This window comes from Lelliottia sp. RD5 (genome assembly GCF_056032945.1).
Window position 1 is genome coordinate 56,795 of sequence record NZ_JBVYHQ010000003.1, and the last position, 57,671, is coordinate 114,465.

The window sequence follows — 57,671 nt, forward strand, 5'->3', positions numbered from 1 at the left end:
TTCAATCATGTCATCCAGAATCGCTTTCGCGTGTTCCATTGTCGGCACTGTGCGGTTCAGCGTGAACGCCTGCAGGGCTTTTTCATAGCTGCCTTCGACGGTCGCTTCTACAAGGAGTTGCTCAGACGCGAGCTGCTGCTGAAGAAGCGTTTGATGGAACAGCGGCACCTGTCCGACGCGAATCGGTTCCGGCCCTTCAGACGTGATGTACGCGGGGACTTCAACAACCGCATCGTAAGGCAGATTGGTGATCGCGCCACGGTTTTCGACCATCACCAAATGGCGCTGGCGCAAATTGAATGCCAGCGAACGGGCAACATCCACAATAAATTCGCCGTGAACGCCGACATGAAACGCATCGGATAACACGCCGGTACGCTTGTACTCTTCAGCCGCCGCGAAGAGCTTTTTCTCGCGCCCGTTCATCACTTCGTTGGCGCGGGTGTACTCCGGGTTCTGATGTTCGACTATCTGGTTTGGCATCAGGTAATACTGCAGATACGGATTCGGCAGATATTCCGGGAAGTTATCCATGATCGGCTTAATGTTGCGCCAGGTTTTGACCCATGACGGATCGGAGTGCTGCGGATCGGTTTTGGCCGCGTCTTCGGTCAGTAACCCAAACTTGGCAATGTGGCTGCGCAGCTCTGGCAGTCTGTCGACGCCGTCCACCATCACGCGCGTAAACCAGCCGAAGTGGTTCAGGCCAAAGTAATCAACTTCCAGTTTGTGGCGATCAACGCCCAAAATCGCCCCCATATTGCGCATCGCCGCCACCGGCATGTCGCAAATGTTGAGCACGCGTGCGTTCGGACGCAGACGGCGCACGCCTTCTGCCACAATCGCCGCCGGGTTGGAGTAGTTCACAATCCAGGCCTTCTCGTGAGCGAAACGCTCGACCAGATCGATCAGCTCAACCATCGGCAGGATGGTGCGCAGTCCGTAGGCCAGCCCACCCGGTCCGCAGGTTTCCTGGCCGACCACGCCGTGACGCAGGGGGATCTTCTCGTCCTGCTCGCGCATTTTGTACTGACCGACGCGCATCTGAGCGAACACAAAATGCGCGCCGCTGAATGCCACTTCGGGATCGTCAGTGACGGTAAAAATAATGCTCTGGCTGTGATCGCGTATGACTTTTTCTACGACCGGTGCAATGGTGTTTTGACGCGCGGCGTCGATGTCATAGAGGCGAATTTCTGCCAGCGGAAAATCCTGTAACTGCACCATCAGGCTTTTCACAATGCCAGGCGTATAGGTGCTGCCGCCACCGGCGATGGACAGAATAAAAGGGGGTTTAAACATGTTTATCTCCTTCAGAGAAACGTCTCAACGGCTTCTCGCATTTTTTTGACATGCAGCCCGTAGACCACCTGAACGTTGTTACCTTGTTTGATAATTCCCTTCGCGCCGGTCGCCTTGAGCCGTGGCTCATCAATAATGGCGACATCTTTCACGGTGACGCGCAGTCGGGTGTAGCAGTTATCCACCACTTCAATGTTTTCTCGTCCGCCGAGGCCGATAACAATGGATTCTCCCAGCCCGTCGTTATTGCCTTTCGCCTGATACTCTTGCTTGCTGTACAGGCGGGTCTCCTGATCTTCGTCCTCACGCCCCGGCGTCTTCATGTTGAATCGCAGGATCAGGAAGCGGAACACGATGAAATAGAGCGAGAACATAATCAGCCCGACCACGATGTACATCGGCCAGTTCGACTTCTCTGTGCCGAGCGGCAGGTTATAGAGAATGAAATCGATAATGCCGTTGGCACCGATGGCGTGAACGCCGAACAGATAAAACAGCATCATGCCGAGGCCGGTCAGCACCGCATGCACTACGAAAAGCAGCGGGGCAACGAACAGGAAGGAAAACTCAATGGGCTCGGTGACCCCCACCAGCAGCGACGTCAGCGCCGCAGGGATCAGAATCGCTTTGGCGATCGCTTTGCGCTCTGGTTTAGCGGTCATGTACATCGCCAGAGCCGCGGCGGGCAGGCCAAACATTTTGCTGATGCCGCGCGCGTCCCATACCACGGTGCTGCTGAGTTGCTTCACGTCCGGGCAGGCCATCTCGGCAAAGTAAATATTGCGCGCACCCTGGTAAGTCGTCCCGCAGACTTCCTGCGTGCCGCCCAGTTCGGTATAGAGGAAAGGGGTGTAGACAAGGTGGTGGAGGCCGGTCGGTACCAGAATGCGCTCCAGGAACCCATAAATGGCCACGCCAAACGGACCAGACCCTTTAATTGCCAGCGCCATCGTGCTGATACCGTGTTGAGCAAAAGGCCACAGCTCGCTCATTATGACGCCCAGCAGCATTGAGACCGGTAGCATGATAATGGCGACAAAACAGTGGCCGGAATAGATCGCCATCGCACCGTTAAACTGTACGCTGGAGTATTTGTTGTACAGGTATCCAGAAAGAGCACCGGTCAGGATCCCGGCGAAGACGCCCATCTCCAGAACCTGCACGCCCAGCACCATGCTTTGGCCGGCTGCTTTCATATGCTCGGCGGGAGCGAGTTCCCCCTGCAACTGAAGCGTCACATTCATGGCGTTGATAAACACCACAAACGTCACCAGACCAATTAACGCCGCGTAACCTTTGTCACGCGCCGCAAGGCCAACAGGGATCCCGACGGCAAACACCAATGCCAGATTTACCAGCACCGATACGGCAGATTTAGCAATCAACTGTCCAATGTGTTGAATCAGCGGATTCCCCAGAAACGGCAGATACTCGGCAAGATTACCGTTACCTAACACGTTGCCGAAAGCGATGAACAGACCGACAATGGGTAAGATAAGTACAGGTCCGTACAATGATTTTCCGAAGTTTTGTAGGGCGTTCACGGCTCGTTTCATGGCTATCTCTCTTATTGAACCGCGCACTCAGAGTGCGTCTCAGGCTTAAAACTAGCAGGTGATGGGGAAAGGTATCCAGCTATCTTATTGTTTTAAAAACAAATGACTTAGAAGGTTACATGTAACGTGCGACACTGTGACCGGTGTGGCAGCAGGGGGTCAGGCAAAGCGATATGCGAGGCGCTTTCCAAATTCTTGCACTGGACTTTTGAATTAATCAAACTAGCCGATAATAATTACCCGGATGACCATCAACAGGCCTCACAGGCCAGGGACAAAAGATGAAACCGTTTCGTATAGCCGCACTTTCGCTGGCACTGTTTTCCACGTTCACGCTCTTCGGTTGTGATAACAGCGACGATAAAACACAGGTCGCTGCACCAGCTGCATCGGCCGCCGCGCCTTCCAAAGCGACTGAAAAACCTGATGGTGAAAAGCTTGCGAAACTGGCTGCGCAAAGCGAGGGGAAAGCGCTGACGCTGTTGGATGCGTCTGAAGTACAGCTTGATGGCGCATCGACCCTGGTGCTGACGTTTTCTGTCCCGCTCAATCCTGATCAAGATTTCGCCCGTACCGTCCACGTCGTCGATAAAAAAAGCGGGAAAGTGGACGGCGCGTGGGAACTCTCTCCCACGCTTAAAGAGTTGCGCCTGCGTCACCTGGAACCGAACCGCAATCTGGTGGTGACTATCGAGCGCGATCTTCAGGCACTGAACAAAGCTACGTTTGGTATTGATTACGAAAAAGCCCTGACGACGCGCGATATTGAACCCAGCGTGGGGTTTGCCAGCCGGGGTTCACTCCTGCCGGGAAAAGTGGTCGAAGGTTTGCCGGTCATGGCCCTGAACGTCAACAACGTGGACGTGAATTTCTATCGAATTAAGCCGGAATCGCTGGCGGCGTTTGTTAGCCAGTGGGAATACCGCAATTCCCTGACCAACTGGGAATCCGATAATCTGCTCAAAATGGCAGATCTGGTGTATACCGGACGCTTTGACCTGAATCCGGCGCGTAACACCCGTGAAAAACTGCTGCTCCCGCTGCGTGATATCAAGCCATTACAGCAGTCAGGTGTCTACATCGCCGTGATGAATCAGGCTGGGCATTACAACTACAGCAATGCCGCCACGCTTTTCACCCTGAGTGACATCGGCCTGTCTGCGCATCGCTACCACAATCGTCTTGATATCTTCACCCAGAGCCTGGAAAACGGCGCCGCGCAATCAGGCATCGAGGTCACGCTGCTGAATGATAAGGGGCAAACCCTGGCGCAAGGCACCAGTGATGAGCAGGGGCACGCTAAGCTCGAAACCGATAAAGAGGCCGCGTTGATCCTGGCGCGTAAAGACGGGCAAACGACGCTGCTCGACCTGAAACTCCCGGCGCTCGATCTGGCTGAGTTTGATATCGCCGGTGCGCCCGGTTTCAGCAAACAATTCTTTATGTTTAGCCCGCGGGATCTCTATCGTCCGGGCGAAACGGTCATTCTCAACGGTTTGCTGCGTGACAGCGACGGCAAGCCGCTTCCCGATCAGCCTGTGAAGCTGGAAGTCCTCCGTCCCGATGGGCAAGTGGCACGCACGTTTGTCAGCCAGCCAGAAAATGGGTTGTATCGCTTTAATTATTCGCTTGATAGCGGCGCGCAGACCGGCATGTGGCATATTCGCGCAAATACGGGCGACAACCAGCAGCGGATGTGGGATTTCCATGTCGAAGATTTTATGCCGGAGCGCATGGCGCTTGAACTTAAAACGCAGAAAACGCCAGTTTCGCCGCAAGATGAAGTGAATTTCAATGTGGTGGGCTATTACCTTTATGGTGCTCCCGCTAATGGGAACAGCCTGCAAGGGCAGCTGTTCTTGCGACCACTGCGTGAAGCTGTCGCCGCATTACCTGGCTTCCAGTTTGGTGACATTGCAGAAGAGAATCTCAGCCGCAGTCTGGATGAAGTGCAATTGACGCTCGATGAAATGGGGAGAGGGCAGGTTTCAACCGAGAGTCAGTGGAAAGAGACCCATTCACCGCTGCAGCTTATTCTTCAGGCAAGCCTGCTGGAATCCGGTGGCCGTCCGATAACCCGTCGTGCGGAGCAGGCGATCTGGCCTGCGGAGACACTTCCAGGTATTCGCCCACAGTTTGCCAGCAAAGCGGTATATGACTACCGAACCGATACCACGGTGAATCAGCCGATTGTTGATGAAAACGGTAACGCCAGCTTCGATATCGTCTATGCCGATGCCAGCGGGGCAAAAAAAGCCGTCTCAGGCTTACAGGTTCGTCTGATCCGTGAGCGCCGTGACTACTACTGGAACTGGTCGGAAAGCGAAGGCTGGATGTCCCAGTTCGACCAAAAAGAGCTGGTTGAAGGTGAGCAGGAGATGACGCTGGCAGCCGACGAGACGGGCAAGGTGACGTTCCCCGTAGAGTGGGGTTCATACCGTCTGGAAGTCAAAGCGCCAGACAATGTGGTCAGTAGCGTGCGTTTTTGGGCCGGTTATAGCTGGCAGGACAACAGCGATGGTACCGGTGCGGCTCGCCCGGATCGCGTGACGCTCAAGCTCGACAAACCCGCCTATCAACCGGGCGATACCATTAAGTTGCACATTGCCGCACCGGCCGCAGGCAAAGGTTATGCGATGATAGAGTCCAGCGAGGGGCCGCTGTGGTGGAAAGAGATCGATGTGCCGGCAGACGGGCTGGAGCTTGCAATACCGGTCGATAAAACCTGGAAGCGCCACGATCTTTACCTGAGCACGCTGGTGGTTCGTCCGGGGGATAAATCCAAATCGGCCACACCAAAACGTGCGGTGGGACTGCTGCATCTGCCAATGGGAGATGAAAATCGCCGTCTGAATATTGCGCTGGATAATCCGCAGAAAATGCGCCCAAATCAAACGCTGTCCGTAAAAGTTAAGGCCAGCGTCAAAGAGGGGACGATCCCTCAAAAAGTGAACGTACTGGTTTCCGCCGTGGATAGCGGTGTGTTGAATATTACCGATTACGCCACCCCGGATCCGTGGCAGGCCTTCTTCGGCCAGAAACGCTACGGCGCAGATATCTATGATATTTATGGTCAGGTGATTGAAGGGCAGGGCCGAATGGCGGCGCTACGCTTTGGTGGTGATGGCGATGAACTTAAACGCGGCGGTAAACCGCCTGTGAATCATGTCACTATTATTGCTGAACAGGCGCAGCCCGTCGTGCTGGATGCCAACGGAGAAGGAACGGTTTCTTTACCGATTGGTGATTTCAACGGTGAGCTACGGCTGATGGCGCAGGCATGGACCGAAGATGACTTCGGTAGCAATGAAAGCAAAGTGATCGTCGCCGCGCCCGTCATTACTGAATTGAACATGCCACGTTTCCTGGCCAGCGGCGACACCACGCGCTTAACGCTCGATCTCACTAACCTTACCGACCAGCCGCAAATGCTGAACGTCGCGCTGAACGTTTCAGGGCTGATGGCACTTGAAGGTAGCCAGCCGCAACCGGTTAAATTAGCACCGGGTGCGCGAACCACGCTCTTTATCCCGGTGCGGGCTCTGGAGGGCTACGGTGACGGTGAAATCTCTGCTGAAGTCTCAGGTTTGACGCTTCCGGGCGAGACATTCGCTGCGCAGCATAAAAGCTGGAAAGTCGGCGTGCGTCCGGCATTCCCGGCACAAACGGTCAATACGGGTGCGATGCTCAATCCGGGCGAAAGCTGGACGGCACCTGCCCAACACCTCACCGGGTTCTCTCCGGCAACCCTGCAAGGGCAATTGCTGCTCAGCGGCAAGCCACCGTTAAACCTGGCACGTTATATCCGCGAGTTACAGGCTTACCCTTATGGTTGTCTGGAGCAAACCGCCAGCGGATTGTTCCCGTCGCTTTATACCAATGCAGCACAACTCGCAGCACTGGGCATCAAAGGAGACACCGACGATAAACGTCGTGCGGCCATTGATATTGGCATTTCGCGCTTGCTGCAAATGCAGCGCGACGAGGGTGGTTTTGCCTTGTGGGATAAAAACGGTCCCGAAGAGTATTGGCTCACCGCATACGTTACTGACTTCCTGGTACGTGCCGGTGAGCAGGGCTACAGCGTGCCAGTTGATGCCATCAATAATGCCAACAGCCGTCTGCTGCGCTATCTGCAAGACCCCGGCATGATGTCGATTCGCTACAGCGACAATGCGCAGGCGAGTAAATTTGCCGTGCAGGCTTATGCTGCACTGGTGTTAGCACGTCAGCAAAAAGCACCGCTGGGGGCGCTGCGTGAAATCTGGCAGCGCCATGATCAGGCCGCTGCAGGGCTGCCGTTGATGCAGTTAGGTATGGCGTTGAAATTGATGGGTGACGCACCGCGAAGCCAGCAGGCGCTGGATTTAGCGCTTAAAACTCCGCGGAGTGAGTCCAGAAACTGGATGGCGGATTATGGTAGCCAGCTTCGTGATAATGCGCTGATGCTCTCGCTGCTGGAAGAGTACAAGCTGCTGCCGGATGCGCAAAATAGCCTGCTGAATGTGCTGTCAGAGCAGGCCTTCAGCCAGCGCTGGCTGTCAACTCAAGAAAGCAATGCCCTGTTCATGGCCGGACGTTCATTACAGACGCTTTCCGGAACATGGCAGGCAACGACCAGCCTGTCCGAAAATATGCTCAGTGGCGATCGTGCGCAGGTGCAAAATGTCGCTGGCGATCGGCTTGGCGCATTGCAGGTCACAAACAGCGGGACAGGACCGATGTGGGTGCGTCTTGATACCGCAGGTTATCCGGAATATGCGCCACAGCCGAGTTCAAACGTTCTGCAAATCGAACGCCATATTCTGGCCACCGATGGCAGCACTAAATCGCTCTCTTCGCTTAAAAGCGGTGAGCTGGTGCTGGTCTGGCTGGAGGTCAAAGCCAATCAGAATGTCCCTGATGCACTGGTGGTCGACTTGTTACCCGCCGGGCTTGAGCTTGAAAACCAAAACCTGGCCAGCAGTAGCGCCAGCCTGCAGGACAGCGGCAGTGAAGTCCAGAATCTGCTCAGCCAGATGCAACAGGCTGATATCCAGCATATGGAGTTCCGCGACGATCGTTTCGTTGCGGCAGTCGCGGTAAACGAAGGGCAACCCGTTACGCTGGTCTATCTGGCGCGTGCTGTAACGCCAGGAACATACCAGGTTCCGGTTCCCCTGGTAGAGTCCATGTATGTTCCGCAGTGGCGGGCAACAGGTGCGGCAAGTGGCCCGCTGATTGTCGTTCCGTAACGTGCGGTTAATGCATCTGAGACGGTCCCGCTGGCTATGGCTGGTGGGCGTTCTTCTTATTCTATGGGGACTGGTTTTCGCCGCCGATCGCCTGTGGCCGTTGCCTTTAAAAGAGGTCAGGCCCGCCCGCGTGGTTACAGATGAAAAAGGAATTCCGCTTTGGCGGTTTGCGGATAGCGAAGGGATATGGCGCTATCCGGTCACCATTGAGGAGGTCTCTCCGCGATATCTTGAAGCGCTGATCCAGTATGAGGATCGTTGGTTCTGGGAGCATCCCGGTGTGAATCCCTTCTCAGTCATGCGCGCGGCCTGGCAGGATTTGCGGTCGGGTAAAGTCGTCTCAGGTGGCAGCACGCTCACTATGCAGGTTGCGCGGCTTCTTGATCCTCATCCGCGCACCTTTGGCGGAAAAATCCGCCAGCTATGGCGAGCCATGCAGCTTGAATGGCATCTTTCCAAACGCGATATTCTCACGCTTTATCTTAATCGTGCCCCGTTTGGCGGGACGTTACAGGGAGTTGGTGCCGCAAGCTGGGCTTATCTTGGTAAATCCCCTGCCCAGTTGAGTTATTCAGAAGCCGCGCTTCTGGCGGTGCTCCCTCAGGCACCAAGCCGCCTGCGGCCAGACCGCTGGCCGGATCGCGCTGAGGCGGCCAGAAATAAAGTTCTGGAGCGCATGGTGACGCAAGGCGTCTGGACTGCGCAGCAGGTCAAAGAGTCGCGCGAAGAGCCTGTCTGGCTTGCACCACGACAGATGCCGCAATTAGCTCCGCTGTTCTCGCGCATGATGCTCAACAAAAGTCGTGAAAATAAAATTGTCACAACTCTGGATGCCTCCCTTCAGCGACAGCTGGAAGAGCTGGCGATGAACTGGAAATCCCGCCTCCCGTCGCGTAGCTCATTGGCGATGATCGTGGTTGATCATACCAACATGAAGGTGCGCGGTTGGGTGGGATCGGTAGACATCGCTGATGACAGCCGTTTTAGCCATGTTGATATGGTCAATGCGATCCGATCGCCGGGATCGGTGCTGAAGCCATTTATTTATGGTATGGCGCTCGACGACGGGTTGATTCATCCCGCCTCTCTGCTACAGGATGTTCCGCGTCGTACAGGAGATTATCGGCCTGGTAATTTCGACAGCGGATTTCACGGCCCCGTCAGCATGAGTGAAGCATTGGTCCGTTCGCTAAATCTACCCGCCGTGCAAGTGCTGGAAGCTTACGGGCCAAAACGTTTTGCAGCGTTGCTCAGTAACGCAGGTTTACCGCTACTCCTCCCTGCAGGCGCACAGCCTAATTTATCACTCATTCTCGGCGGAGCAGGGGCACGACTTGCCGATATTACGGCAGCCTACAGTGCATTTGCCCGGCACGGTAAAGCCGGTCGATTGCGCGTGCAGCCGGGCGATCCGCTTGTCGAACGACCATTACTTTCACCTGGGGCTGCGTGGATTATTCGGCGTATTTTAGCCAATGAGTCGCAACCGCTGCCCGATGCCGCGCTGCCACAGGTTGCGCCGCTGGCGTGGAAAACCGGCACCAGCTATGGCTACCGTGATGCCTGGGCAGTGGGTTTGAACGCGCGTTATCTTATTGGTATCTGGACGGGTCGCCCCGACGGAACGCCTGTCGCAGGGCAGTTTGGGTTTGCCAGCGCTGTGCCGCTGCTGAATCAGGTCAACAACGTGCTTCAGTCAAACTCGATGACAGACGAATCTCGCCTGCCACGCGATGTGCGTCCTGATTCGGTGGGGCGCGGCGTTATTTGCTGGCCGGGCGGACAATCGCTACCGGCAGGAAGTGAAAATTGTCGCCGCCGGTTGTCGACATGGCTCCTTGACGGGAGCCAGCCGCCAACGCTGTTGCTGCCGGAGCAGGAGGGCATTCGAGGAATTCGTTTTCCAGTTTGGTTAGATAAAGCGGGCAAGCGCGTTGCAGCTGATTGTCCGGGCGCGCAAGAAAAAGTGTTAGATGTCTGGCCGCTACCGCTTGAGCCGTGGCTGCCTGCACCTGAGCGAAGAATGGCGCGTATCCCGCCATCATCTTCCGTTTGTCCCCCTTTGGCGCAGGATTCACCCGCACCCTTCCAGTTAACCGGGGTGCGCGAGGGGGCTGTTATCAAACGTTTGCCTGGCGAATCGCGCGTATCGTTGCCGCTCGCCACATTTGGCGGGGAAGGGAGACGATGGTGGTTCCTGAATGGCGAGCCTTTGGATGCTCAAGGGCGCACTTACACTTTACAGCTTGATAAAGCAGGCGATTATCAGGTACTGATCATGGATGAAACAGGGCAGGTCACCACAGTAAACTTCATCCTGCAGTGAACAAAATCAAATCGGCGATAGGGTCTGTTGCTAAAGCTCGTCTTATTTTAAAAAAATGTTACTTAGATCCATAGGCAATAGGGCTAATGCTCTCTATAATCCGCGCCAGGTCATACAGACGTATGCAAAACAACAGAACAAATTACAGGGGTTATCATGACTATTGAACGTACTTTTTCCATCATTAAGCCAAACGCGGTGGCAAAAAACGTTATTGGCAGCATCTTTGCTCGCTTTGAATCTGCAGGGTTCAAAATCGTTGGCACTAAAATGCTGCATCTGACCGTTGAACAGGCTCGCGGCTTCTATGCAGAGCATGACGGTAAACCTTTCTTCGACGGTCTGGTGGAGTTCATGACTTCCGGCCCAATCGTTGTTTCTGTGCTGGAAAGCGAAAATGCAGTACAGCGTCACCGCGATCTGCTGGGTGCAACCAACCCGGCTAACGCCCTGGCGGGTACTCTGCGTGCTGATTATGCGGATAGCTTCACTGAGAACGGAACTCACGGTTCTGATTCAGTGGAATCTGCCGCGCGCGAAATCGCTTATTTCTTTGGCGAAGGCGAAGTGTGCCCACGCACACGTTAATTTTTTCGTAAATGCTGCGTGCAAACGTGGCATCCCTGCGCCAGAATTTGTACAATGCTACGCCCCGGAAGAGCAGACTGCTCACCGGGGCGTTTCTTTTTAACCCTCCACGGGCCATAACGTGTAACAACGAGGCCGGAAAATACTATGTCTGAATTAGTGAATACCTCCGAAGTCGCCACTGTCGCGGTTCCCAATAAAAATGGAAAAATCAACCTGCTGGATCTGAACCGTCAGCAGATGCGCGAGTTCTTTCTGGAAATGGGCGAAAAGCCGTTTCGTGCCGACCAGGTCATGAAGTGGATGTACCATTATTGCAGCGATAACTTTGATGACATGACGGACATCAACAAAGTGCTACGCAATAAGCTGAAAGAAGTGGCTGAAATCCGCGCACCTGAAGTGGTCGAAGAGCAACGCTCTGCCGACGGCACCATCAAATGGGCGATTGCCGTAGGCGATCAGCGTGTTGAAACGGTGTATATCCCGGAAGAAGATCGTGCGACGCTGTGCGTCTCCTCTCAGGTCGGTTGTGCACTTGAGTGCAAATTCTGTTCAACGGCGCAGCAGGGCTTTAACCGCAATCTGCGCGTTTCTGAAATTATCGGCCAGGTATGGCGCGCAGCGAAAATCGTTGGCGCGGCCAAAGTTACGGGCACTCGTCCTATCACCAATGTGGTGATGATGGGCATGGGTGAACCGCTGCTGAACCTGACTAACGTCGTTCCGGCGATGGAAATCATGCTGGACGATTTCGGTTTTGGCCTGTCCAAACGACGCGTGACGCTCTCCACGTCTGGCGTTGTCCCTGCACTGGATAAGCTGGGCGACATGATTGATGTTGCGCTGGCGATTTCTTTGCATGCACCCAACGATGAAATCCGTGATGAAATTGTGCCGGTTAACAAAAAGTACAATATCGAAACCTTCCTCGCTGCCGTGCGCCGCTACCTTGCGAAGTCCAATGCGAATCAGGGCCGTGTCACTATCGAGTACGTGATGTTGGATCATGTGAATGATGAAACCGATCATGCACATCAGCTGGCTGAGCTGCTTAAAGACACACCGTGTAAAATCAACCTGATCCCATGGAACCCGTTCCCGGGTGCGCCATATGGACGTAGCTCGAACAGCCGTATCGACCGTTTCTCCAAAGTGCTGATGGATTATGGGTTTACCACTATCGTGCGTAAAACCCGTGGCGATGACATTGATGCAGCCTGCGGACAGCTGGCGGGCGACGTGATTGACCGTACCAAACGCACGTTGCGTAAGCGTATGCAGGGTGAGACGATCGACGTTAAAGCTGTTTGATTATTATGCACTCACGGCGCATGCTTTGCGTCGTGAAGCATTAGCTTACTGAATAATCAGTCAGATTCATTGTAATGACTTAATAATTACGGTGCGTTTCTGACGACTTTAAGGCAGTATGTAACGTCGTAACAACAGTTTAGCTTCGCGAGTTGAGCTGCACTGTAAACTAAGGCCTGGCAGTCCTATACTGTCTGTCTAAGGTTAATTGACCAGAAGTTTCGCGGTGCGGGTGGCATTGTGACTGACCGGCACCTGAATCCTAATTTACACGTACCAGTAGTTGTAGCGAATGAATACTGAAGCCACTCACGATAAAACTGAAGCACTCTCCACTGGCGTTCGTCTTCGCAACGCCCGTGAACAACTCGGACTCAGCCAGCAAGCTGTTGCAGAACGCTTGTGCCTGAAAGTTTCCACGGTTCGCGATATTGAAGAAGATAAGGCACCCGCCGATCTTGCTTCAACGTTTCTGCGTGGTTACATCCGCTCTTATGCAAAACTGGTGCATATTCCCGAAGAAGAACTGTTGCCGATGATGGAAAAGCATGCACCGGTTCGCGCGGCGAAAGTCGCTCCGATGCAGACCTTCTCTCTAGGCAAACGTCGTAAAAAACGTGACGGCTGGTTAATGAGCTTTACCTGGCTGGTTCTGTTTGTGGTTATCGGCCTGACCGGCGCCTGGTGGTGGCAAAACCACAAAGCGCAGCAGGAAGAGATCACCACCATGGCCGATCAATCTTCAGCGGCATTGAATAATTCCGGTAACAACGGCGCGCAAAGCGTGCCGTTAAACACCGACAGCGCTTCGACGTCAAGTGAACCTCAAACCGCTGCGACGGACTCTCAAACTGTTGAACCTGTCCAGACTCCAGCGCCGGCAATGACGCCAGATCAGACGACTGCGCAAAACGCAGTGGTTTCGCCTTCTCAAGCAAATGTTGATGCTGCACCGGCGGCAACGCCCGCAACGACGGATAATACTAACGCGGCTCAGCCACTGCCCACCGATCAGGCTGGCGTTGCTGCAACGGCTACCGATGCCAACGCGCTGGTCATGAACTTCTCCGCCGACTGCTGGCTCGAAGTGACAGACGCGACAGGTAAAAAGCTGTTCAGCGGTTTGCAGCGTAAAGATGGCACGTTAAATCTAACGGGTCAGGCACCGTATAAGCTTAAAATCGGCGCTCCATCTGCGGTACAGATCCAGTATCAAGGTAAACCTGTCGATCTGAGCCGTTTTATCAGAACAAACCAGGTTGCGCGTCTTACCGTTAGTGCCGAACAATCTGCAGCACAGTAACAGGCGAGTAACGCGGGAGACTTTTCATGCATAACCAGGCTCCGATTCAGCGTAGGAAATCCAAACGGATCTACGTTGGGAATGTGCCGATTGGCGATGGTGCACCTATCGCCGTCCAGTCGATGACCAACACCCGTACCACGGATGTTGCTGCGACAGTTAATCAAATCAAAGCATTAGAGCGCGTAGGGGCGGATATTGTTCGCGTTTCCGTGCCGACAATGGATGCGGCTGAAGCATTCAAACTCATCAAGCAACAGGTCAATGTTCCGCTGGTTGCTGATATCCACTTCGACTATCGCATTGCGCTAAAAGTGGCGGAATACGGCGTCGATTGCCTGCGTATTAATCCGGGTAATATCGGTAGCGAAGAGCGTATCCGCGCGGTAGTGGATTGTGCCCGCGATAAAAATATTCCTATCCGCATCGGCGTTAACGCCGGATCGCTGGAAAAAGATCTGCAGGAAAAATACGGCGAACCTACCCCGCAGGCGCTGCTGGAATCAGCCATGCGTCATGTCGATCATCTTGATCGTCTTAACTTTGACCAGTTCAAAGTGAGCGTTAAGGCGTCTGATGTGTTTCTGGCGGTCGAATCCTATCGTTTGCTGGCAAAACAGATCGAACAGCCGCTGCACCTTGGGATCACGGAAGCCGGTGGCTTGCGTAGCGGTTCCGTTAAATCGGCTATTGGTCTGGGACTGTTACTATCCGAAGGCATCGGCGACACCTTACGCGTGTCGTTAGCGGCCGATCCGGTCGAAGAGATCAAAGTCGGTTTCGATATTTTGAAATCACTGCGCATCCGCGCGCGCGGCATCAACTTTATCGCCTGCCCAACCTGTTCACGTCAGGAGTTTGACGTTATTGGTACGGTAAATGCGCTCGAGCAACGCCTCGAAGATCTCATTACGCCAATGGATGTTTCGATCATTGGTTGTGTTGTAAACGGTCCTGGCGAAGCGCTGGTGTCTACCCTCGGGGTGACTGGCGGCAACAAGAAAAGTGGCCTTTATGAAGATGGCATTCGTAAGGATCGTCTTGATAATAACGACATGATCGATCAGCTTGAAGCCCGCATCCGAGCGAAAGCGACAATACTGGATGAAGCGCAGCGCATCAGCATTCAGCAGATTGAGAAATAACGTGATGGGAAGCGGTGCTTCCCATGTATGATTGAACCCATTCTTAGGGTTCTTTTTTGTATATAGAAAGAGAATAAACGTGGCAAAAAACATTCAAGCCATTCGCGGCATGAACGATTATCTGCCTGGCGAAACCGCCATCTGGCAGCGCATTGAAGGCACACTGAAACAGGTGCTCGGCAGCTACGGTTATAGTGAAATCCGTTTGCCGATTGTAGAGCAGACCCCGTTATTTAAACGCGCGATTGGTGAAGTGACCGACGTCGTTGAAAAAGAGATGTATACCTTTGAGGACCGCAATGGCGATAGCCTGACGCTGCGTCCTGAGGGAACGGCGGGCTGCGTACGTGCCGGCATCGAACATGGTCTTCTGTACAATCAGGAGCAGCGCCTGTGGTATATCGGCCCAATGTTCCGTCACGAACGTCCTCAAAAAGGCCGTTACCGCCAGTTTAACCAGCTGGGTGTCGAAGTGTTCGGTCTGCAAGGCCCGGATATTGACGCTGAACTGATCATGCTGACGGCGCGCTGGTGGCGCGAGCTGGGGATTTCTCAGCACGTTGCGCTGGAGTTGAACTCAATCGGATCCCTGGAAGCTCGTGCGAACTACCGTGATGCACTGGTTGCGTTCCTGGAACAGCATAAAGACAAGCTTGACGAAGATTGCCAGCGTCGCATGTACAGCAACCCGCTGCGCGTTCTTGATTCCAAGAATCCGGATGTTCAGGCGCTGTTGAACGATGCGCCTGCGCTGGGTGATTATCTCGACGAAGAGTCTCGCGAGCATTTCGCAGGGCTGTGTAAATTGCTTGAAGCCGCTGGCATTGCGTACACCGTAAATCAGCGTCTGGTGCGTGGCCTGGATTATTATAACCGCACCGTGTTTGAGTGGGTGACCACCAGCCTCGGCTCGCAGGGCACTGTCTGCGCTGGCGGGCGTTATGACGGTCTGGTCGAGCAACTGGGTGGTCGCGCAGCGCCGGCAGTTGGTTTCGCGATGGGCCTTGAGCGACTTGTTTTGCTGGTTCAGGCAGTTAATCCGGAATTTAAAGCAGAATCCGTTGTCGATATATACCTGGTCGCTTCAGGTGCGGACACGCAGTCTGCGGCCATGCAGTTTGCCGAACGTGTGCGCGATGCACTACCGGGCGTTAAACTGATGACCAACCACGGTGGTGGCAACTTCAAAAAACAGTTTGCCCGTGCTGATAAATGGGGCGCAAGTGTTGCACTGGTACTGGGTGAGTCCGAAGTGGCCGCTGGTGAAGTCGTGGTGAAAGACCTGCGCTCTGGTGAGCAAACAACGGTAACGCAGGATGGCGTTGCGGCGCACTTGCGCACTTTACTGGGCTAAGGGGAAGAACGGCGTGGAAATGTACGAGAACGAAAACGACCAGGTTGATGCGGTTAAACGCTTTTTTGCTGAAAACGGCAAAGCCCTGGCTGTTGGTGTAATTTTAGGTGTGGGCGCGCTGATGGGCTGGCGTTACTGGAACAGCCATCAGGCTGATTCCGCGCGTGGCGCTTCCCTGGCTTACGAAAATACCGTTAGCGCAATTCGCGCCGATCAGCCTCAAACGCTGACGGCCGCTGAAAAATTCGCTGCTGACAATAAAAACATCTACGGCGCACTTGCGTCGCTTGAAGTTGCTCAACAATTCGTTGATAAGAACGAACTGGATAAAGCGGCTGCGCAGCTCCAGCAGGGTCTCTCTGCGACGAGCGATGATAATCTGAAAGCGGTAATCAATCTGCGTCTTGCCCGTATTCAGGTTCAGCAGAAAAAGGCTGATGATGCGTTGAAAACGCTCGACACCATTAAAGGCGAAGGTTTTGCAGCCATTGTAGCTGACCTGCGCGGTGAAGCTCTGTTGAGCAAAGGCGACAAACAAGGCGCGCGCAGCGCGTGGGAATCAGGCGTGAAAAGTAACGCCTCACCTGCGCTGAGCGAAATGATGCAGATGAAAATAAATAATTTGTCCGTCTGAGAGGGACCCGATGCAATTGCGTAAATTACTTCTGCCAGGACTGCTTTCCGTTACGTTATTGAGCGGCTGTTCACTGTTCAGTGGCGAAGAAGATGTTGTAAAAATGTCACCGTTGCCAACCGTTGAAAACCAATTTACCCCCTCCACCGCGTGGAGTTCGTCTGTGGGTAGCGGTATTGGTGATTTCTACTCCAATCTGCATCCAGCATTTGCGGACAACGTTGTTTACGCGGCTGATCGCAAAGGCACTGTTCGCGCATTTAATGCGGATGACGGTAAAGAAGTCTGGTCTGTGAACCTGGCAGAAAAAGACGGTTGGTTCTCTCGTGCACCTGCGCTGCTCTCTGGCGGTTTGACTGTTTCCGGCGGACACGTTTATGTCGGTAGCGAAAAAGCCCAGGTTTATGCGCTGAACACCAGCGATGGTTCCATCGCGTGGCAATCTCGCGTTGCAGGTGAAGCGCTGTCACGTCCTGTCGTCAGTGACGGTGTTGTGCTGATTCACACCAGCAATGGTCAGTTGCAAGCGCTGAACGAGGCTGACGGTGCCGTGAAATGGACCGTTAACCTGGACATGCCATCACTTTCTCTGCGCGGTGAATCTGCTCCGGCTACGGCTTTTGGTGCAGCAATCGTGGGCGGTGACAACGGCCGCGTGAGCGCCGTACTGATGCAGCAAGGCCAGATGATTTGGCAGCAGCGTATTTCTCAGGCTACAGGTCCGACTGAAATCGACCGCCTGAGCGATGTTGATACCACTCCGGTCATTGTCGACAACGTGGTGTATGCGCTGGCTTATAACGGCAACCTCACGGCGTTGGATCTGCGCAGCGGCCAGGTCATGTGGAAACGTGAACTGGGTTCTGTGAATGATTTCGTCGTTGAAGGTAATCGCATTTATCTGGTTGATCAGAACGATCGCCTGCTGGCGCTGAACACCGATGGCGGCGTTACGCTGTGGACGCAAAGCGATCTGCTACACCGTCTGCTGACCGCACCTGCGCTGTATAATGGCAGCCTGGTCGTGGGTGATAGCGAAGGTTACATGCACTGGATTGATCCAGAAAACGGACGCTTTGTGGCGCAGGAGAAAGTCGATAGTTCAGGTTTCCTGACTGACCCTGTTGTTGCTGATGGCAAGCTGCTGATCCAGGCAAAAGACGGAACGCTGTACGCAATCACGCGTTAATCGTAGCGTTTGTAGTATAATAAACGGCTCCTGTTAACTCAGGAGCCGTTTTACTGTTTTTATAGACGTCGTGAATACGGCGTTATTTTGAATTTTATGAGGCTTCAAACATGGTACCTGTGGTCGCGCTTGTCGGGCGCCCGAACGTTGGAAAATCCACTCTTTTTAACCGTTTAACACGCACCCGTGATGCGCTGGTTGCGGATTTCCCGGGGCTGACTCGTGACCGTAAGTACGGTCGTGCTGAAGTGGAAGGACGAGAGTTTATCTGTATCGATACCGGTGGTATTGATGGTACAGAAGACGGCGTGGAAACGCGTATGGCGGAACAATCTCTGCTGGCAATCGAAGAAGCGGACATCGTGCTTTTCATGGTTGATGCCCGTGCAGGTTTAATGCCAGCCGATACGGCTATCGCCAAACACCTGCGTTCTCGCGAGAAGCCAACCTTCCTGGTGGCGAACAAAACTGACGGTATTGATGCCGATCAGGCTGTTGCGGATTTCTGGGCTTTGGGCCTGGGAGAAATCTATCCAATTGCAGCTTCTCATGGTCGTGGCGTTACCAGCCTGCTGGAAACAGTTTTGATGCCATGGGTTGACGAAATCAATCCGCCAGAAGAAATTGACGAAGACGCCGCATATTGGGCGCAATTCGAAGAGGCCGCGGAAGGTAAAGAAGAGCCTGTGGACGACTTTAACCCGCAGGATCTGCCGATCAAGCTGGCGATTGTCGGCCGTCCGAACGTGGGTAAGTCAACGCTAACTAACCGTATTCTTGGTGAAGATCGCGTCGTGGTTTATGACATGCCGGGCACCACCCGTGACAGCATTTATATCCCGATGCAGCGTGATGAGCGCGAATACGTGCTGATTGATACTGCGGGCGTGCGTAAACGTGGGAAAATCACCGATGTGGTGGAAAAATTCTCGGTTATCAAAACGCTGCAGGCGATTGAAGACGCTAACGTGGTCATGCTGGTTATCGACGCGCGTGAAGGTATCTCCGATCAGGATCTCTCACTGTTGGGCTTTATCCTCAATAGTGGGCGCTCACTGGTTATCGTCGTCAACAAGTGGGACGGTCTGAGCAATGATGTGAGAGAGCAAGTCAAAGAGATGCTGGACTTCCGTCTGGGCTTTATCGATTTTGCTCGCGTACACTTTATCTCGGCGCTGCACGGCAGTGGTGTGGGCAATCTGTTCGAATCCGTTCGTGAAGCCTACGACAGCTCAACGCGTCGTCAGAGCACCGCGATGCTGACGCGCATTATGACCATGGCCTCTGAAGACCATCAGCCGCCGTTAGTTCGTGGTCGTCGTGTCAAGCTGAAGTATGCTCACGCCGGTGGTTATAACCCGCCAATCGTGGTCATTCACGGTAACCAGGTGAAAGACCTGCCTGATTCCTACAAACGCTATCTGATGAACTACTTCCGAAAATCGCTGGATGTGATGGGCACGCCTATCCGAATTCAGTTCAAGGAAGGGGAAAACCCGTTTGCAGATAAGCGCAACACACTAACGCCAAACCAGATGCGTAAGCGTAAGCGTTTAATTAAGCACATTAAGAAAAGCAAGTAATCGCGCGATAAAACCCGACTCTGTCGGGTTTTTTGTTTTTTTATCCGCTGGGATTTGCAATGGGTCAGGGCAGTTAAATGATCGCAGGGGATTACAGCGGGTGTTAACGACGTCATGTTAGAATGACCGTGTAACTAACATTTATTGAGGAGTCACAATGACGATTATCTGTCCGGAGTGCCAGGCAAAGCTTGAGCCTGAAAATGGGATGGCGCATTGCGGCAATTGTGGTAACGATATCGCTCTGGTGGCGCGTTGCCCTGAGTGCCATCAGCCTCTTCAGGTTTTAAAGGCTTGCGGCGCGATCGATTATTTTTGCCAGAACGGTCATGGGTTGATTTCAAAAAAACGCGTTGAGTTTGAGCCGGTTTAAACCGGCTTTTTCTTACGCGTTTTTTTGGCAGGCGTTATTCCTTTGACTTCGCTTTCTACCCAGCCATCAGCCAGGCGGGTCGTCATCACATCTCCCGCTTTAACCTGTTTAGTCTGTTTCAGCACTTTACCATCCGTCGCTGTGGTCACGCTGTAGCCACGTGCCAGCGTGGAGAGCGGGCTGACGGCTTCGAGATGGGTGACCGCATTCCCAAAACGTTCTCGCGTAGTGCTCAAACGTGCGCGTAAGTTCTCAGCGAGACGATATTCCAGCTGTTGGATACGGGTTTGCGCCCGATAGATTTTTGGCTGCGGGTTTTGCTGATTCAGGCGCTGGGTCATGCGCTGCTGACGAGAAACAGCGCGTTTAAGCTGGTTATCCAGCGCGAAATTCATGCGCTGACGCAGGCGTTCCAGTACGGTTTGCTGGCGCGCAAGTCGCAGCTGTGGATGCTGCTGCTGCAGCCGATGGTGCAATTGCGTAAAGCGCCGGGCGCGATTGGCCAGGAAATAGTCCATCGCCATTTCCAGACGCTGTTGTCCGTTCTGTATCTGGCGCAGCAGTTCCAGCTGATTTCGACTCACTACCTCGGCCGCCGCGGACGGCGTTGGCGCACGCATATCCGATACAAAATCGGCGATAGTGACATCGGTTTCATGCCCAACGGCGCTGACGACGGGTATTTGACTGGCAAAAATCGCCCGTGCGACACGTTCGTCGTTAAAGCTCCAGAGATCTTCCAGCGATCCGCCGCCGCGTCCGACAATTAACACGTCACACTCATGGCGCGCATTTGCCAGCTCAATAGCTCGAACAATTTGCCCCGGCGCGTCGTCACCCTGAACCGCTGTTGGATAGATAATGACGGGCAGGGAAGGGTCGCGACGCTTCAGCACATGCAGAATATCATGCAGCGCTGCACCGGTTTTAGAGGTGATGACGCCGACGCAGTGCGCAGGCGAGGGGAGTGATTTTTTGAACTGCTGATCAAACAGACCTTCCGCTGACAGCTTCGCTTTTAACTGCTCATATTTTTGCTGTAATAACCCTTCGCCTGCGGGCTGCATGCTCTCAACGATGATTTGATAATCACCGCGCGGTTCGTACAGCGTGATATTGGCGCGGACCAGCACCTGTTGGCCATGCTGAGGACGAAACGTCACGCGGCGATTACTGTTGCGGAACATTGCGCAGCGCACCTGAGCGTTATCGTCTTTAAGCGTAAAATACCAGTGACCGGATGACGGCTGCGTGAAATTGGAAATCTCACCGCTGATCCAAACCTGTCCCATTTCCTGCTCGAGCAGTAAACGAACCGATTGATTGAGGCGGCTAACGGTATAAATTGAGGGGCTTTGGGAAGATAACATGTGAGCGGGATCAAATTTTAAATCAGCAAGTTATTCAATCGATAGTAACCCGATGAGACACGATCGCAAGCATTTTTATAAAAAAGTGTAGATGCAATCGGTTACGCTCTGTATAATGCCACGGCAATATTTAACCCTCCAGGTCAGAGATATTGCCCATGCTACGTATTGCCAAAGAAGCACTGACGTTTGACGACGTCCTCCTCGTTCCCGCTCATTCTACCGTTCTGCCGAATACTGCCGATCTCAGCACGCAGTTGACTAAAACCATTCGCCTGAACATTCCTATGCTCTCTGCGGCAATGGACACCGTGACTGAAGCGCGCCTGGCGATCGCCCTGGCACAGGAAGGCGGCATCGGCTTTATTCACAAAAACATGTCTATCGAACGCCAGGCCGAAGAAGTTCGCCGCGTGAAAAAACATGAATCCGGTATTGTCTCCGACCCACAAAGCGTTCTGCCAACCACTACGCTTGCGGAAGTCAAAGCGCTGACTGAACGTAACGGTTTTGCGGGCTATCCGGTTGTTACCGAAGATTACGAGCTGGTGGGTATCATCACTGGCCGTGACGTGCGTTTCGTGACTGACCTGTCTCAACCCGTCAGTGTTTACATGACGCCGAAAGAGCGTTTGGTTACCGTGCGTGAAGGCGAAACGCGCGACGTCGTGCTGGCCAAAATGCACGAAAAACGCGTTGAGAAAGCGCTGGTTGTTGACGACAGCTTCCATCTGCGCGGAATGATCACCGTGAAGGACTTCCAGAAAGCAGAACGCAAACCGAACGCCTGTAAAGACGAGCATGGCCGTCTGCGCGTTGGTGCTGCAGTTGGCGCAGGTGCGGGCAATGAAGAGCGTGTTGACGCGCTGGTTGCTGCAGGCGTTGACGTTCTGCTGATTGACTCCTCACACGGCCATTCCGAAGGCGTTCTGCAACGCATTCGCGAAACCCGCGCGAAATACCCTGACCTGCAAATCATCGGTGGCAACGTGGCCACGGGTGCTGGCGCACGTGCTCTGGCTGAAGCCGGTTGCAGCGCAGTCAAAGTCGGTATCGGTCCTGGCTCCATTTGTACTACCCGTATCGTCACCGGCGTCGGTGTACCGCAGATCACGGCGGTTTCCGATGCTGTAGAAGCGCTGGAAGGCACTGGTATTCCGGTTATCGCCGATGGCGGTATTCGTTTCTCCGGGGATATCGCGAAAGCCATCGCGGCAGGCGCGAGCGTGGTGATGGTGGGGTCGATGCTGGCGGGTACTGAAGAGTCTCCTGGCGAAATCGAACTGTTCCAGGGCCGTTCTTATAAGTCCTACCGCGGGATGGGGTCTCTGGGCGCGATGTCCAAAGGGTCTTCCGATCGCTACTTCCAGACGGATAACGCAGCCGACAAACTCGTGCCGGAAGGTATCGAAGGTCGCGTGGCATATAAAGGCCATCTGAAAGAGATTATTCACCAGCAGATGGGCGGCCTGCGTTCCTGTATGGGTCTGACCGGCTGTGGTACCATCGATCTGCTGCGTACTAAAGCGGAATTCGTACGTATCAGCGGTGCGGGCATCCAGGAAAGTCACGTTCACGACGTCACGATCACTAAAGAGTCCCCGAACTACCGTTTAGGCTCCTGATAAGTTTCCGCGCCCGGCTCAATGCCGGGCGCTTTGTTTCACTTGCCTCGGAATTATCGTCAATGACGGAAAACATTCATAAACATCGCATTCTTATCCTGGACTTCGGTTCCCAATACACGCAGCTCGTTGCTCGTCGCGTTCGTGAACTTGGCGTTTATTGTGAACTGTGGGCATGGGATGTCACGGAAGCACAGATCCGTGAATTTAATCCAAGCGGCATTATTCTGTCTGGTGGCCCGGAAAGCACCACTGAAGACAACAGCCCACGCGCGCCGCAGTACGTCTTTGAAGCCGGCGTTCCTGTATTTGGCGTATGCTACGGCATGCAGACGATGGCGATGCAGTTGGGCGGCCATGTTGAAGCCTCTAACGAACGCGAATTTGGTTACGCACAGGTCGAGGTGTTGACTGACAGCGCGCTGGTGCGTGGTATCGAAGACTCCCTGACCGCAGACGGCAAACCGCTGCTGGACGTGTGGATGAGCCACGGCGATAAAGTGACGGCTATTCCGTCAGACTTCGTGACCGTTGCCAGCACCGAAACCTGTCCGTTTGCCATTATGGCTAACGAAGAAAAACGCTTCTACGGCGTGCAGTTCCACCCGGAAGTGACCCACACCCGCCAGGGTATGCGCATGCTGGACCGCTTCGTGCGCGATATTTGCCAGTGTGAAGCCCTGTGGACGCCGGCTAAAATCATCGACGATGCCATTGCGCGTATCCGTCAGCAGGTTGGCGACGACAAAGTGATCCTCGGCCTGTCCGGTGGCGTTGACTCCTCCGTGACCGCGATGCTGCTGCACCGTGCTATTGGTAAAAATCTGACCTGTGTTTTCGTCGATAACGGCCTGTTACGCCTGAATGAAGCAGAGCAGGTTATGGACATGTTTGGTGACCATTTCGGCCTGAACATTGTTCACGTTGAAGGCGAAGAGCGCTTCCTGACCGCACTGGCGGGCGAAAACGATCCAGAAGCGAAACGTAAAATTATCGGCCGCGTGTTTGTTGAAGTCTTCGACGAGCAAGCGCTGCGTCTGGAAGATGTGAAGTGGCTGGCGCAGGGTACGATTTACCCTGATGTGATCGAGTCTGCTGCCTCTGCCACCGGCAAGGCGCACGTGATCAAATCTCACCACAACGTGGGCGGCCTGCCGAAAGAGATGAAGATGGGTCTGGTTGAACCGCTGCGTGAGCTGTTCAAAGACGAAGTGCGTAAGATTGGCCTTGAGCTGGGTCTGCCATACGACATGCTGTACCGTCACCCGTTCCCGGGCCCAGGTCTGGGCGTGCGTGTGCTGGGTGAAGTGAAGAAAGAGTACTGCGACCTGCTACGTCGTGCCGATGCTATCTTCATCGAAGAGCTGCACAAAGCCGATCTGTACAACAAAGTGAGCCAGGCGTTCACCGTGTTCCTGCCGGTTCGTTCCGTCGGTGTGATGGGCGATGGCCGCAAGTACGACTGGGTTGTGTCCCTCCGCGCAGTTGAAACCATCGACTTTATGACGGCACACTGGGCGCACCTGCCGTATGATTTCTTAGGCCGCGTGTCGAACCGCATCATCAACGAAGTGAACGGCATCTCCCGTGTCGTATATGACATCAGTGGGAAGCCGCCAGCGACGATTGAGTGGGAATAATTTTACTTCCGACTACCGCCTGCACGTAAAGCAGTAAAATACTTCTGAGCCCGCTTAACTGCGGGCTTTTTTGTTTTTGTATCTGGCATTTTCTGCGCTACAGCGTGTGTAACACGTTCATCCCGTTTTATGAATTCCATCGTGTGAGCGGCTATTTTGAGACGCAGTGTTCGTTGAAGGGTTATCCAAATCGGTTTCAGGCGGGTTGAATAAAATAAACGGACATAATGAATTTCCTGCGTTAAATTTTAGAAAATAAATGACTGAAGCATATCCTGTATTTTCTGGGGCGATTACTCAATTACGTTATTTCACTCTGACGTTAAGATAATACTCAAACGTGACATATCTCCCAAAAACGACTGCCATGTATAAAACGCGATATTAGGCCTGAGAAGCTTGGTTTTTCAGGAAATTCAGGTGAGAAAAATATCGTTTTAGCGGGAACTATTCACTGGTCGGGGAGATGATTTTGAGAACTGCTAGTCACCATTTCGAATATAGGATTTATAAATGGCATTTGTATCGACGATCACAGAAATAAAAAAACATAATTAATTAATTTAAAAACGTAATGGATTCTCTGGGGGGCCTGTGTCAGAAACTCTTTCACCTTCACAAAAGAAACCGGAGAATGGATTAGAATGAGTGAAAAAATATTGCAAAACCGGCATGATGAATATCATAAATTAACCCGCGGCGAGCGGATTGGTTATGGCATGGGTGACTTTGCGCAAAACCTTGTGTTCGGTACAATAGGTGGTTTTCTGGCTCTTCATATGTTGACTGTAAATACAATCAGCACAGCAACTGCAGGGTTTATATTTCTGTTTGTCCGAATCATCAATGTTGTATGGGACCCGATGGTTGGGACTTATGTAGATAAACGAAGTTCACCCGCGGGGAAATATCGCCCCTGGCTTTTGAGAGCAGGCGTTCCACTTGTTATTCTGTCCGCTTTACTTTTCGCACCCATTCCTGGCATCAGGGGATCGGTTCCATTTGCATTTATCGTTTACCTCGCGCTGGATTTAGTCTATTCCGTTGTGAACATTCCTTACGGTTCGCTTAATGCATCACTGACAAGAGATCCGGAATCTATTGATAAACTGACCAGCACGCGCATGATGCTGGCCAACAGTGCCAATCTTCTTGTTTATACTTTATTCCCTATGTTTGTACAAATGGCCTCACCAAAAGATCGAAGCCTCAAGGATACGGGTTTTTTTGGCCTCAAACTTAATATGGGGAACTACACCGATCCATCAGCGAATTATGCCTGGTTTGGCGTTTATTCGATATATATGATATTAGGCGCGGTGGCGCTTTTCATCTGCTATAAATTTACCAAAGAACGTGTGGTGGCAACTGCAGAACAGACAGCCAACGTTAAAACGACAGATCTCTTCCTTGAACTCAAAAATAACCGACCGCTTATCATTCTCGGGTTATTTTTCATGTTGGCCTTCACGTTCATGTTTTTTGTGAACACCGTTAATGGCTTTTTTAATCAATATGTTGTTAACCATTCTGAATGGATGGGGGCTATCGGCCTTGTTGCTTCAATTCCGGGCATTTTATTCCCAATTTTTTGGTCAAGACTCAAGAAAATTTTTGGTAAAAAAGGCTTCTTCCATCTGTTCCTCGCCATGTTTATTGTCGGGCAGTTGTTGACTTACGTTTGGTCACGCTCAGGAATGCATGATGAACTCTGGCTTGCTTACATCGCAACCTTTATTAAACAGTGGGGCTTAAGTTCAGCCACGGGTTTCATGTGGGCACTTGTCCCTGAAGTGATTGCTTATGGCGAATTAAAATCAGGTAAGCGAAATGCCGCAATCATTAATGCGATTATGGGGCTCTTTTTCAAAATTGGTTTTACGATTGGCGGTGCGATTCCACTTTGGTTACTCGCCGCTTATGGCTTTAACGAAACGGGCGCATATCAAAATACAAATGCGATCGACGGAATCATCATCACAGCGGTTTGGATTCCCATCGCTTTAGCCGTTATTTCAATGATTGTCATTCAAATCTATCCAATCTCAGACGAAAACGTCACAGATATTAACCGCCAGCTTGATGAGATACGCGTATAGTTTGAAGAGTCATTGTAAAACTTAGTAAATATAAAATAAAATTCTCAGAAAAGGTCTAATGATATGTCGCTTATTCAAAACCCTATCTTACCTGGATTTAATGCAGATCCGAGTATTATCCGTGTAGAAGACACCTACTATATTGCAAACTCGACCTTTGAGTGGTTTCCAGGTGTCCGTTTACATGAGTCGAAAGATCTTGAACACTGGAATCTTCTCCCGAGTCCACTGTCAAACACTGTGCTTTTAGATATGAAAGGCAATCCTTCATCCGGGGGGATTTGGGCACCGGCTCTCTCTTATGCTGATGGCAAATTCTGGCTGGTTTATACGGATGTGAAAATCACGGAAGGCGCTTTTAAAGATATGACAAACTATCTGACCACCGCGACAGATATTCGTGGTCCATGGACCGATCCGATTAAACTTAATGGTGTGGGTTTTGATGCGTCACTATTCCATGACGACAATGGGCGTAAATATATCGTTCAGCAAACCTGGGATCACAGAGAATACCATCATCCCTTTGATGGCATTACGCTGACTGAGCTCAATACACAAACTCTGAAATTAATACCCGAAACAGCGCGTACTCTTTATCGTGGCACCGCCGTTGCTCTCGTCGAAGGGCCACATCTCTACAAACTAAACGGGTATTATTATCTTTTTGCTGCTCAGGGGGGAACCGTATTTACCCATCAGGAGGTTGTGGCACGGTCAAAAACGTTAGATGCCAATAGTTTTGAGACACAGCCGGGGGAAGTGTTCTTAACGAATGTCGATACGCCAGACAGTTACATTCAGAAGCAAGGACATGGCTCTTTAGTTTCAACCCCCAAAGGTGAATGGTATTACGCTTCACTGTGCGCGCGCCCGTGGAATCGGCCTGGTGAGTCTGTTTATGACCCCCGTGGCTGGTCAACTCTGGGAAGGGAAACGTCCATCCAAAAAGTGTATTGGGATAAAGAGGGCTGGCCACGTATCGATGGCGGTCACGGTGGTAAAACGTTTGTCGAAGGACCCACTGATGCCATTTATACCGAAAGCGCAAAAGATCATAGCCATTACGATGAATTTAAAACGCCGACACTCGATCCTAACTGGAATACGCTCCGTGTCCCTTTCACAGAAAAAATGGGTGCGACAGGCGATGGAAAGCTAACGTTAATTGGCCAGGGTTCTTTAGCGAATACCCATGACCTGTCGCTTATTGCCCGACGTTGGCAAGCCTTTTATTTTGACGCGCACGTCAAAGTTAAATTTAATCCCTTTAATTATCAACAAATGGCAGGCTTAACGAATTATTATAATGACCGTCACTGGAGTTTTGTATTCATTACCTGGAATGAAATTAATGGCGCCGTAATCGAAGTTGGCGAGAATAATCGCGGGAAATATACGTCACATCTGAAAGATGAAGCAATCAAGATTCCAGAAGATGCGGAATACGTCTGGTTCCGCACAAAAGTTCGCAAGGAAATTTATACTTATGAATACAGTTTTGATGGGATCACATTTGTTGAAATCCCTGTCAAATTAGATTCCGCCGTTCTTTCAGATGATTATGTTTTGCAAAGCTATGGCGGATTCTTTACCGGCGCATTCGTTGGCCTGGCCGCTGTAGACTATTCTGGTTACGACGCCCGCGCTGAGTTTTACAATTTCAATTATCAGGAGTTGGGCGATGCATTAGTTGATAGTGACACGTATAGCTGGGAAGCATTTGAATCGCGTGTTTATTAAATACTTAAACGTAAATTCAGATGAGAAGTGCAGCGCCCGGTCATGATGGGTACCGATAAGCACGGCTTGCCGTGCTTATCGTCTTTTTACGGTATTGTGCTCTCTGTTCGTGCAGGGAGGGATGGATGTTTTTGTTTCACGGCAATCCCTACTGCCAGGCTGCCAATAATGAGTGTGAGTCCCCACGACACCCACATCGAACCGCTGATCCCTAATGCTTTGTTTAACTCCGCATACGCAAAAGGCGATACCGAGGCCATGAGCTGAGCGGGGATCAACAGCACGCCCGTTCGCCGTGCATAATCCTCAGGTGCGAAAAGTTCCAGAGGGAGGGTGGCTTTGACGATCGTGACCAGGCCGTTGATCGCGCCATACCCCAGAACAAACCCGGCGGCAGATTCGATAAACACCGAGCTGCTTATTCCCAGCAAAAAGCACAGTGGCATGGCGAGCGCGGTAATGAGCATGAGCTGCGTTGGCGTTAATCGCGCGCCAGCCATCACGTCTAACAAGCGCGCGCCCGTCTGGCCAATGCCCCACAGCATCCCAATCGTAACGGGCAAACCCGCGTTCGCGATAAATTCCGGAAGGTGCGTGGATGTTCCATTTGAGACAAATGTTATCAGCGCGATAAACGCAGCATAAAGCCAGGCGTTTAAGCGAGCGTGAGGTTGTGTGGCGACAGGAGCCTTCGGGGTAGCTTTTACTGTAATGGTCTGATGGGGTAGCACGCGTATCAACGCCGCACTCAATAGCCCGAAAAGAGCATACATCAGCAGCGCTTCTCGCCAGCTCATTATCGTCAGTAACGCTGCACCCAGCGGCCAAAAAATTGCAGAAGCGAGTCCGCCAGCCAGAGTGACGCGAGAGATCATCCGTCGCGCATTTTGCCCGTAAAGATTCACAAGGGATGCGAACAACGCGTCGTACAAAGACAGACGCATACCGACTCCCGCCAGCAGCCACGCGCAATACCAACCCGCTAAAGCGTGTGATTGAGCCATTATCAGGCAGCTTATCGATATCAGTAGCGTGCCGCACATCACCACTCTCTGCCCGCCAAAACAGGCCAGTAATCGGGCCACAAACGGTGAAACGCCAGCCATCACCAGCATGGCCACAGTCAATCCCAGATAGATCTGTGGTGATGACCAGCCCGTCTCGGTCGCAATGGCGCGCGCGAAGGTTCCCGGCATATAAAACGAAATTCCCCAGTTGATAAGCTGATTACTTCCAGCGGCAAGCGAAAGAAGGCGGGGGACGGCCAGTGTTTTCATTATGTTTCATTCCTTTAGGCAGTTGTCCTCAGCATACTGCGCGCGGTATGGTGCTGGCAGGCCCCTGTGTTTATGAACGCTATAAGAGAAACTTTTCGATGACGATGTTGAATCTGGGTAATCTGGCGACCTTCCGACTGGTCATCCAGCGCGGCAGTTTTTCTGCTGCTGCGGATGCGCTTGGGCTTTCTCAACCTGCGGTGAGTTTGCAGATTCGCCAGCTTGAGCAGTTTCTCCAGACACGTTTAGTTGAACGCACCGGACGCGGCGTCAAAGCCACGGCGGCGGGCCTGGCATTACTGAATCATAGCGACCGTATTGAACATGTGGTCGATGAGGCGATTTGCTCGGTGAGGGCGTTGAGTGACGAGATCGGTGGCACAGTGACGATAGGGACGGGCGCAACGGCATGTATTCATCTTTTGCCACGACTGTTACAGCAACTACGACAGGATCATCCGCTGCTGGGCGTCGGTGTGACGACAGGCAACACGCTTGATATTGTCCGAGCCGTCGAGGAAAACCGTCTTGATATCGGACTTGTGACCCTTCCGGCAAGCGGTCGTTCGCTTGATGTGATGCCGATTCTGGATGAGGAGTTTGTCTTTATTATTGCGCGCGAGCAGGGGGACCGAATATCGCAGCTCACCCCCGCGATTTTGCATACGCTGCCGCTGATTGCGTTTGAATCAGGGAGCGGAACGCGGGCGCTCATCGACGGTTGGTTTCAGGCGAGTGCTTTTTCGGTCACGCCAGTGATGCAGTTAGGCAGTATAGAAGCCATCAAACGTATGGTGAGAGCAGGGCTGGGATTCAGTATTGTCCCGAGAATGGCGGTTCAGCATGCAGCGGATCGCGAGGGTTTAACCGTCGGTTCACTGGATCCCATTCTGCATCGGCAGTTAGGTATCGTCATGCGTCAGGACAAAATTCTCAGTAAAGGAATGGCTGAAGTGATTCGGTTGCTGCGTCAGGAAGCTAGCGGTTTGTGGTATCCAGTGGCTGGGTAACCTGTTGAGACTGAATTTTGTCCTGATGATGATACCAGGCGCCAATAGAGGAATAAACGAAGCGACCAAAGAAAAACAGAAAGCTAATCAGCAATATAATGCGGGTCATTCGAGTGTTAAATCGATGTCGTTTGTGCATACGCGTTGCCTGACTCACTGTATTTTCCTGGGCATACCCTTTCGGGCGATGCGGCTATTAAGGCACAGTGGGAAGAAGGGGTCAATTATGGCAAGTGTAAAAATTCGTCAATGTTTACATTAATTATTGTTATCGATGATGATTCAAGTATTTACCGCTTTGATAGAAAAGAGAAAACAGCACAATAATCTGATCATAAAAACCTTTTTTGAACAATGTAGTTTGATTTAAGTCAATTCCTGCCGGTCATTGAGCACTAAAATTCTCCTGCCATCGTGTTTATATCTCGCAAGCAGTATGTGGCAATAATGTCAGGATGGATGCCTGTCTGAAATTCTCTTTGGATGAAAGGACTTATATTGGACATCTATGAAAATTCTGGCATTCCTTAAGAAAAATAAAGACCGTTGGTGGGCTCTTCCTCTCATTTTGCCGGTTGCTTTACTCCCCGTATTTAGTGTCGCCAGCACGTATACGCAATTAAGCGGTGGCCTGGTTGCGCTCTATTATATGCCTTTGGCATTTTTACTCGCCACGATGTTGTTTTTTGGCCTCGCGGCAGTGCCCGGTATTATTCTGGCGCTGTTTTGCCGCTACTACCCTACCGCCGGGTGGTTCGAAACGGTCGCTATTATTTGTCATTTTATCGTTCCGCTGATCCTCAGTTGGGGGGGATATCGCGTGTTTGCCCCGCGTCGCAACATGGTGGCATATGGTGATGACCGGCTGATGGCGCAACGTATCTTTTGGCAGGTCATCTGTCCGTCGACCCTCTTTTTGCTGCTGTTCCAGTTTGCGGTCTATCTGGGTATCTACGCGACGCGTCAGAGCATGGTCGGTATAAATCCAATGAGTATCCGCACCTTGATTAATTATCAAGGCTTGCTGGTGGGAGGGTTGACGGGCGTGCCGTTCAGCTATCTGTTGATTCGTGTGATTCGCCATCCCCGCTATCTGAAAGGGCTTATCTCCCAAATCCGACTGCAAATTGACAAAAAAGTGAGCGTCGCAGAAGTTGTCATCTGGGGCGGAGTACTGGTTGGACTGTTGTCTCTACTGCTCATACCCATCAATGAAAACAGCTCAATATTCAGCACCAACTATACGCTGTCATTGCTGATGCCTGTGATGCTTTGGGGCTCAATGCGTTTTGGCTACAAGCTGATGTCGTTGATCTGGACTCCGGTTCTGATGGTGTCCATTCATTATTTTTACCGCTACATCCCGCTGTATCAGGGTTACGATATCCAGCTGGCGATCACATCATCAAGCTATCTCGTTTTCTCGTTTGTGGTGATTTATATGGCCATGCTGGCGACACGTCAGCGCGTCATCATGCTTCGCGCCAGCCGACTGGCGTTTCTCGATCCCGTCGTTCATATGCCTAACCTGCGTGCATTGTCGCGTGCGCTGACCAAATCACCGTGGTCAGCGCTGTGCATGCTCCGCATCCCAGAGCTGGAAGTGCTAGGGCGCAATTACGGCGTGCTGTTGCGGATCCAGTACAAGCAAAAGCTCGCCGCGTGGATTAACGGTACGCTCGAGCAAAATGAGTGCGTCTATCAATTGTCGGGATACGATCTGGCTGTACGACTGAATACAGAGTCGCATTCCGTGCGAATCGAGGCGCTGGATGAACACATCAAGCAGTTTCGGTTTATCTGGGATGGCATGCCGCTGCAGCCGCAGGTCGGCGTGAGCTATTGCTGCGTGCGTTCTCCTGTAAACCATCTTTATTTGCTGTTGGGCGAGCTGAGCATCATTGCGGATTTATCATTATCCACCAATCATCCTGAGAGCTTACAGCAGCGCGGAGCAGCGCATCTGCAACGGAGCCTGAAAGATAAAGTGGCGATGATGAATCGTTTGCAAGCGGCGCTTGAACATAACGAATTTGTGCTGATGGCGCAGCGGGTGCAAGCCATTCGTGGCGATCACTACCATGAAATTTTGCTGCGCATGCCGAATGATAATGGCACGTTACTCTCACCGGACACCTTCCTCCCCGTTGCACAGGAATTTGGTTTGTCGTCGCGAGTGGATTTATGGGTGCTTGACCGCACGCTGCAGTTTATGGCGACATACCGCGAAAGGCTGCCAGGCATGCGGTTTGCCATCAATTTATCGCCCTCAACGGTATGCCGCTCGCAATTCCCCCTTGAGGTGAATCGGTTACTCAAGAAATACGCGATTGAAGCCTGGCAAGTAATCTTCGAAATCACCGAAAGTAGCGGTTTTGGCAATGCCGTTTTGGCCGATCAGATCGTCAAACAGCTTCAGATGATGGGCTGTCGAATTGCTATCGACGATTTTGGTACGGGATACGCAAGCTATGCCCGACTGAAAAGCGTCGACGCAGATATTCTGAAAATTGATGGCAGTTTTATTCGCAATATCGCCGACAACAGCCTCGACTATCAAATCGTTGCCTCTATTTGCCATTTGGCGCGGATGAAGAAAATGCTGGTCGTGGCGGAATACGTGGAAAGTGAAGCGATACGCAGTGCCGTCGCCGCGTTAGGAATTGACTATCTGCAAGGCTATTTGATCGGTAAACCTGAACCGCTTGAAGAGATTGTCGAGACTCAGGCGTCGTTGTCAGACGCCTGAGTCTCACGCGTTATGCCGCAATTTCCGGTGATTCTTCTTCTTCGATTTTCAACAACCAGCCCGTTACGGCTTCCCAGTATTGCTGCTCTTTTTCGAGATCCAGCAGTACTAGCGCATTCTGGCTAAACCAGCCATGTGGGAAGCTCAGCGTCCAGTGATGGTCATCAGTTTTCAGCCTTAACGTTGGCGGTGTGGTTGTCGCCTGGCGCTGATTATTGAGTAACACGCCCAGGCGCAACAGCTGGATCAACGGCAGGAACTGCTTTTTCTTGAACAGCGTGAAGCGCGGCAAATCGTCCAGCTTGATCGCTTTACGATGGTAACGCACCAGGGTCGCCATCATGGTTTGCTGCTCCTGATTAAAGCCTGGCAGATCGCTGTTTTGCAGAATGTAGGCCGAGTGGCGATGCATTCCGCTGTGGTTAATGTTCAGACCCACTTCGTGCAGGGTGGTGGCCCATTTGAGCAGTGCCGCCAGCTGTGGGTGCGCCAGTTTGGGATTTTGCGCTTCCCACTGTTCATAGATATGCGTTGTGGTTTCCAGAACGCGCTTGGCTTGCTCACGGTCAATGTTGTACTGATTCGCCAGGCTTTGCGCGGTGCGGCTGCGAATATCCTGATGGCGGAAGCGACCTTCCATTTCGTACAGCACACCTTCACGCAGCGCACCGTCAGAAAGACGCAGTTCGCGGATCGCCAGGGCATCAAACACGCCGCACAAAATCGCGAGGCCAGGCACAAATACGGCCTTACGCTCGTCGGAAAGCCCCGGCAGGCTGAGCGAATCGAAACTCTTGTGTTTCAGAACCTCTTCGCGCAGCATTTCCAGGCGTTCCGGGGTGATAAAACCGTCTTTTTCGCCCATCGCCAGCAGCACTTCGTGAGAGGCCTTGATACTGCCGGATGCGCCTAGCGCGACATTCCACCCCTGGATACGGTACTGCCACGCCAGTGATTCAAGCTTTTGTACTGCGGCCATGCGCGCACGCTGGAAGTTCTCACGGGTGATCGCGCCGCCAGGAAAGTACATTTGTGCAAAGCTGACGCAGCCCATACGGCGGCTTTCGACCAGTTTTGGCTCGAAATCTTCGCCAATCACCAGCTCCGTCGAACCTCCACCGATATCGATGACCAGCTTGCGGCCTTTTTCCGGCTGGGTATGTTCCACGCCCATGAAAATTAGACGCGCTTCTTCATTGCCCGAAATGATTTCAATAGGGTAGGGGATCACTTTTTCGGCGCGTTTCAAAAACTCCGGCGCGTTCAAAGCCTGGCGCAGAGTATGCGTGCCGACGATACAGACGCTGGATGCGGAAAAGCCTTGCAGCCGCTCAGCAAAGAGTGACAGGCAGGCTAAGCCACGCTCCATCGCCTCTTCGCTGAGCATGTTTTTATCGTCAAGACCGTCGGCCAAATGGACGCGCTGCTTGAGGCGACCGATGATCTGCATCGCGCCATCGACTTCGCGGGCGATGACCATATGGAAGCTGTTAGAACCTAAATCGACCGCAGCAAATTCCTGCGCTCGTGGGGTCTTATCATTTATCGGCATAGGTTAATCAGGTTGCTCGAGTGATTTGATATAATCGTAAATCGCCAGTTGTGCGCGCACTTTGCGGCGGTTGCCGCGCTGCACATAGCGGTTACTCAGTTCTTTGTCGATATAACGCGCTTTTACGGTGTCACTCAGTAAAAGTTCGATAATATCCAGGATCTGCTGCTTCAGACGCGGGTCCAGCAGCGGGGTGGCGACTTCAATTCGGTAATCAATATTACGCGTCATCCAGTCCGCAGAGGAGAGATAAACCTGCTTATCGCCACCATTTTCGAAAATATAAACGCGATCGTGTTCGAGATAGCGGTCAACGATACTGATCACCCGAATATTGTCGCTGATGCCTTCAAGTTCAGGAATCAACGAGCACATTCCGCGGATCAGCAGGTTCACCGGCACGCCGGAGCTTGAGGCGGCGTAAAGTCGGTCCACCAGTCCTTTGTCGACCAAATTGTTGAGTTTTAGCGTAATGCCTGATGGCTCGCCTTTCTGCGCTGCGGCGATCTCTTTGTCGATCATCGCGTACAGCAGTCGGCGCGAGTTCTGTGGCGAAACCAACAGATAATCGAAATTCACCGGACGATACGGATTCTCAATAAAGTTAAACACCCGACGCACTTCGTTGGTGATGCGCGCATCGGCGGTCAGCAGCGAGTAGTCGGTATAAATCCGCGCGGTTTTCTCGTTAAAGTTGCCGGTGCCGATATGGGCGTAACGCACCACGTCTTCGCCTTCTTTACGCGAAATCAGGAACAGCTTGGCGTGAATTTTCAGGCCTGGTGCCGAGAAGATAACGTGTACACCGGCTTCCGTCAGACGACGCGCCCAGTGAATGTTGGCCTCTTCATCAAAGCGAGCCTGCAACTCCACCACTACCGAGACTTTTTTGCCGTTGTGCGCAGCGTGGATCATCGCATCAATAATGCGCGAGTCTTTCGCCACGCGGTAAATATTGATTTTGATTGCCAATACGTTGGGATCGAACGAGGCCTGGCGCAGCAGTTCCAGCACGTGTTCAAACGTATGGTACGGGTAATAGAGCAGCACGTCGCGCTCGCGGATGGCGTCAAATCCGTTACGGAATTTATCGAACCAAATATGACGCAGGCGGGGCAGCGGCTTGTTGACCAGATTGGCTTTGCCGACGTTCGGGAAACCAATAAAGTCTTTAAAGTTGTGATAACGGCCACCCGGCACGATGGAGTCATAACGGGAAATCGTCAGCTTATCGCGCAGCATTTCCACCAGCGCATCCGGCATATCGCGCTGATAGACAAAGCGCACCGGCTCTGCCGTCAGGCGTTGTTTCAGGCTCGACGACATCAGCTCCATCAGACTGGCTTCCATCTCATGAACCAGATCGTATTCGGCATCGCGGGTCATTTTCATCGAATACGCGTTCAACGCATCGTAATCGAAGAAGCCCTTGAAGATATCGTCAAGGCAATAGCGCAGAATGTTATCCAGCAGGATCATTGGCTTGCGTCTGCGTGGCGTTTCTGGCGGCAGATTGACGAAGCGCGGCACTTTATCCGACGGGATTTCCAGCAGCGCATAGCGAATGGACTCGCCGCGAATAATTTCAACCGCCAGATAGGTGTAGTCATCCTTCAGGAACTGCACCAGATCCGTTTCACGATTGATCAGAATCGGGGTGATGTGCTGGCGCAGATAATGTTTGAAATAGTGCCGCAGCCAGGCTTGCTGATTGGCAGAAAGCTGACGTTCGTTAATCAGGAAAATCTGGTTGCGCGCCATTTCCAGCAGCAGTTCGTTATACAGACCGTCGAATTCCTGATCTGCCTTCAGCACTCGCGCCTGAATTTTGCCTAGCAGATGACGCGAATGAGAGTTCAAACCCTGCTCTTCGCTGATGATAATCCGCCGTTTCAGCTCAGCAAAACGCACCTTGTAGAATTCATCCAGGTTATTGGAGTAAATCCCCAGAAAACGCATACGCTCAATCAGCGGGTTGCTCTTATCAGCCGCTTCCTGAAGGACACGTTCGTTGAACGCTAACCAGCTTAGCTCTTTCTCGATGTATAACTTTTCCTGACCCATTACAACTTACACTCCGTTTCAATCACGGGACGCAGCAAATCCGTCTCGATTCTATTATGGCGAGCTTTGCCACGAGATGTCCAACTGTGCCAGAAAAGTATGACAGTAAACCGACCACGCAGCGTGAAAATTAGCGCTAAACCGCCTGATTATTTATGGTTTTTATGAATGGCAGGCAACAAAAAGCCGGCAATCGCCGGCTTGAATAATCATTCTTCTGAAGCATGCCCCTGAGGGGGCAGTTTTACGCCATCGAGCCAGGCTGCGTGTTCACGCATCTCCAGGCGCCCATCGACGAACCAGCTCACCACAAGCGGGTAAATGGCATGTTCCTGCGCCTGGACGCGATCCGTAATGTCATCTTCATTGTCGCCTTCAAACACCGGGACTTTGGCCTGCAGAATAACCGGCCCGCCATCCAGCTCATCGGTGACAAAATGCACCGACGTGCCATGTTCCTCATCACCATTTTCCAGCACCTGACGGTGGGTATACAGACCCGGATATTTTGGCAGAAGAGAAGGGTGGATGTTCAGCAGGCGTCCGGAATAATGCGAGACAAACGCGGGGCTAAGAATTCGCATGTAACCGGCGAGCACCACGACATCTGGTGCATAGGCGTCAATTTCCTGGACCAGTTCGCGGTCAAACGCTTCGCGGCTGGCAAACTGAGCGGCTTCAAGCGCGTGCGCGGGGATGTGCGCTTCGCGTGCGCGCTCAAGGCCGAACGCATCGGCCTTGTTGCTGAAAACTGCGCGTAGGGTGCCATTAATCTGTTTCTGTTTGCAGGCGTCAATGATTGCCTGCAAATTGCTTCCGTTACCGGAAATGAGCACCACTATATTTTTCATTCAATGACCACACGCTCGTCGGAATCAGAGGCTTTGATGATACCGATTTTCCACGCGTTTTCACCTTTTGCCTGCATCAGGCTAATGGCCTTGTCTGCTTCACTGGCTGGCAGCGCGATGAGCATCCCAACGCCGCAGTTGAAGGTGCGATACATCTCGTGCTGGCTAACGTTACCCGCCGTTTGCAGCCAGTTAAACACGGCTGGCCACTGCCATGAGGATTCGTCAATCACGGCCTGGGTATTATCAGGAAGAACACGCGGGATATTTTCCCAGAATCCGCCACCGGTCAGGTGGGCGATGGCATGAACATCAACGTTCTCAATCAGCTCAAGAATATTTTTTACGTAGATGCGGGTTGGCGCGAGCAGGTGATCGGCCAGCGGCTTGCCTTCAAGCTCGATGGTTTCTGGATTGCTTCCACTCACCTCAAGGATTTTACGCACCAGAGAGTAACCGTTAGAGTGCGGGCCGCTGGATCCCAGCGCAATCAGCACATCGCCATCGGTCACTTTACTGCCATCGATAATTTCTGATTTTTCTACTACACCGACGCAGAATCCCGCGACGTCATAATCTTCACCGTGGTACATCCCCGGCATTTCTGCCGTTTCACCACCGACCAGCGAACAGCCAGACTGAAGACAGCCTTCAGCGATCCCAGTGATCACGCTTGCTGCGGTATCAACGTCGAGTTTGCCGGTGGCGTAATAATCGAGGAAGAACAGCGGCTCAGCACCCTGTACGACCAGGTCATTAACGCACATAGCGACCAAATCGATACCGATGGTGTCGTGGCGTTTAAGATCCATCGCCAGACGCAGTTTCGTTCCCACGCCGTCAGTGCCAGAAACCAGAACAGGTTCGCGATATTTTTGCGGCAGTGCACACAGTGCGCCGAATCCACCCAGACCGCCCATCACTTCAGGACGGCGGGTCTTTTTCACCACACCTTTGATTCGGTCAACCAGCGCATTACCTGCGTCAATATCAACACCGGCATCTTTGTAGCTGAGAGAAGTTTTGTTGGTCACGGCTCAAGTCCCCACGCGATTGCATTGCGATAGTAAGAAAAATCGGCGCAATTCTAACAGTCCAGGCAAACGTTTGCGAGCCTAATCTGTTGTCACAAAAAGTCGCTGGAAATTTACACATTTAACCCTCGCGCGAAGACAAACTTGATACCGTTCACGAAAATGAAACCGGTTTCTGTAATGTGCTTGCAACCCCTTATGGCATTGCACATGATTCCACTGAAACCGGTTTCTGTAATGGTTTTGCAGAACATAACGCAGACTGAGGGAAAAAGCATGCCAGGATTCAAAGAAGGTTTTCTGTGGGGTGGCGCGGTCGCGGCACATCAGCTTGAAGGCGGCTGGAAAGAGGGCGGCAAAGGCGTGAGCGTTGCCGATGTGATGACCGTTGGTGCCCATGGCGTACCGCGTGAAATCACCAACGGCGTTTTGCCGGGTAAAAACTACCCAAACCACGAAGCCATCGACTTTTACCATCGCTATAAAGAAGACATCAAACTTTTTGCCGAGCTGGGCTTTAAATGTTTCCGCACCTCGATTGCCTGGACACGCCTTTTCCCGAACGGTGATGAGCTGGAACCCAATGAAGCCGGTTTGCAGTTCTATGACGACCTGTTCGACGAATGCCGGAAATACGGTATCGAGCCGGTGATCACCCTTTCCCACTTTGAGATGCCCTACCATCTGGTCACTGAATACGGCGGCTGGCGTAATCGGAAGCTGATCGATTTCTTTGTGCGTTTCGCAACGGTGGCCTTTGAGCGCTACCAGCACAAAGTGAAGTACTGGATGACGTTTAATGAGATCAACAACCAAGCTAACTTCCACGAAGATTTCGCGCCCTTTACCAACTCCGGTCTGAAGTATGAGCCTGGCGAAGATCGCGAGCCGGTCATGTTCCAGGCGGCGCATTATGAACTGGTGGCGAGCGCGCTGGCGGTCAAAGCCGGACGTGAAATTAATCCGTCGCTGCAAATCGGCTGCATGATCGCGATGTGTCCAATCTATCCCCTGAGCTGCGCGCCGAACGACATCATGATGGCGATGAACGCCATGCACCGTCGCTACTGGTTCACCGACGTGCATGTCCGTGGAAAATATCCTCAGCACCTGCTCAACTACTTTGAACGTCGCGGCTTTGCGCTGGACATCACGGCAGACGATATTGCCGCGCTGCAACAAGGCTGTGTGGATTACATCGGTTTCAGCTATTACATGTCGTTCGCCACCAAAGCGACGCCAGACAACCCGCAGCTGGATTACGACGAAAGTAAAAGTCTGGTTTCCAATCCGTACGTGCAAAAATCTGACTGGGGCTGGCAGATTGATCCGGTTGGGCTGCGTTACTCCCTGAACTGGTTCTGGGATCACTATCAGCTGCCGCTGTTTATTGTTGAAAACGGCTTCGGTGCCATCGACGTGCAGGAAAGCGACGGCACGGTGAATGATCAGTACCGCATTGATTATCTTGCCGCGCATATCAGTGAGATGAAAAAAGCCGTCGTTGAAGATGGCGTCGATCTGATGGGCTACACCCCGTGGGGCTGCATCGATCTGGTTTCTGCGGGAACCGGCGAGATGAAAAAACGCTACGGGTTCATCTTCGTTGATAAAGATAACGAAGGCCACGGCACGCTTAATCGCAGCAAGAAAAAGTCTTTTGAGTGGTATCAGAACGTGATTGCCACCAACGGCGAGTCGCTCTAACCCTTGTAAATGACCAATAAGCCCCGCGATGCGGGGCTCTTTTTTGTCTTGATGTAGACTCAATATCGCAGTATTCATCACTTTGCTTGATCGTCGTCAAGCAAGATGGGTATGGCGCACTCCGAAAAAAGCGGTATAATCCGGCGATTTTTTTTGCGGTAGCCACCTCAGAGGAGAATGAGAATGAAGATTGTGGAAGTGAAGCACCCACTCGTTAAACACAAGCTGGGCCTGATGCGTGAGCATGACATCAGCACGAAGCGTTTTCGCGAACTGGCCTCTGAAGTTGGAAGCTTACTCACTTACGAAGCAACATCCGATCTGGCCACAGAAAAAGTGACCATTGAGGGCTGGAACGGCCCGGTTCAGGTTGAGCAGATCAAAGGTAAAAAAATTACCGTAGTGCCAATTTTGCGCGCAGGTCTGGGAATGATGGAAGGCGTGCTGGAGCATGTCCCGAGCGCGCGCATCAGCGTTGTCGGCATCTACCGTAACGAAGAAACCCTTGAGCCTGTTCCGTATTTCCAGAAGCTGGTTTCTAACATCGATGAGCGTATGGCGCTGGTCGTTGACCCTATGCTGGCAACCGGTGGTTCGATGATTGCGACTATCGATCTGCTGAAAAATGCCGGTTGTAACAGCATTAAAGTGCTGGTGCTGGTTGCGGCTCCAGAAGGTATTGCGGCGCTGGAAAAAGCGCACCCGGACGTTGAGCTGTACACGGCTTCTATCGACCAGGGTCTGAACGAGCACGGGTACATTATCCCGGGGCTTGGCGATGCCGGCGACAAGATTTTTGGTACGAAATAATCGAATAACGAATAAGAAGCCGACTTTGATAGTCGGCTTTTTTTTGAATAAAAACACCAACAACTCACAACACTTGAGGAAAACACTATGACGCGCCGTACTATCGGGGTGAGTGAAAGACCGCCGCTTTTGCAAACAATCCCGCTTAGTTTGCAGCACCTGTTTGCCATGTTTGGCGCAACCGTGCTGGTGCCAATCCTGTTTCACATTAACCCGGCCACCGTGCTGCTGTTCAATGGCGTCGGTACGCTGCTTTATCTCTTCATCTGTAAAGGAAAAATCCCAGCGTATCTGGGTTCAAGCTTTGCGTTTATTTCGCCGGTTCTGCTGCTGTTGCCGTTAGGATACGAAGTGGCGTTGGGCGGTTTCATCATGTGCGGCGTGTTGTTCTGCGTTGTTGCCTTTATCGTCAAAAAAGCCGGTACCGGCTGGCTGGACGTGATGTTCCCTCCTGCGGCGATGGGCGCAATCGTTGCCGTCATTGGTCTTGAGCTCGCAGGCGTCGCTGCAAACATGGCGGGATTGTTGCCAGCTGATGGGCAATCGCCAGACTCTAAAACCATTATCATCTCGCTGGTCACCTTGGGTGTGACCGTGTTTGGGTCCGTCCTGTTCCGCGGTTTTATGGCAATTATCCCGATTCTGATCGGGGTGCTGGCGGGCTACGCGCTCTCCTTTGCGATGGGCGTGGTCGATACTTCGGCGATTGCGCAAGCGCACTGGTTCGCGTTGCCAACCTTCTACACCCCGCGCTTTGAATGGTTTGCTATCTTCACCATTCTGCCTGCCGCGCTGGTGGTGATAGCCGAGCACGTTGGCCATCTGGTGGTGACGGCGAACATTGTTAAAAAAGACCTGATCCGTGATCCTGGTCTGCATCGCTCGATGTTTGCGAATGGGCTTTCTACCATTATCTCCGGTTTCTTTGGCTCAACGCCAAATACGACTTACGGTGAAAACATCGGTGTGATGGCGATAACCCGCGTCTACAGCACCTGGGTGATAGGCGGGGCGGCAATTTTTGCGATCCTGCTCTCCTGTGTTGGGAAGCTGGCGGCAGCCATTCAAATAATCCCTGTTCCGGTCATCGGCGGTGTGTCTTTGCTGCTGTACGGCGTGATTGGAGCGTCCGGTATTCGCGTGCTGATTGAATCCAAAGTGGATTACAATAAAACGCAAAACCTGATCCTGACCTCGGTTATTCTGATCATCGGCGTGAGCGGTGCGAAGGTGCATATCGGTGCGGCAGAATTGAAAGGCATGGCGCTGGCCACCATCGTTGGTGTGGGGCTGAGCCTGATCTTCAAACTGATCTCCGTACTGCGTCCTGAAGAAGAAATTTTGGACGCGGACGACAGCGAAAACGTGTCACATTGATCGTTAAACCGGGGCGGACGATCCGCCCCGGTTCTCTCATTGCAGGTTCCGTGGTAAACTCTTCGCCGATTTTACGTAAGACCTTAATCGAGGTATTTCTGAACGGACCGGCACAGCTCTCTCTGCCACTTTATCTTCCTGACGACGAAACTTTCGCGAGTTTTTGGCCGGGCGATAACCCCTCTTTACTGGCTGCGCTGCAAAACGTGCTGCGCCAGGATCACAGCGGATACATTTATATCTGGTCACGTGAAGGCGCGGGCCGCAGCCATCTTTTGCATGCCGCCTGCGCTGAGCTTTCGCAACGTGGTGATGCGGTTGGCTATGTGCCGCTGGACAAGCGAACGTGGTTCGTACCGGAAGTGCTCGACGGCATGGAACATCTTTCGCTGGTGTGCATCGACAATATCGAATGTATTGCCGGGGATGAGCAGTGGGAAATGGCGATGTTCAATCTGTATAACCGGATTCTGGAATCGGGCAAAACCCGTTTACTCATCACCGGCGATCGCCCGCCGCGCCAGCTCAATCTCGGCTTACCGGATCTGGCATCTCGCCTGGATTGGGGTCAAATCTACAAGCTGCAGCCGCTGTCCGACGAAGATAAGCTTCAGGCGTTACAGCTGCGTTCACGCCTGCGTGGATTTGAGCTTCCGGAAGACGTGGGCCGTTTTCTGCTTAAGCGCCTGGATCGGGAAATGCGTACACTCTTTGATACGCTGGATCAGCTCGATCATGCGTCGATTACCGCCCAGCGTAAGCTGACGATCCCGTTTGTGAAAGACACCCTGAAGCTTTGATGTGCCGGGCGGAACTGACTGCCCGGCTTGCAAAGAAAACGTTTTACCCTTTCTGCATATCACCCAATAAATGTTCTACCAATAGCGGAATCGGTCTGCCCGAGGCCACGCTACGGCCACTTTCGCGCCATAACGCCGTACCGCTGATATCCAGATGTGCCCACGGAATTTGCGGCGGGCAAAAATGATGTAATAACCACGCCGCCGACGCACTTATCGCGGCATTGTTGGTGGGCGTATTACACAGTTCGGCGATCGCGCTTTCAGTCTGTTTTTTCAGCCGCGCATCCAACGGCAGCGACCACACTTCGTCTCCGCTCTTGATTCCTGCTCGGGTTAAATGATCCCTTAAACGCTCATCCTGCGTCATCAAACCACTCAGTTCATACCCCAGCGCCTTCACCACCGCGCCCGTCAGGGTTGCTATGTCGATAATGTAATGCGCCTGCGGATGACGCTGGCTGGCCCATGCAATGGCATCGGCCAGCACTAATCGCCCTTCAGCGTCGGTGTTATTAATTTCTACCGTCATGCCGTTGCAGGCGCGCGCCACCGTACCGGGCTGCATAGCGTCTGGCCCGATCGCATTTTCCGCCAGCGCCAGTACGCTCATCACCCGCACAGGCAGATTCAGCTCAGCGATAGTCAGCATGAGCCCCATCACGTTTGCCGCACCGCACATGTCGTATTTCATGGTGTACATGCCCGCACCGTCTTTAAGCCACAGACCCCCGGTATCAAACGTGATGCCTTTACCGACGTAACACCGCACCGGGCCGTCCTTGATGCCGTCGTAATGGATTGCCAGCAGTCGTGGCGGGCAGGTAGCGCCTTTACCAACGGCATGCAGCAGCCCCATCCCTTGATCAATAATTTGCTGCTCATCAAGTACTTCGCAGCGCAGGGAAGGGAAAGCGGCACATAATCTTTGGGATTCCTCGACCACAAACTGCGGCGTGCAACGGTCAGAGGGCATATCCGATAGCCGCCGCGCGGCGATCATCCCGTTCGCAATCGCCTGTTGCTGAAAGAAGACCGACTCTAAACGTTCCTGCTGCTCGGGCAGACACAGTGCGGTGATGTGGCGAAGGCGAATCGCTGTTGCATCCGATTTTTTCAACTGCAAATCGCTGAGCCGATGCGCCTGGTTGAACAGAAAACGCAGCAGCTTCGCCAGTACGGTGTCATCAACGTGAGTGACGTCAATAATCAGGTTTTCGCTTGCCGGAGCAGAAAAAAGGGGCCGCAGCGTAGCGAGCAAACTTTCGCCTGAATTGTCCTGCCACAATGCGTCCGGCAGCAGGGTGATGCGCGCAAATGGCGCACAGCCGAAGCGGGTATCGGCGACATTTTTGGCGTCGCGCATTTCACGCAGCAAGGCGGTATCGGGTAGCTGGCTGCATGACGCGCGGGCAATCAAATGGCCCTCAGGCTCCGCCTGGGAAAGGGCGCTAATGAACTGATAAGTCGTCATGATTACTCCTCAATCGGCGCACGAATCCGTGCAGCGTAATCCTGCATCCACAGGTCATCGACAGGCTGATAATGGGTTTTCTCATGCTGACGCTCGGTGCGAAAAACGGTGAGGGGCTGACGCGCAGTGGCGACGACAAACGAGAACGTCTTGATATTGGTTGCTGCGCCAAATTCCCCTTTGTTGTTCATGCAGACCACCGAGAGATCGCCCACGCGCCCGAAGCGCGACATCAGCTTGTCTTCCAGTTCGAAGACCACGGAATCCGCCGCCTGCTGCGGGGTCATGCCCTGTGCCATACGGCGTACGATTTCGTAGCTGGTACAGCCTTTCATCAGGTCTTCACCCACGCCTGTTGCGGTCGCCGCACCCGTTTCGCTGTCGCAGTAAAAACCGGAGCCAATGATCGGCGAATCGCCGAGTCGCCCGCGCTTTTTCATGAACAGACCGCTGGTGGACGTGGCGACGCTCATCGAACCGTGATTATCCAGCCCGATAATCCCGACCGTATCGTGCCCGTTATAGGGGCTTAATCCTTTATCCAGCGTTTCACGGCAGCGCTTGCGATAGTGCTGCAACGCTCTGTCGCTGAGCATTTTCTTGTCGGCGAAGCCCTGACTGAGCGCCCATTCACGCGCACCCTGACCAACCAGAAGACTGTTATAACGCTGGCGACTCAAGGCATGCGCCACGCGGATCGGATTCGCGATGTCGACCAGATTGCCGACCGCGCCGAAGGCAAGCGTGTCGCCATCCATGTAGGCGGCATCCAGCTCAACATCACCGTTCTCGGTTGGCAGGCCGCCATAACCGACGGACTTATAAAACGGGAAGTCCTCGACGGTCGCGACGGCATCGACCACCGCCGTTGAAACCGGATTTCCCGCAGCCAGGGCCGCTGCCGACTCCGTGACCCCTTCCAGCGCCATTCGCCAGGTCGCAATAATTCCCCACATGGTTTACTCCTGTTTAGCCAGCGTGGTTTCAGTTGGCATCGCGGTGGCAAGCTCCGCGGCGCGGTATTGTTTGTCCAGGATGCGCATAAACGGCAGGTAGAGCATCGCGCCGATCAGCAGATTGAGGAGCTGCATCACGCTGCCGCTAATATGCCCGGTGACGATAAATCCACTGATCACCGGCGGTAGGGTCCAGGGGATGAACACGCCCGTCGTCACCGCCACCGCGCCGAGTTTCATCGCGGCATATTGCACGGTGACGAGCACCAGCGGCACCAGATTGAACGGGATGAGCATGATCGGATTCATGATGACCGGCAGACCAAACAGAATTGGCTCATTGATGTTAAATACCGACGCCCCCGCGCCAAGTCGTGCCACTTCGCGCATGTTTTTACTGCGAGCAAAAATCAGCATAGCAATGACCAGCGACAGCGTTGCACCTGCGCCACCCATCCAAATCATGTCAAAAAACTGTTCGGTGATAATGTGCGGCGGGGTGACGCCAGCCTGAATGGCGGCGATATTGTCGGTCTGATTTTCCATCCACAGTGGACGAATAATGCCGTTAATCATTGAGCCGGAGTTAATGCCCACTGACCACAGAATGGTGATGCTGAACACCGTCATCAGCGCACCAAAGTAGGATGTCCCGTAATGGCGCACTGGCGTGGCGACCACGTCGTAGATGAACTGGTGAATGGTGTTGTAGTGGGTGTTTTCAAACGCGATGCGAATCATCAGCACCAGAATCATGACCACCAGTGCGGGGATCAGCGCGGCGAACGATTCCTGTACCGCAGGCGGTACGCCTTCTGGCATTTTGATCACCAGATTTTTGCGCTTTAGCCAGCAGAACAATTCAGTCCACAGCAGCGAGCCAATCATCGCCACAAAGAGCCCTTTGCTGCCGATCCATTCCACGGGTATGACCGTGATGCCGCCGTTCTCTGCCACTTTGATAAACGGCGTGAGGATCAGGAAACTGACCAGCGCAAGAATGCCGCACGACACGCGGTCTTCATTGTAGTGCTCCGCCAGACGGTAGGCGACAAGGAAGCTGATAAACAGCGACATTGTGGAGAACACTGCATTGAAGGGGATCTCGATAATGGCGCTCCAGCTCGCACCAAAAGCCTGAGACATAAACTGCTGGTAGGTCTGATTAGGGAAAGAAGAGATAACCAGCAGGATCGAGCCGACAATAATAAATGGCATGAAAGAAACATAGGCGCCACGAATAGCCCCCAGATGACGCTGCTGAGCCGTTTTAGCCGCCAGCGGCATCAGTTTTGCTTCAAGAAATCCCAGAACATTGTTCATTGTGAACTCCGTACAAGATTGAGTGATGTGGTTTATGTTATGTGTGTGGATTATCAGTGGAGCGTGACGATAAAAAGGTGAAATCGGTCACAATGCAATCACAGTGTGAATGTATATCTCATAAGATTAGTTAGAGAAAATTTAACGGAATCCTTTCGATGGAAATTAAACTGCACGCCAATGCAACCACCACGCCGCGTATTCGCCGGTATCTTCAAACGTCCGATAAAAGTGACAAAGAGCTCTCTCTGGAACTGGGGATATCCATCACCACCGTTCGGCGCTGGCGTCACCGCGAGCATATTTCAGATAACCACACCACACCCAAATTGATACACAAAGCGATGAGACAAGAACAGATCTCGCTGATTAATGCCCTGCGTGATGCCACAGGTGCACCGCTTGATGAGCTTCTGCTGGTGGTCAACGATTTACTGGGTATTCGCGTCTCTCGCGCGACATTAAACCGCTACCTAAAAGCAGCGGTGACACAACGTCAGGGGGCACCGCTGAGCGGCATCAAAGCGATAAAGGCGGGGCAACGACCGGACCATCTTGAACTTCACCATCTTTCACTTTCACTGCATATGGACGACGGCGGCGAGCACCATGTGCTCTGGGCGCGGGAGCCCGTCAGCGGCTGGTGTTTTGCGCGGGTTTACGCGGGGATATCGCCACAATTACTTGTGAACTGGACTCGCGAGCTGCTAAAGGCTTGTCCGACCGATATACAATCTATTGAGACTTTTGGTTTTGAGTCGCCATTTATCCCTGATGGGATAGCCCTGAAAATCGGTAGTGGAAAGCAAAATACCGCGCTTGTGACGGCGCGGCTGGTGGAGATTATTCCGCGCATTCAGGCTGAGCGGGTGGAATGCTTACTGGCAACAATGTGTGCGTTTTATAACGAGGGGAAAGCGCAGAAAAAACTGGGAGATCGCACGCCGCAGGCCTTTCTGGAAGCGCTGCGGCGTCAGGATTAGTTGAGGATATCGAGCACAGCTTCCGGCGGACGGCCAATACGCGCCTTGCCATGCGCGACGACAATTGGGCGTTCAATGAGTTTTGGATTGTCGACCATTGCCTGAATCAGCTCATCTTCCGTCAGCTGGCTGTTCGCCAGATTTAACGACCTATACAGATCTTCTTTCTGGCGCATAAGTTCCCGCACGCTTGCCATATTCAGCATGCTCAACAGTTGGCGGAGAGTCTGTGCGTCTGGCGGTGTCTCCAGATACAGCACCACTTCCGGTTCGACGCCTTTTGACTTCACCAGTTCAAGCGTTTCACGGCTCTTGGAGCAGCGTGGGTTATGATAAATTTTTACCGCGTCTGACATGAATTCTCCTTTTATTCGTCACGCTTCACGTTGCGGATGCCTTGGCTTTCCTGCAACTTGCTAATTACATCTTCTCGTAGGGCTTGAACCGCTGCTGCAGTGAACGCAGCTGGTCGATACGCGCGTCGTATCGGGCCTGTTGCAGACTACCCAGCTTCACTTGCGAACTGGCGCTGCTCAACAGCGAAATGGATTGATCCAGACGTCCGACTAACGCGAAACCTTCAGCGCGTGCCGCCAGTTCCTGGTCGCGATTGCCCAGCTGTGCTTCCGTTTGAGCCAATAAATCCCAGCCGTTAGGATCGTCTTTATTGTTGAAGGTGTAACGATTGAGTATTGTGGCGGCCTCTTTCGGCTGTCCACCCTGTAAGTAAGCGTTCGCCAGGTTGAGCTGCAGCACTGGGTTGGTGCGCAAATCTTTTGCCCCTTTCAGGCGATTGATCGCCTCGGTGGTTTTCTTCTGGCCTAAATCAATATCGGTCGACAGATCGAGATACCACGGATTATTGGCATCAGCGGTCAGCAAAGGCTGTATCGCTTTACGCGCCTCGTCGAATTTGCTGGCTTCCATCGCCTGAAGCGCACGTCCGTATTGCGCTGCATTTTGCTCGCGGACATTGCCTTTAGACAAATTGTCGAGCAGATCGCTGGTGAGCTGATTTCGCCCTGAATTGTACATCCCGAGCGTTCTGACTTTTGCCATGTAGAAATCTTGCGACGACTGCACAACGACAGGGCGCATCTGGTTGGCTCGGTTTCGTGCATCGGACAGACGGCTTTCTGGCAACGGGTGCGTCAGTAAGATCTCTGGCGGGCGGGACGAATAGCGCGCCTGATCCAGCAATTTTTCGAGGAACGTAGGCATTGCCTGGGGATCGAAGCCTGAGCGCTGAAGCACCTGAATGCCAATGCGATCGGCTTCCTGTTCGTTCTGTTGGGTAAAGCTGATCATGCCCTGGCGCGTGCCGGCGAGCGTACCGGTCAGTGCAGCCATACCCGCCTGCGGGCTGGCCATTGCCAGTAAAATAGAGCCCAGTGCGCCCACCCAGGTCAGCGGGGCTGTTCGTTTTTGATCTTCCATCGCACGCGCCAGATGGCGCTGGGTGACGTGGGAGATTTCATGCGCCATAACGGACGCAAGCTGGCTTTCGTTATCGGAATAACGGAATAAGGCCGAATGCAGCACCACGTTTCCACCAAAGAAGGCGAAGGCGTTGATTTCGTCATTATTAATTAAATAGAAGTGGAAAGGGGTCTTCACCGAGTCAGCATGGGCGACCAGACGCATTCCAAGCCCGTTGATGTATTGCACCAGCAGTGGGTCGTTAATCAGCGGTGCGCTACCGCGAAGCTGACGGACATAAAAATCACCCATCTGCATCTCTTGCCCGATGGACAGCGTGCTGCCTGCTGAGGTGCCCATATCCGGCAATGTATCCGCCGAGTCCGCGAAAGCGGGCATCGCCTGACTGACAGTCAGCGCGGCGATAAGCGTCGCAACCAGAGTTTTTTTCAACTGCCTGAACATAGCCTCTGCCCTGTATTTTGGATGTGCTCTTTTGACCGGTGAACCGGCATATCGTTCACCTTCGACTGCTCTGCGAGTGTAGCCGTGTTGAGGCGTGAAGAAAATCCCATTCACCCGGCTTTTGCTAAACGTGAGAGAGATACAAAAAGCGAAAGTCTTTTTTGTGACAGTTAGATACAATTCGCTCTCTCAGTCCCGCCATCCGATTCAGGGAAGGGTTGTATGCTCGAAATGTTAATGCAGTGGTATCGGCGCCGCTTCAGCGATCCCGAGGCCATTGCTTTGCTGGTCATTCTGGTCGCCGGATTTGGTATTTTATTCTTCTTTAGCGGACTGCTGGCACCTTTGCTGGTGGCCTTAGTGTTGGCTTATCTTCTCGAATGGCCGACGGTTCGTCTGGAAAAGATCGGCTGCTCTCGCCGCTGGGCAAGCAGTATTGTCCTCATTTTGTTTGTCGGCATTCTTTTACTCATGTCGTTTGTGGTGCTTCCCATTGCCTGGCAACAGGGGATTAACCTGATCCGCGACATGCCGGGCATGCTGAATAAACTGTCCGATTTTTCTGCGACGCTGCCGCGGCGCTATCCGGCCCTGATGGACGCCGGCATTATTGATGCGATGGCTGAAAATATGCGCGCCCGCATCATGACGATGGGCGATTCGGTGGTGAAATATTCTCTCGCCTCGCTGGTTGGGCTGCTGACGTTGGCCGTATATCTGGTACTGGTGCCGCTGATGGTCTTCTTCCTGGTGAAGGATAAAGAGCAGATGCTAAACGCGGTGCGTCGTATTCTGCCACGTAATCGCGGGCTGGCAGGGCAGGTCTGGAAGGAGATGAATCAGCAGATCACCAATTACATTCGCGGCAAAGTGCTGGAGATGATTGTGGTAGGCGTCGCCACCTGGATTGGCTTCGTGATCTTCGGGCTTAATTATTCACTGCTGCTGGCGGTGCTGGTGGGCTTCTCGGTGCTCATCCCGTATATCGGCGCATTTGTCGTGACGATTCCGGTTATCGGCGTGGCGCTGTTCCAGTTTGGTCTGGGAACCGAGTTCTGGAGCTGTTTCGCGGTGTATCTGATTATTCAGGGATTGGATGGTAACTTGCTGGTGCCCGTGCTGTTCTCAGAAGCGGTCAATTTGCATCCGCTGGTGATTATTTTGTCGGTGGTGATTTTCGGCGGTTTATGGGGATTCTGGGGCGTGTTCTTCGCGATCCCACTCGCCACGCTTATCAAAGCGGTGGTTCACGCCTGGCCGGACGTGCCGGCGGTTGTTGAAGAGTAAAAAAATCCCGGTTCACTGAACCGGGATTTTTTATAGGCTTCAGGCGTTTTCTTTTAACCAGGCCAATACCACATCGTGGTGATTGCTGGTTTTGAAATCGTCAAATACATGTTCAATTTTGCCATCTGCACCGATCAGGAAGCTGATGCGATGGATGCCGTCGTAAGTTTTGCCCATAAATGTCTTCTCACCCCAGATGCCAAACTGCTCGCAGACCTGATGGTCTTCGTCAGACAGTAGCGTGAAGTTCAGCAGCTCTTTTTCGGCAAAACGTGACAGTTTTTCCGGCTTGTCGGTGCTGATGCCCAGCACGTCGACGCCCGCTTTTTTCAGATCGTCCATGTTATCGCGTAAACCGCAAGCCTGTACGGTACAGCCTGGGGTCATGGCCTTCGGGTAAAAATAGACCAGAACGCGCTGTCCCTGGAAGTCGGTCAAATTTACTTGCTCGCCGTCTTGATCGGGCAGGCTAAATTTCGGTGCGATGTCACCGGCTTTCAGTGGATTCATTACTCAACTCCATCCTGTTCATGCTGTGAATAATCTACGACGTTTATACTGCCTTGCGCATTGAGTTCTGTACAGAGTGCTTTGAATGACTGCTCAATATTTGATGCATCGTGTGACGCGGGGCTGTGCGCGGTAATCTGGATAAACAGCTTTGGCGTGGCCCCTGTCTGTGTGCGCGACACCAGTTCTGCAATGTTCATCTGATGGCTGTCAAAAAGTGCCGTAAAGCGTTCAATCAAATGCGGGGAGTCGGTGACTTCAACCTGAACCCACACTGTTGCTGGCATCGCCGGGCGCGGATGCGCGGTGGTGCGCTTCATGACGATCAGTAAATCGAGTTCAGCGCCCTTGAGCGGCAGCGTCGATTCGATGAGCGTAATCGCGTTCCAGGTCCCGGAAAGCAGCATAATAAACGTGAACTCATCGCCAAGCATCGCAAGGCGGCTGTCTTCAATATTGCAGCCGCAACTGCTGACGTGGCGGGTGATGGTGTTCACAATACCGGCTCTGTCAGCACCCAGCGCAGTGATAACCAGGTAATGTTGTGATGAGGTTGTCAAACCTGTTCTTCCTTTGCGTGGTCAAGTGTTCTAAGGAAAGCATAAAAAAAACATGCATACAACAGCCTGGACGCCTTACGTCGCTTGCTTTTATTACAGTTCCAAACGTACCATTGAGAATCTTGTTTGCACAGAGGATGGCCCATGTTCACGGGAAGTATTGTTGCGCTTGTTACGCCGATGGATGAGAAAGGTAATGTCTGCCGGTCAAGCCTGAAAAAACTGATTGATTACCATGTCGCCAACGGGACTGCGGCGATCGTTTCGGTAGGGACTACCGGTGAATCCGCCACCCTGAGCCACGATGAGCACGGTGATGTGGTGATGATGACCGTTGAACTGGCAGACGGGCGTATCCCGGTGATTGCCGGTACCGGTGCAAACGCCACCGCTGAAGCCATTAGCCTGACGCAGCGTTTCAACAATAGCGGCATTGTCGGCTGCCTGACGGTGACGCCTTACTACAATCGCCCGACGCAGGAAGGGCTCTTCCAGCACTTCAAAGCGATTGCTGAACATACTGACTTGCCACAAATTCTGTATAATGTGCCGTCACGTACTGGCTGCGATATGCTGCCTGAAACGGTAGGCCGTCTCTCGAAAGTTAAAAATATTATCGCAATTAAAGAGGCGACCGGGAACTTAAGCCGCGTTCATCAGATCAAAGAGCTGGTTTCAGACGACTTTATTCTGCTCAGTGGTGATGATGCGACCGCGCTGGACTTTATGCAGCTCGGTGGCCATGGCGTGATTTCCGTAACCACTAACGTTGCGGCGCGCGATATGGCTGAAATGTGCAAACTGGCTGCGGCGGGTCATTTCGATGAAGCGCGCGTGATTAACCAGCGTCTGATGCCGCTGCACACAAAATTATTTGTCGAACCCAATCCGATCCCAGTGAAATGGGCATGTAAGGAGTTGGGACTTGTAGCAACCGATACGCTGCGTCTGCCGATGACCCCTATCACCGACCATGGTCGTGATGTGGTTGCCGGGGCGCTGAAGCATGCCGGTTTGCTGTAGAGTTTAGGGAGATTTGATGGCTTACTCAGTACAGAAAACGCGCCTGGTGAAGGTTGCGGGTGTTTCGCTTGTTATGCTGCTCGCTGCCTGTAGTTCAGACTCGCGCTACAAGCGCCAGGTGAGCGGTGATGAATCCTATCTGGATGCAGCCCCGCTTGCTGAACTTCATTCCCCAGCGGGTATGATCCTGCCGATTCAGAACGGCGATTACAACATTCCTGTCACTAACGGCAGCGGTGCAGTGGGTAAAGCGCTTGATATTCGTCCACCTGCGCAGCCGTTGGCACTGGTGAGCGGTGCGCGTACCCAGTTTACGGGTGATACCGCGACGCTGCTGGTTGAAAACAACCGCAGCAACACCCTGTGGCCGCAGGTTGTGAGCGTGATTCAGTCGAAGAACTACACGATTGATAAACGCGATGACGCCAGCCAGACGTTGACTACCGACTGGATTGAATGGAACCGTCTGGATGAAGATCAGCAGTATCGTGGTCGTTATCAGGTCTCCGTGAAACCACAAGGTTATCAGCAGGCTGTGTCAGTCAAACTGTTGAACCTCGAGCAGGCTGGTAAGCCTGTTGCAGACGCCTCTTCATTGCAACGCTACAGCACCGAAATGCTGAACGTGATTGCTACCGGGCTGGATAAAACGGCGACCGATGCAGCAAACTCTGCACAAAGCCGCAGCGGTGTCACCTTCGACGTACAAAGCGCCGCGGATGATACCGGTCTGCCAATGCTGGTGGTGCGTGCACCGTTCAACCAGACATGGCAGCGTCTGCCAGCAACGCTTGAAAAAGTGGGTATGAAAGTCAGTGACAGCACCCGTTCAACGGGCAGCATCACCGCGACCTACAAGCCACTTTCTGACAGCGCATGGCAAGCACTGGGTGCGAGCGATCCAGGACTGGCATCAGGCGATTACAAAATTCAGGTCGGTGACCTCGATAACCGCAGCAGCTTGCAGTTTATCGATCCGAAAGGTCACACGCTGACCCAGTCGCAGAACGATGCGCTGGTCGCTGTCTTCCAGGCGGCATTCAGCAAATAAAAAAGAAGGGCTGGTTAATCCAGCCCTTTTTATTTTAGTGCCACGCAAACGTGTGCGTGGCATAATATCCCCAGTTTTGAACACAAATCATCACACCAGGAGTAATCAAGATGCAGAAGCAAGCTGAGTTGTATCGTGGCAAAGCGAAGACCGTATACAGCACGGAAAACCCGGATCTGTTGGTGCTCGAGTTCCGCAATGATACGTCAGCAGGAGATGGCGCACGCATTGAGCAGTTCGACCGTAAAGGCATGGTGAACAACAAGTTCAACCATTTCATTATGAGCAAACTGGCTGACGCGGGTATTCCGACTCAAATGGAAGCGTTGCTGTCCGATACGGAATGTCTGGTCAAAAAACTGGATATGGTTCCGGTTGAATGTGTGGTCCGTAACCGTGCCGCAGGCTCCCTGGTGAAACGTCTGGGCATTGAAGAAGGCATTGAGCTGAATCCGCCGCTGTTTGATTTGTTCCTGAAGAATGACGAAATGCACGATCCGATGGTCAACGAATCTTACTGCGAAACCTTTGGCTGGGTGAGCAAAGAGAATCTGGCGCGTATGCAGGAGCTGACCTTCAAAGCCAACGACGTTCTGAAAAAGCTGTTTGACGACGCGGGTCTGATTCTGGTCGATTTCAAGCTGGAGTTCGGTCTCTATAAAGGCGAAGTCGTGCTGGGCGATGAGTTCTCTCCGGACGGTAGCCGCCTGTGGGACAAAGAGACGCTGGATAAAATGGACAAAGACCGTTTCCGTCAGAGCCTGGGTGGCCTGATTGAAGCCTATGAAGCGGTTGCCCATCGTCTGGGCGTTAAGCTCGACTAAATCCTCCCCAATCACGCCAAAGGGTGAAAATATCCTTTGGCGTCTTACCTCTGTTTCCTATGGTAATTCTTCCCCTAACCGCCTACGATCACTCTATTGATGATGGGATTTATTCGAGGTGGTTATGCGCTGGCAAGGGCGTCGTGAAAGTGACAATGTAGAAGATCGGCGCAGCAATGGCGGCGGTGGCCCATCAATGGGCGGCGGCGGTATGCGCCTGCCAGGCGGGAAGGGCGGCATTATTCTGCTCGCCATTGTGCTGGTTGCGGGTTATTACGGCGTTGATCTGACGGGATTAATCACGGGAGACCCCGTTCAGCAACAGCAGACCTCTCAGCGCTCCATCAGCCCGAACGAAGACGAAGCTGCAAAATTCACCTCTGTCATTCTGGCGATGACGGAAGACACCTGGGGTCAGCAGTTCGAAAAAATGGGGCGCACTTACCAGCAACCCAAGCTGGTGATGTATCGCGGCGCGACCCGCACTGGCTGCGGTACGGGCCAATCGGTGATGGGGCCTTTCTATTGCCCGGCAGACAGCACCGTGTATATCGATCTCTCTTTCTATGACGACATGAAACGCAAGCTCGGCGCGGACGGTGATTTCGCCCAGGGCTACGTGATTGCGCATGAAGTCGGCCACCACGTTCAGAAACTGCTCGGTATCGAACCGAAAGTCCGTCAGCTTCAGCAAAATGCGTCCCAGACTGAAGTCAATCGTCTCTCCGTGAAAATGGAGTTGCAGGCTGACTGCTTCGCGGGCGTGTGGGGTCATAGCATGCAGCAGCAGGGCGTACTGGAGTCCGGTGACCTTGAAGAGGCGCTCAACGCCGCACAGGCTATCGGCGACGACCGTCTGCAACAGCAGAGTCAGGGGCGTGTTGTTCCGGACAGTTTTACTCACGGCACATCAGAAGAGCGTTACAGCTGGTTTAAACGCGGTTTCGCCAGCGGCGATCCGGCGCAATGCAACACCTTCGGCAAAGCCATGTGACGTTGCGCGTCAGGGATGAGATCGGCATGACGTTTGACAATTTGACTGCGCAACTTACGCGTTCTGGCCATCGCCGATTGCTGGTGTTGAGCGGCGATGACGACTGGTCGCAGACGCACTCTCTGGCGCTACGCGACCCACTGCAAGGCGACTGGCTGTGGGTCGGTCAAAAAACCGCTGTCGAACCTTTTTGCACGCCGCAAAATCTGAAAAGCCTTCTCGGGCGCGAATATCTCCACGCTATTTTTGATGCCCGCGACGGTTTTGACGTCGCGGCATTTGCGGCCCTGAGCGGTACCTTACGCGCGGGCAGTTTGCTGGTCTTGCTGGTGCCGCCTCTCTCGCGTTGGCCTGAAAAGGCTGATGCCGATTCCCTTCGCTGGAGCGACAGCGCAGAGCCGATTGCCACGCCACATTTTGTTCATCATTTTTGTCGAATCATAACCGACGATCCCGACGTGATTCTCTGGCAGCAGGAACAGCCACTCTACGTGGCAAGCTGTCCACCGCTGCCTGACTGGCACCCCGCCAGCGGTGAGCCGCTGCACGAGCAGGCCCACATTCTTCATGCCCTCACACAGATGAGCGCTGGGATCGCGGTAGTCACTGCAGCGCGTGGGCGAGGAAAATCAGCGCTGGCCGGAATGCTGCTGCAACGCGTAGTAGGCCGCGCCATTGTGACCGCGCCCGCGAAAGGCGCTACTGACGTTATTGCGCGTTTTGCCGGTGATAATTTCTGTTTTATCGCACCGGATGCGCTGTTAGCTTCTGATGAACGCGCTGACTGGCTGGTGGTTGATGAAGCAGCCGCCATTCCTGGCCCGCTGCTTGAACAGCTGGTTGCCCGTTTCCCCCGGGTGCTACTGACCACAACAGTCCAGGGTTATGAAGGCACGGGACGCGGTTTTTTACTGAAATTCTGCGCACGATTTGCGCACCTGCATTATTTCACCCTCACGACGCCCGTCCGCTGGGCGGCAGGATGCCCGCTGGAACGCGTCGTGAGCAACGCGCTGCTGTTTGATGATGAAGCCCTTGATGCGATCCCTGACGACGTCGCGCAGATCACCGTGCTCGCACAGCCGCTATGGGAGAGGGATCCAGACCTCGCAGCAGATATTTATAAACTTCTTTGCTCCGCTCACTATCGCACGTCACCCCTCGATTTACGTCGCATGATGGACGCGCCGGGG

At 52.9% G+C, this 57,671-nt stretch carries 44 protein-coding genes (2 of these 44 running past the window's edge); 28 read left to right on the top strand and 16 right to left on the bottom strand.

All coding sequences use genetic code 11. The features are described 5' to 3' along the window. Positions 1 to 1,302, bottom strand: partial view of a 6-phospho-alpha-glucosidase gene (locus tag AC0LWE_RS11295; protein WP_131488322.1) — the 5' portion only. Its footprint begins 66 nt before the window's first position; the window shows 1,302 of its 1,368 coding nt (coding positions 1-1,302); its start codon is at positions 1,300 to 1,302; its stop codon lies beyond the left edge, outside the window. Between the two features lie 11 nt (positions 1,303 to 1,313). Further along, a complete protein-coding gene (locus tag AC0LWE_RS11300) occupies positions 1,314 to 2,858 on the bottom strand; it encodes a PTS transporter subunit EIIC (RefSeq protein WP_234593601.1) in 1,545 nt (514 codons plus the stop codon). A gap of 281 nt (positions 2,859 to 3,139) precedes the next feature. On the opposite strand from AC0LWE_RS11300, the gene AC0LWE_RS11305 reads away from it, so the two are divergent. From AC0LWE_RS11305 to AC0LWE_RS11355, 11 genes are all read left to right on the top strand, one after another. Further along, a complete protein-coding gene (locus tag AC0LWE_RS11305; protein ID WP_219347497.1) occupies positions 3,140 to 8,092 on the top strand; it encodes an alpha-2-macroglobulin family protein in 4,953 nt (1,650 codons plus the stop codon). Between the two features lie 10 nt (positions 8,093 to 8,102). After that, complete coding sequence (gene pbpC / locus AC0LWE_RS11310) at positions 8,103 to 10,418, top strand: peptidoglycan glycosyltransferase PbpC (protein WP_267970672.1); 2,316 nt, start codon at positions 8,103 to 8,105, stop codon at positions 10,416 to 10,418. Positions 10,419 to 10,574: 156 nt separating this feature from the next. Continuing rightward, entirely contained in the window at positions 10,575 to 11,006 is a 432-nt protein-coding gene (ndk, locus tag AC0LWE_RS11315) for a nucleoside-diphosphate kinase (protein WP_059179444.1), read from the top strand. Positions 11,007 to 11,153: 147 nt separating this feature from the next. Beyond that, entirely contained in the window at positions 11,154 to 12,320 is a 1,167-nt protein-coding gene (gene rlmN, locus AC0LWE_RS11320) for a dual-specificity RNA methyltransferase RlmN (protein WP_059179443.1), read from the top strand. Between the two features lie 292 nt (positions 12,321 to 12,612). After that, positions 12,613 to 13,623, top strand: coding sequence for a cytoskeleton protein RodZ (gene rodZ, locus AC0LWE_RS11325; protein ID WP_202713906.1), 1,011 nt, complete (start codon positions 12,613 to 12,615; stop codon positions 13,621 to 13,623). A gap of 26 nt (positions 13,624 to 13,649) precedes the next feature. Beyond that, positions 13,650 to 14,768, top strand: a complete 1,119-nt coding sequence (gene ispG / locus AC0LWE_RS11330; RefSeq protein ID WP_015960005.1) for a flavodoxin-dependent (E)-4-hydroxy-3-methylbut-2-enyl-diphosphate synthase — start codon at positions 13,650 to 13,652, stop codon at positions 14,766 to 14,768. Positions 14,769 to 14,847: 79 nt separating this feature from the next. Continuing rightward, positions 14,848 to 16,122 carry a histidine--tRNA ligase gene (gene hisS / locus AC0LWE_RS11335; RefSeq protein ID WP_059179441.1) on the top strand — a complete coding sequence of 425 codons (1,275 nt, stop codon included), beginning with the start codon at positions 14,848 to 14,850 and terminating at the stop codon, positions 16,120 to 16,122. 13 nt (positions 16,123 to 16,135) lie between these two features. After that, entirely contained in the window at positions 16,136 to 16,756 is a 621-nt protein-coding gene (locus AC0LWE_RS11340; protein ID WP_059179440.1) for a YfgM family protein, read from the top strand. Between the two features lie 10 nt (positions 16,757 to 16,766). Continuing rightward, positions 16,767 to 17,945: an outer membrane protein assembly factor BamB gene (gene bamB / locus AC0LWE_RS11345; RefSeq protein WP_059179439.1), complete on the top strand. Its 1,179-nt coding sequence runs from the start codon at positions 16,767 to 16,769 to the stop codon at positions 17,943 to 17,945. 110 nt (positions 17,946 to 18,055) lie between these two features. Continuing rightward, the gene (der, locus tag AC0LWE_RS11350) at positions 18,056 to 19,528 is read left to right on the top strand and encodes a ribosome biogenesis GTPase Der (RefSeq protein ID WP_059179438.1); all 1,473 of its coding nucleotides are present in this window, start codon (positions 18,056 to 18,058) and stop codon (positions 19,526 to 19,528) included. A 157-nt stretch (positions 19,529 to 19,685) separates the two neighbouring features. Then, a complete protein-coding gene (locus AC0LWE_RS11355) occupies positions 19,686 to 19,901 on the top strand; it encodes a zinc ribbon domain-containing protein (protein ID WP_059179437.1) in 216 nt (71 codons plus the stop codon). Here AC0LWE_RS11355 and xseA read toward each other — a convergent pair. After that, positions 19,898 to 21,271, bottom strand: coding sequence for an exodeoxyribonuclease VII large subunit (gene xseA, locus AC0LWE_RS11360; RefSeq protein WP_219347498.1), 1,374 nt, complete (start codon positions 21,269 to 21,271; stop codon positions 19,898 to 19,900). The genes AC0LWE_RS11355 and xseA overlap by 4 nt on opposite strands. A 158-nt stretch (positions 21,272 to 21,429) precedes the next feature. On the opposite strand from xseA, the gene guaB reads away from it, so the two are divergent. From guaB to AC0LWE_RS11380, 4 genes are all read left to right on the top strand, one after another. Beyond that, the gene (gene guaB / locus AC0LWE_RS11365; protein WP_059179435.1) at positions 21,430 to 22,896 is read left to right on the top strand and encodes an IMP dehydrogenase; all 1,467 of its coding nucleotides are present in this window, start codon (positions 21,430 to 21,432) and stop codon (positions 22,894 to 22,896) included. Positions 22,897 to 22,958: 62 nt separating this feature from the next. Continuing rightward, positions 22,959 to 24,536: a glutamine-hydrolyzing GMP synthase gene (guaA, locus tag AC0LWE_RS11370; RefSeq protein WP_015959994.1), complete on the top strand. Its 1,578-nt coding sequence runs from the start codon at positions 22,959 to 22,961 to the stop codon at positions 24,534 to 24,536. 659 nt (positions 24,537 to 25,195) lie between these two features. Continuing rightward, positions 25,196 to 26,635, top strand: coding sequence for an MFS transporter (locus AC0LWE_RS11375; protein ID WP_202667600.1), 1,440 nt, complete (start codon positions 25,196 to 25,198; stop codon positions 26,633 to 26,635). A gap of 63 nt (positions 26,636 to 26,698) precedes the next feature. Continuing rightward, on the top strand, positions 26,699 to 28,378 hold the full coding sequence (locus tag AC0LWE_RS11380; RefSeq protein WP_219347499.1) for a glycoside hydrolase family 43 protein: 1,680 nt from the start codon (positions 26,699 to 26,701) through the stop codon (positions 28,376 to 28,378). Positions 28,379 to 28,464: 86 nt separating this feature from the next. On the opposite strand, the gene AC0LWE_RS11385 is transcribed toward AC0LWE_RS11380, so the two are convergent. Next, positions 28,465 to 29,655, bottom strand: a complete 1,191-nt coding sequence (locus tag AC0LWE_RS11385; RefSeq protein ID WP_219347500.1) for an MFS transporter — start codon at positions 29,653 to 29,655, stop codon at positions 28,465 to 28,467. Between the two features lie 98 nt (positions 29,656 to 29,753). On the opposite strand from AC0LWE_RS11385, the gene AC0LWE_RS11390 reads away from it, so the two are divergent. Further along, positions 29,754 to 30,665: a LysR family transcriptional regulator gene (locus AC0LWE_RS11390; protein WP_219347501.1), complete on the top strand. Its 912-nt coding sequence runs from the start codon at positions 29,754 to 29,756 to the stop codon at positions 30,663 to 30,665. On the opposite strand, the gene AC0LWE_RS11395 is transcribed toward AC0LWE_RS11390, so the two are convergent. Then, positions 30,634 to 30,804 (bottom strand): YfgG family protein, encoded by a 171-nt coding sequence (locus tag AC0LWE_RS11395; RefSeq protein WP_072241889.1) that lies wholly within the window; start codon positions 30,802 to 30,804, stop codon positions 30,634 to 30,636. The two genes, AC0LWE_RS11390 and AC0LWE_RS11395, sit on opposite strands and share 32 nt — an antisense overlap. A 369-nt stretch (positions 30,805 to 31,173) precedes the next feature. Here AC0LWE_RS11395 and AC0LWE_RS11400 point away from each other — a divergent pair, with 369 nt between their 5' ends. Next, a complete protein-coding gene (locus AC0LWE_RS11400; RefSeq protein WP_202667398.1) occupies positions 31,174 to 33,414 on the top strand; it encodes an EAL domain-containing protein in 2,241 nt (746 codons plus the stop codon). Positions 33,415 to 33,424: 10 nt separating this feature from the next. On the opposite strand, the gene ppx is transcribed toward AC0LWE_RS11400, so the two are convergent. The 4 genes from ppx to purM all read right to left on the bottom strand — a co-directional run bounded on the left by ppx (position 33,425) and on the right by purM (position 38,915). Beyond that, the gene (ppx, locus tag AC0LWE_RS11405) at positions 33,425 to 34,966 is read right to left on the bottom strand and encodes an exopolyphosphatase (protein ID WP_131487727.1); all 1,542 of its coding nucleotides are present in this window, start codon (positions 34,964 to 34,966) and stop codon (positions 33,425 to 33,427) included. A gap of 3 nt (positions 34,967 to 34,969) precedes the next feature. Beyond that, positions 34,970 to 37,030: a polyphosphate kinase 1 gene (gene ppk1 / locus AC0LWE_RS11410; RefSeq protein WP_059179429.1), complete on the bottom strand. Its 2,061-nt coding sequence runs from the start codon at positions 37,028 to 37,030 to the stop codon at positions 34,970 to 34,972. Between the two features lie 209 nt (positions 37,031 to 37,239). After that, positions 37,240 to 37,881, bottom strand: a complete 642-nt coding sequence (purN, locus tag AC0LWE_RS11415; RefSeq protein ID WP_202693275.1) for a phosphoribosylglycinamide formyltransferase — start codon at positions 37,879 to 37,881, stop codon at positions 37,240 to 37,242. Beyond that, positions 37,878 to 38,915, bottom strand: a complete 1,038-nt coding sequence (purM, locus tag AC0LWE_RS11420; RefSeq protein WP_131487728.1) for a phosphoribosylformylglycinamidine cyclo-ligase — start codon at positions 38,913 to 38,915, stop codon at positions 37,878 to 37,880. The genes purN and purM overlap by 4 nt, the downstream gene beginning before the upstream one ends. Positions 38,916 to 39,191: 276 nt before the next feature. Here purM and AC0LWE_RS11425 point away from each other — a divergent pair, with 276 nt between their 5' ends. The 4 genes from AC0LWE_RS11425 (at position 39,192) to AC0LWE_RS11440 (ending at position 43,609) form a co-directional block, all read left to right on the top strand. After that, positions 39,192 to 40,622, top strand: a complete 1,431-nt coding sequence (locus AC0LWE_RS11425) for a 6-phospho-beta-glucosidase (protein ID WP_131487729.1) — start codon at positions 39,192 to 39,194, stop codon at positions 40,620 to 40,622. 183 nt (positions 40,623 to 40,805) lie between these two features. Then, the gene (gene upp, locus AC0LWE_RS11430; RefSeq protein ID WP_015959982.1) at positions 40,806 to 41,432 is read left to right on the top strand and encodes a uracil phosphoribosyltransferase; all 627 of its coding nucleotides are present in this window, start codon (positions 40,806 to 40,808) and stop codon (positions 41,430 to 41,432) included. 87 nt (positions 41,433 to 41,519) lie between these two features. Next, positions 41,520 to 42,809 (top strand): uracil permease, encoded by a 1,290-nt coding sequence (gene uraA / locus AC0LWE_RS11435; protein ID WP_131487730.1) that lies wholly within the window; start codon positions 41,520 to 41,522, stop codon positions 42,807 to 42,809. A gap of 98 nt (positions 42,810 to 42,907) precedes the next feature. Further along, a complete protein-coding gene (locus tag AC0LWE_RS11440) occupies positions 42,908 to 43,609 on the top strand; it encodes a DnaA inactivator Hda (RefSeq protein ID WP_189683356.1) in 702 nt (233 codons plus the stop codon). Positions 43,610 to 43,652: 43 nt separating this feature from the next. Here AC0LWE_RS11440 and AC0LWE_RS11445 read toward each other — a convergent pair whose 3' ends face one another. The 3 genes from AC0LWE_RS11445 to celB are packed head-to-tail and all read right to left on the bottom strand — an operon-like array spanning position 43,653 to position 47,362. Next, complete coding sequence (locus AC0LWE_RS11445; RefSeq protein ID WP_219347502.1) at positions 43,653 to 45,083, bottom strand: leucyl aminopeptidase family protein; 1,431 nt, start codon at positions 45,081 to 45,083, stop codon at positions 43,653 to 43,655. Between the two features lie 2 nt (positions 45,084 to 45,085). Next, positions 45,086 to 46,039 carry a glycosylasparaginase gene (locus AC0LWE_RS11450; RefSeq protein ID WP_202667402.1) on the bottom strand — a complete coding sequence of 318 codons (954 nt, stop codon included), beginning with the start codon at positions 46,037 to 46,039 and terminating at the stop codon, positions 45,086 to 45,088. 3 nt (positions 46,040 to 46,042) lie between these two features. Then, positions 46,043 to 47,362: a PTS cellobiose transporter subunit IIC gene (gene celB, locus AC0LWE_RS11455; protein ID WP_131487733.1), complete on the bottom strand. Its 1,320-nt coding sequence runs from the start codon at positions 47,360 to 47,362 to the stop codon at positions 46,043 to 46,045. A 158-nt stretch (positions 47,363 to 47,520) separates the two neighbouring features. Here celB and AC0LWE_RS11460 point away from each other — a divergent pair, with 158 nt between their 5' ends. Further along, positions 47,521 to 48,345 (top strand): XRE family transcriptional regulator, encoded by an 825-nt coding sequence (locus tag AC0LWE_RS11460; RefSeq protein ID WP_202693273.1) that lies wholly within the window; start codon positions 47,521 to 47,523, stop codon positions 48,343 to 48,345. Here the strand turns inward: AC0LWE_RS11460 and arsC are convergent. Continuing rightward, positions 48,342 to 48,701: an arsenate reductase (glutaredoxin) gene (gene arsC / locus AC0LWE_RS11465; RefSeq protein WP_202667405.1), complete on the bottom strand. Its 360-nt coding sequence runs from the start codon at positions 48,699 to 48,701 to the stop codon at positions 48,342 to 48,344. The two genes, AC0LWE_RS11460 and arsC, sit on opposite strands and share 4 nt — an antisense overlap. Positions 48,702 to 48,765: 64 nt before the next feature. Further along, complete coding sequence (gene bepA / locus AC0LWE_RS11470) at positions 48,766 to 50,229, bottom strand: beta-barrel assembly-enhancing protease (RefSeq protein ID WP_131487736.1); 1,464 nt, start codon at positions 50,227 to 50,229, stop codon at positions 48,766 to 48,768. A gap of 222 nt (positions 50,230 to 50,451) precedes the next feature. Between bepA and AC0LWE_RS11475 the strand changes: the two genes are divergently transcribed. Next, positions 50,452 to 51,516: an AI-2E family transporter gene (locus tag AC0LWE_RS11475; protein ID WP_219347503.1), complete on the top strand. Its 1,065-nt coding sequence runs from the start codon at positions 50,452 to 50,454 to the stop codon at positions 51,514 to 51,516. A 39-nt stretch (positions 51,517 to 51,555) separates the two neighbouring features. On the opposite strand, the gene bcp is transcribed toward AC0LWE_RS11475, so the two are convergent. Both bcp and AC0LWE_RS11485 read right to left on the bottom strand, forming a co-directional pair. Continuing rightward, on the bottom strand, positions 51,556 to 52,026 hold the full coding sequence (gene bcp, locus AC0LWE_RS11480; RefSeq protein WP_059179417.1) for a thioredoxin-dependent thiol peroxidase: 471 nt from the start codon (positions 52,024 to 52,026) through the stop codon (positions 51,556 to 51,558). After that, the gene (locus tag AC0LWE_RS11485; protein WP_059179416.1) at positions 52,026 to 52,586 is read right to left on the bottom strand and encodes a glycine cleavage system transcriptional repressor; all 561 of its coding nucleotides are present in this window, start codon (positions 52,584 to 52,586) and stop codon (positions 52,026 to 52,028) included. The genes bcp and AC0LWE_RS11485 overlap by 1 nt, the downstream gene beginning before the upstream one ends. Before the next feature lie 144 nt (positions 52,587 to 52,730). On the opposite strand from AC0LWE_RS11485, the gene dapA reads away from it, so the two are divergent. The 5 genes from dapA to AC0LWE_RS11510 form a co-directional block, all read left to right on the top strand. Further along, entirely contained in the window at positions 52,731 to 53,609 is an 879-nt protein-coding gene (gene dapA / locus AC0LWE_RS11490) for a 4-hydroxy-tetrahydrodipicolinate synthase (RefSeq protein WP_015959970.1), read from the top strand. A gap of 16 nt (positions 53,610 to 53,625) precedes the next feature. Further along, positions 53,626 to 54,660, top strand: a complete 1,035-nt coding sequence (bamC, locus tag AC0LWE_RS11495) for an outer membrane protein assembly factor BamC (RefSeq protein WP_202667407.1) — start codon at positions 53,626 to 53,628, stop codon at positions 54,658 to 54,660. A gap of 110 nt (positions 54,661 to 54,770) precedes the next feature. Continuing rightward, positions 54,771 to 55,484: a phosphoribosylaminoimidazolesuccinocarboxamide synthase gene (gene purC, locus AC0LWE_RS11500; protein ID WP_015959968.1), complete on the top strand. Its 714-nt coding sequence runs from the start codon at positions 54,771 to 54,773 to the stop codon at positions 55,482 to 55,484. Positions 55,485 to 55,608: 124 nt separating this feature from the next. Next, the gene (gene ypfJ, locus AC0LWE_RS11505) at positions 55,609 to 56,478 is read left to right on the top strand and encodes a KPN_02809 family neutral zinc metallopeptidase (protein WP_474265462.1); all 870 of its coding nucleotides are present in this window, start codon (positions 55,609 to 55,611) and stop codon (positions 56,476 to 56,478) included. Positions 56,479 to 56,504: 26 nt separating this feature from the next. After that, positions 56,505 to 57,671: the 5' portion of a tRNA(Met) cytidine acetyltransferase TmcA gene (locus tag AC0LWE_RS11510; RefSeq protein WP_474265464.1), read on the top strand. The gene runs 834 nt beyond the window's last position; the window shows 1,167 of its 2,001 coding nt (coding positions 1-1,167); its start codon is at positions 56,505 to 56,507; its stop codon lies off the right edge, out of view.

Bases quoted from the DNA above. Each gene is read 5' to 3' on its own strand.
- AC0LWE_RS11400 (WP_202667398.1), top strand. From the start codon at position 31,174: ATGAAAATTCTGGCATTCCTTAAGAAAAATAAAGACCGTTGGTGGGCT.
- uraA (WP_131487730.1), top strand. From the start codon at position 41,520: ATGACGCGCCGTACTATCGGGGTGAGTGAAAGACCGCCGCTTTTGCAA.
- rodZ (WP_202713906.1), top strand. From the start codon at position 12,613: ATGAATACTGAAGCCACTCACGATAAAACTGAAGCACTCTCCACTGGC.
- ndk (WP_059179444.1), top strand. From the start codon at position 10,575: ATGACTATTGAACGTACTTTTTCCATCATTAAGCCAAACGCGGTGGCA.
- AC0LWE_RS11390 (WP_219347501.1), top strand. From the start codon at position 29,754: ATGACGATGTTGAATCTGGGTAATCTGGCGACCTTCCGACTGGTCATC.
- bamB (WP_059179439.1), top strand. From the start codon at position 16,767: ATGCAATTGCGTAAATTACTTCTGCCAGGACTGCTTTCCGTTACGTTA.
- AC0LWE_RS11395 (WP_072241889.1), bottom strand. From the start codon at position 30,804: ATGCACAAACGACATCGATTTAACACTCGAATGACCCGCATTATATTG.
- der (WP_059179438.1), top strand. From the start codon at position 18,056: ATGGTACCTGTGGTCGCGCTTGTCGGGCGCCCGAACGTTGGAAAATCC.
- AC0LWE_RS11475 (WP_219347503.1), top strand. From the start codon at position 50,452: ATGCTCGAAATGTTAATGCAGTGGTATCGGCGCCGCTTCAGCGATCCC.
- dapA (WP_015959970.1), top strand. From the start codon at position 52,731: ATGTTCACGGGAAGTATTGTTGCGCTTGTTACGCCGATGGATGAGAAA.
- ispG (WP_015960005.1), top strand. From the start codon at position 13,650: ATGCATAACCAGGCTCCGATTCAGCGTAGGAAATCCAAACGGATCTAC.
- bamC (WP_202667407.1), top strand. From the start codon at position 53,626: ATGGCTTACTCAGTACAGAAAACGCGCCTGGTGAAGGTTGCGGGTGTT.
- guaA (WP_015959994.1), top strand. From the start codon at position 22,959: ATGACGGAAAACATTCATAAACATCGCATTCTTATCCTGGACTTCGGT.
- AC0LWE_RS11385 (WP_219347500.1), bottom strand. From the start codon at position 29,655: ATGAAAACACTGGCCGTCCCCCGCCTTCTTTCGCTTGCCGCTGGAAGT.
- guaB (WP_059179435.1), top strand. From the start codon at position 21,430: ATGCTACGTATTGCCAAAGAAGCACTGACGTTTGACGACGTCCTCCTC.
- purN (WP_202693275.1), bottom strand. From the start codon at position 37,881: ATGAAAAATATAGTGGTGCTCATTTCCGGTAACGGAAGCAATTTGCAG.
- AC0LWE_RS11305 (WP_219347497.1), top strand. From the start codon at position 3,140: ATGAAACCGTTTCGTATAGCCGCACTTTCGCTGGCACTGTTTTCCACG.
- ppx (WP_131487727.1), bottom strand. From the start codon at position 34,966: ATGCCGATAAATGATAAGACCCCACGAGCGCAGGAATTTGCTGCGGTC.
- rlmN (WP_059179443.1), top strand. From the start codon at position 11,154: ATGTCTGAATTAGTGAATACCTCCGAAGTCGCCACTGTCGCGGTTCCC.
- purC (WP_015959968.1), top strand. From the start codon at position 54,771: ATGCAGAAGCAAGCTGAGTTGTATCGTGGCAAAGCGAAGACCGTATAC.
- AC0LWE_RS11460 (WP_202693273.1), top strand. From the start codon at position 47,521: ATGGAAATTAAACTGCACGCCAATGCAACCACCACGCCGCGTATTCGC.
- AC0LWE_RS11445 (WP_219347502.1), bottom strand. From the start codon at position 45,083: ATGACGACTTATCAGTTCATTAGCGCCCTTTCCCAGGCGGAGCCTGAG.
- ppk1 (WP_059179429.1), bottom strand. From the start codon at position 37,030: ATGGGTCAGGAAAAGTTATACATCGAGAAAGAGCTAAGCTGGTTAGCG.
- xseA (WP_219347498.1), bottom strand. From the start codon at position 21,271: ATGTTATCTTCCCAAAGCCCCTCAATTTATACCGTTAGCCGCCTCAAT.
- AC0LWE_RS11355 (WP_059179437.1), top strand. From the start codon at position 19,686: ATGACGATTATCTGTCCGGAGTGCCAGGCAAAGCTTGAGCCTGAAAAT.
- pbpC (WP_267970672.1), top strand. From the start codon at position 8,103: ATGCATCTGAGACGGTCCCGCTGGCTATGGCTGGTGGGCGTTCTTCTT.
- celB (WP_131487733.1), bottom strand. From the start codon at position 47,362: ATGAACAATGTTCTGGGATTTCTTGAAGCAAAACTGATGCCGCTGGCG.
- upp (WP_015959982.1), top strand. From the start codon at position 40,806: ATGAAGATTGTGGAAGTGAAGCACCCACTCGTTAAACACAAGCTGGGC.
- AC0LWE_RS11450 (WP_202667402.1), bottom strand. From the start codon at position 46,039: ATGTGGGGAATTATTGCGACCTGGCGAATGGCGCTGGAAGGGGTCACG.
- bcp (WP_059179417.1), bottom strand. From the start codon at position 52,026: ATGAATCCACTGAAAGCCGGTGACATCGCACCGAAATTTAGCCTGCCC.
- AC0LWE_RS11380 (WP_219347499.1), top strand. From the start codon at position 26,699: ATGTCGCTTATTCAAAACCCTATCTTACCTGGATTTAATGCAGATCCG.
- bepA (WP_131487736.1), bottom strand. From the start codon at position 50,229: ATGTTCAGGCAGTTGAAAAAAACTCTGGTTGCGACGCTTATCGCCGCG.
- arsC (WP_202667405.1), bottom strand. From the start codon at position 48,701: ATGTCAGACGCGGTAAAAATTTATCATAACCCACGCTGCTCCAAGAGC.
- AC0LWE_RS11425 (WP_131487729.1), top strand. From the start codon at position 39,192: ATGCCAGGATTCAAAGAAGGTTTTCTGTGGGGTGGCGCGGTCGCGGCA.
- AC0LWE_RS11300 (WP_234593601.1), bottom strand. From the start codon at position 2,858: ATGAAACGAGCCGTGAACGCCCTACAAAACTTCGGAAAATCATTGTAC.
- ypfJ (WP_474265462.1), top strand. From the start codon at position 55,609: ATGCGCTGGCAAGGGCGTCGTGAAAGTGACAATGTAGAAGATCGGCGC.